We start from the raw sequence: 48,766 nt of genomic DNA on the forward strand, positions 1-48,766 counted from the left end.
CGGTTAGAACCGCCCGCAACGCTCACGAGTCCTTCCTACCTGGCCGGATCGAGCAGCAGTTTGCCGACGGTCCCACGCGACCGCAGCGCCTCGTGCGCCTTACGCGCCTCGGAGAGCCCGTACTCGCCGCCCGCCACCGCGCGGATCTTGCCCGCGACAGCCAGCTCGAACAGCTCGGTCATCGCGCGGCCGTAAACGTTGCCCGGCAGCGAAAGCGCGTGCGGGAGCCACATGCCCGCGACCGTGGAGCTGTGGCCGAGCAGGTTGCGCAGGTCGATCTCCTTGGGCAGTTCACGGCTGGCCATGCCGTAGAACGCGAGCCTGCCGAACGGCGCCAGCGCCGCGATGCTCTGGTCGGTGGTCTTGCCACCGGTCATGTCGAGCACGATGTCGACGCGCTTGCCGCCGTTGGCCTCGCGCAGCGCCGCGGTCATGTCCTCGGAGCGCGAGTCGATCGCGACGTCCGCGCCCAGCTCCAGCGCGAGCTTGCGCTTCTCCTCGCTCGAAGCGGTGGCGATGACGCGGCCCGCGCCCCACACCTTCGCGAGCTGGACGGCGATGCTGCCGACACCACCGGCGGCCGCGTGCACCACGACGGACTCGCCTGCCTCGAGGTGCGCGCTCTTGCGCAGCAGCAGCCAGGCGGTCGCGCCCTGGACGATGAACGACAACGCCGTCAGGTCGTCCACGCCCTCCGGGATCTCGAACAGCCCGCCCGCGTTGGCGACGGCACGCTCGGCGTAGCCGGCGCCGTTCAGCAGCGCGACGACGCGCTTGCCGTCCGGGGTCCGGCCGGTGACCTCGCCGCCGGGAACGAGCGGCAGCTTGCTGGGCGCGAGGTAGGAGTTCTCGGCCTGGTGCGTGTCGGCGTAGTTGACCCCGATACGGTCGACGTCGATCAAGACCTCGCCGGGCCCGGGCACCGGATCCGGCAGTTCGACGGGGTTGAGGACCTCGGGTCCGCCGAACTCGGTCACCTGTACTGCACGCATGAGCCACCTTCCGTCATCTGGATGAAACATTTTTGCATATGTCTCATCCTTGAGACAGAGAGTGATATGTTTCGTTGATCGAAACCGAACTGAGCCGCCTGCTCCGCGCCGAGCGTCCCGAACGCCCGGACGCCCTGTACGCGTTCGCCATCGCGCGTTCGTGGTTCCTCGAGGGTCGCCGCGTCGACCTGCGGGAATTGTCGACCGAGCTGGAGATCAGCCGCGCGACGCTGTTCCGCTGGGTCGGCAACCGCGACCAGCTGCTCGGCGAGATCCTCTGGTCGATCACCGAGGACGTCTTCGAGGCCCGCTCGAAGACCGCGCCCGGCACCGGCGCCAAGCGCCTGGCCGTCGCCATCGGCGCGTTCGTCCGCACGGTGAACGAGGCCGAGGCCTTCCGCGAGTTCGTGCGCCGCGAGCCCGAGCGCGCGCTGCGCATCCTCACCACCAAGGCGAGCGTGGTGCAGAGCCGGATCATCGCGAAGCTCGAAGAGCTGCTCGAAGCGGAGGTCCGCGAAGGCGGGCTGAACCCGCCACTGCCGGTGCCCGACCTGGCCTACCTGATCGTCCGCATCGGCGAGTCGTTCATCTACACCGACATCATCACCGGCGAGGAGCCCGACGCCGACAAGGCACAAGCGGCGATCGAGGCGTTGCTCCGCTAACGGCGTGACGCGAGGACCGCGTCGTACAGCTCCTTCTTCGAAACTCCGGCGGCCGCCGCGACCTCGGCGGCGGCGATCTTGAGCCGCTCACCGTCGGCGACGCGCTCGGCGACCTCGCTCACCAGGTCCGCCACAGAAACCTCACGCGGCTCACCCGGCCCGAGCACCACAGTGATCTCACCGCGGACGCCGTCCGCCGCCCACTCCGCCAGCTCCGCGAGCGTTCCGCGCTTGATCTCCTCGTACGTCTTCGTCAGCTCGCGGCAGACCGCGGCGCGCCGGGATCCGCCCAGCACCGACGCGGCGTCCTCCAGCGTCGAGGCGATCCGGTGCGGCGACTCGAAGAAGACGACCGTGCGCGGCTCCTGCTTGAGCTCGCCCAGCCACTTGGCCCGCTCGCCCGGCTTGCGTGGCGCGAAGCCGTCGAAGCAGAAGCGGTCGCACGGCAGCCCCGACAACGCGAGCGCCGTCGTCACCGCCGACGGACCCGGCAGGCAGGTGACGGGCAGTTCCGCCTCGACGCAGGCCGCGACCAGCCGGAACCCGGGATCCGAGACGCTCGGCATCCCGGCGTCGGTCACCAGCAGCACGGTCTCGCCGTCCCGCAGCGACTCGAGCAGCTTGGGCAGCCGCGCCGTTTCGACGTCCTCGTAGAAGCTGACGATCCGGCCGGTCGGCGTCACATCCAAGGCCGACGCGAGCGCGCGCAGGCGCCTGGTGTCTTCGGCCGCGATCACGCCGGCGGTGCCGAGTGCCTCGACGAGCCGGGGTGACGCGTCGCGGGAGTCACCCAGCGGGGTCGCCGCCAGTACTAGCCGACCGGTCATACGCTCAAGCTACAGCGGCATGTCGAATTCACTTCGCCGCCCGTAGGATCGTGACCCGTGACCGCCTTGCTGACGCGCCCTGACGACGAAAACGCCGTCGAGGACCTGAGGCCGCCGTCGGATCGCGAGGCCACACTGCTGGGGCGGCCGATGCCCGCCGACCGGCTGCGCGGCTGGGTCGTCACCGTGGTCGTCACGCTCATCGGCGCCATCGTGCGCCTGCAGGACCTGGGCTTCCCCACCGACAAGGGCACCCCGGTCTTCGACGAAAAGCACTACGTCCCGCAGGCCTGGCAGGTACTGCGCAACGGCGGTTACGAGGACAACTACGGCTACGAACTCGTCGTCCACCCGCCGCTGGCCAAGCAGCTGATCGCGCTCGGCGAGTGGCTGGTCGGCTACAACGGCTGGGGCTGGCGCCTCTCCGCCGCGCTCGCCGGCGTGCTGATCGTGTTCCTCACCGTGCGGATCGCGCGGCGCCTGACCCGGTCGACCCTGCTCGGCGCGATCGCCGGTGTCCTGGTCATCTGTGACGGGGTGCTGCATCTGCAGGCCAGGATGGGGATGCTCGACATCTTCATCGCGTTGTTCGTGCTGGCCGCGTTCGGCTGCCTGCTGCGCGATCGCGACCAGGTCCGCGAACGCCTCGCCGTCGCGGTGGCGGAAGGCTGGGCCGACGAGTCGAAGTTCGGGCCCCGGCTCGGGTTCCGCTGGTGGCGCTTCGCCGCGGGCCTGATGATCGGCCTCTCGTTCTGCGTCAAATGGTCCGGCCTCTACTACATCGTCGCGTTCGGCCTGCTCTGCGTGTTCTTCGACGTCGCCGCCCGGCGCGCGGCGGGCGTCGAGCACCCGTGGCTCGGCACGATCGTGCGCGACGTGGCGCCCGCGCTGTTCGCGATACTCGTGATCCCGTTCCTGATGTACCTCGGCAGCTATTGGGCCTGGTTCGCCAGCGAGACCGCGACCGACCGCAACTACGTCGAGATGAAGAACATCGACCCCGGCTTCTGGGGGTTCGTGCCGGACGCGTTGCGCTCGCTCGGTGATTACACGGCGAACGTGCTGCATTTCCACGCGAACCTGAACACGCCGAAGGACAACCCGCACCCGTGGGAGTCGAAGCCGTGGACGTGGCCGATGGGCCTGCGGCCGATGCTCTATTACTACGAGTCCGGCGCGGCGGCCACCGGCTGCGGCGAGGCGAACTGCGTGCGCGCGACCATGCTGATCGGCACGCCCGCGATGTGGTGGCTCGCGCTGCCGATGGTCGGCTGGAGCATCTGGCGCTCGGTGTTCCGCTCGGACTGGCGCTACGCGGCCGTGCTCGTCGCCTACCTCGCAGGCCTGCTGCCGTGGTTCATCAACCTCGACCGCCAGATGTACTTCTTCTACGCCACCCCGATGGCGCCCTTCCTCATCCTCGGGCTCACGCTGATCCTCGGGCAGATACTGGGCAGCGCGCAGCGTGGCTTCGAACGCCGCGGGACCGGATTGCTCGTGGTCGCGCTGTACGTCGGGCTCGTCGTCGCGAACTTCGCGTGGCTCTGGCCGATCCTCAACGGCGACTCGATCACCAGCGGCCAATGGCAGGCCGAAATGTGGCTTCCGTCGTGGCGTTAACCCGTTTGGCCTAGACTTCTCCCCAACCTACTGGGGGTTGAAATGTCACGTTGGCCAGCTGTCTTCACCGGTCTCCTCCTGCTGACCGGCTGTTCCACGACCATCACCGGTTCCGCGTTCCCGCAGGGCAACGCCCCGCAAGCGGACACACCGGCTTACAAAGCGCCCGCCGACGGATCGGGCTTCAGCACCGATCCGCTCGACCAGCCGCTCCCGCTGCGCTCGGAAACCGGCAAGGCGGCCTGCGACTGGCTGCCGCTCGTCACCGAGGAGATGAAACCGCTCGGCACGGTCAGCTCGGAGGCCGTGCTCAGCGGCTGCCAGTTCGTGCTGCCGAACAACAAGGGCGCGCAGGTCCACGTCTTCGGGCCGTACAACCGCATCACGCAGAAGACCTCCTCGGTCGAGCCGGTGCAGATCGCCGGGTTGAAGGGCCGCGTCTACACCTTCGACCCGCCACCGGTCACGTTCTGCTCGGTGCTGCTCGACGTCCGCGCCTACGGAGCACTGGCCGTCGACGGCTATGACATCGCAGGCGACGAGGTCGGCGACCGCGCAGAGCACTGCGAGATCGCCAAGAAGGTCGCCGAGGTCATCGCGAAGAAGTTCGTGCCACTGGCAGGCGGCAAGCCGTGGGAAGGCGTCGTGCAGGAGCCGCCCGCCGACGCGCTCGCCAAGATGCCGGGCGGCATCTGCGAGATCGTGAAGTTCACCCACGTCAATTACGCGGGCATCTCCGTCCCGCGCGGCGGGGGCAAGGAGGGCACCACCCCGCTCGGCCCGAGCTGCAGTTACGAGAGCAAGTACGCCAACGCCGTCGGGTCCTACACGACGGCGGGCGTCGGGCTGGCCGGGGTGCCCGAGAAGCCTGGGGCGCGTGTGACGCCTGGGAAGTTCGGCGTGCTCCCGTCACGGACCGAGCAGACGGCGACGAGCTGCACGTTGAGCGTCGAACTGCAGAGCAAGCAGGTGCTGACCACCGAGTTCATCCCGGTCGCGAAGGACGCCAAGGACAAGGCGTGCGAGTCGGTCAGGGTCACCATGGCCGTCTCGGTCGCCAGCCTGATCAGCGGGATTTCGTAGATCCGGACGACGTGAACGCCACTTTCACAACGTTGAGCGTTGCGGAAGTGGCGTTCACGCGGATCTGCCCGGGCAGCGGCCAGGCGGCTTAGCGGGTCTGGCGAGGCACGAACTGGGTGACCGGCCCGTCGGCGGACTTGCCGACACGCGAGAGCCAGCCTTCGACCTCGCGCCGGACGGCGGTCAGTGTCGGGCGGCGGCGCGGGTCGGCGTCCAGCGACGCGATGAGGATGCGCGAGTGCGCGCTGCGCGCGGGCAGGCACGACATCGGCTCCGAACGGGCGGCGGCCATCAACGCGGCCATCGGCGTCTCGCGGGTGCCGCGCGGCGGCTGGCCCGAAAGCGCGTAGCTGACCGTCGCCGCGAGCTGCCAGGCGTCCGAGGCCGGGCTGGCCTGTGCGCCCATCGCGGTTTCGGGCGCGACGAAGTCGGGGGTGCCGATCATCATGCCGGTGGCGGTCAGCTTCGAGTCGCCCTTGCTGCGCGCGATGCCGAAGTCGATCAGGTGCGCCAGCCCGCCGGGGTCGAGGATGATGTTCGACGGCTTGATGTCGCGGTGCAGCACGCCCTTCGCGTGCGCCGCGGCGAGCGCGCCCGCCATGGTCGCCCAGAGGCGCCCCGCGGCGATGTCGTCGAGCGGCCCGTGGCCGTCGACGATCGCGGCCAGCGGGCGGCCTTCGAGGTACTCCATCACCAGCGCGAGGCCGTCGTTCTCTTCGACCAGGTCGTAGACGCGCACGCAGTTCGGGTGGCTGACGGCGGCGAGCGCGCGGGCCTCCCGCTGCATGCGTTCCTCGGTGTCACGGTCAGGCGCGTGCGCGATCTTCAGCGCGACCGTGCGGTTGAGCTGGGTGTCGTGCGCCTGCCACACGGTGCCGAAACCACCGGCGCCGAGCTGCTTGATCCGCCGGTATCGGCCGCCGCCCGCGTTGCGCGAACCGGGCGGGGCCGGGATCGGGCCCGGTGCCGCCGCCAGCAACGGCGCCGGTTCGACCGCGGGCGCGAGCGAAGTCGGGTTGTAGTTCTTCAACGGCGGCGGCGGAAGGGGCGGCGGGGTCTGCGCGACCTGTGAAGGCGGCGGACGGTACGGCTCCGGCTCGGGACGTGGCCGCTCCGGGCGGTTGATCACCGCCCACGGCGGCGGGCCGACCAGTGCGACCGGGATGATGCCCAGCACGCTGAACGGCAGGAAGCCGAGCCACAGGTGCACGGCCGTGTTCGCCTCGACGCCCGCGCTGAGCAGGAACATCGCCAGGAACGGGATCCAGATGAATCGCGACGGCCATTTCGGGCCGCGGCGGAACGCGGTGCGTGCCTGCAGGATCACGAACAGCAGCGACGCGGCGGGGAGGCCGAGCAGCAGCACCAGGTAGAGGCCGTACGACAGGCCCTGACCAGTCGGGTAGAACAGCGTCTCATAGACGTTCTGCCCGCCACCGAGGTACTTCTTCTGCACCCCGACCCACGAGCAGAAGTTGTTGTCCAGTGTGGACATTTCGGCACCCGAAAGTCCCGACGCGCCACCGGAGAACGCCGCACGGTAGGTCTCGGACACACCGAGGCTGAGCAGCCACGGGAACACGAGCGCCGCGACCAGGCCGATGCCGCCGAAGATCGACAGCGTGGTCATGTCGTAACGGTTGCCGGTGCCCTTGCGGATGATCGCGATCACGACCGATGCCAGCACCGGGAACAACGCGATCAATGCCCCAGCGGTGCTCGTCGCCCACACCCAGTCGCCAGGACAGATGCCAGGCCCGAAAAGCGTGTGCGCCAAGGACAGCAGCGAGCTTGCGAGACCGCCCACTCCCCACTCCCTCGCGTCGATGTGCCGTTTTCCCCCAACTCAGCTTAGGACGCACGAGCGGCGGTCGCGGTTGCCGGGCTAGATACCGTGCCGCCAGACGACCTGGCTCACGCGTTCGGCGTCGAGCCGCCAGCGCTGCCGCCGGTACTGGAGCACGATCGCGGCGAGCGCCGCGCTGCTCAGCACCGCGGCCACCGCGACCAGCGGGATGCTGCCTGCCAGCGCCGCGAGCACGACCGCCGCGAGACCGGCCGCGACGGCGGCGCCGCCGAGCGTGGCGGCCAGATTCCGGCTGCGCCAGATCCAGTCCTCGCCCGCTTTGATCTCTTCAGCCAACGCGCGCGCGTTGGCCAGTACGGTTTCGTCACCGCCACCCAGCGTGATCATCCGCTCGGCCGCGTAGGCGCAGAAATCGCGTTGCCTGGCGCTGGTCATCACCAATACCTGGTCGCGTGTGACGCTGCGCACTTCCGCCGTCAGCTCGCCCAACCTGGTCACGACCTTGGCCCGGACGTCGGCGTCGCCGGGGTTCGCCGCCAGCTCGGCCTCCAGCGCCCGCGCCTCGCCCATCGGGTCGCTCATCGCCCATCCTCCCGAAAGTGGTCATCCGCTCCGGCGAACCATGCTACTGTCTGTGCCCACTTGAATACCTCATCGTGCCTGGGGAGGGTCACGCGATGCCAGCGAGCAGTCCCCGTCTCGCGCTCATCGTCGCCGCCGCGAACCTGACCGCGTGCGCACTCGTCGGCACGGTTCTCCTGGTCACCACCGGCGGCGATGACACGCCCGCGGCGCAACCGCCTCCCGCCGGTCCGCTGACCACGGCGAGCAGTGTCCCGACCGGTGTCACGTCGTTCCCGCCGACCTCGAGTTCGACGTCCCCGACGCCTTCCACCTTGCCCGACAACTTCCAGCCTGTCGCGGGACCTGCCGGGTTCCACACGGCGATCCCGGCGGGCTGGACCACCAGCCAGGTACGCGACTCGCCGGGCGCCACCCAGGCGACCGACCCCGCGAAGCCGACCCGGTTCGTCCGCTACGGCGGCGCCTCGGCGAGCGGCGAAATGCTCAAGTCCCATGTGGACTACGAAAAAGCGACGTCGAAACGACTCGCCGGGTTCTCCCGTTCCCAGCTGCGCGAGATGACGCTGCACGGGAACGAGGCCATCACCTGGGACTTCGAATGGACGGCTCCGGAAGGGCTGCGCCACGTCCGCTCGGTCTACTGGCGCAAGTCCGGGATCGAGTACTTCGTCTACGCCTCGTCGCTCGCGAGTGAATGGCAGGAAATGGACTCGATCCTCACCACGATGACGGACAACGCGAAACCATGACCGGACCGATCGACGACAGCACGCGCTATCTCGCGGCCGCCTCGCATCTCGACTCCGCCTACGCGGACGCCGCGATCCGCGAATTCCTGGTCGAACCGGCACGCCAGGTGCCGCCCTCGCCCGGTTTCGACGCGCCGACGGTGCTCACCGAGGCCGTCGCCGCCCGTTCCCGCCGCAAGTTCCGCGACGGCACGCTCGCCGTGCTGGCGCTGATGTTCCTGGTGACGGCCTTCGGCTCCGGCCTGTTCTTCTTCTGGGTCGGTGCCGCGGTGCTGCTCGGTGTCCGGCCGATCTGGTCGAAGATGCGCTCCGGCGGGCCGGGCGCGCTGCTGAGCGGCGTCGGCAAGCTCATCGTGTTGTTCGCGCTGGTGCTGATGATCGTGCTGCTCGTGTCCGGTGATCTGCTCGATCTGCTGCCGAGGTCGTCCAGGAGCACGTACTACGACGTCTCCACCGCGAACCCGCTGTCGAGCGACGCTTCGGAGCTGGTCGCACAGATCGTGGCCGGGCTGATGCTGCTGATCCTCGTCGCGGACCGGGTCGTCGTCTGGCATCTGCTGACCACCCGGTTCGGCCGCGCGGCACGGACGCGGATGTTCCGTCCGCAGGCCGTGGACGAGCGGCCGTCGCTGAGCGCGAGCCCGCCGCGGTTCCGGCGGGAACTGGAACGGCACCGGCTGGGACGGACGCCGGGAGCGGACGGGGCGGTCTCGCTGATCGTCTACCGCGGGTACAACCCGTTCGTCGGCGCCGGGTTCGCGCGCAAGCCGTGGTCGATGGCGTTGCCGCTGGAGAAGCTGGCCGCGAAGGCCAAGCCGGACGGCTCACCGTTCGACGAGCTGACCACGGTCGCGCTCTACCAGCGGGTCACCGCCGCGATGGAGGAACTGCAGGCCAGCGAGTCACTCTCGCCCGACCGGCGGCTGCGGCAGCTGAAGATCGAGCACGCGGTCTACGCGCCCGCCGACGAGCTGATCGACCACGCGCACGAGCCCGTCGCGGTGCCCTACCTGCCGCACCCGGAGGGCCCGCCCGCGCATTTCCTGCCGTCGCACGAGGCCGAGGCGGTCCGCGCCCAGCCCCGCGAATGGGCGCGCCACTACCTCTGCTTCCAGGTCGAGACCTGGGACCGCGACCTGCTGATGTCGGCCTATCTGCACGCCGCGGTCGACGCGAGCACGCTGTACCTCGAGTGGACGCCGTGCGTGCTGCCGCCGATCCGCGACGAATACCGGGTCGTCGACAAAATGGTCGCCGGCTACCTGCGGCCGGTCGGCCAGGGCATCCTGCGCTGGCTGAAGCTGCCAGTCACCGGGCTGGGCCGGGCCTGGCACACACTGAAGATCATCCGGCCGCTGCCGCACGACCACACCACCCGCAATCCCGACCGCTACGGCTCGGCGCGCACGCTGCGCGAACTCGGCGCCGCGGACGGCGTGCGCGACTACTTCCAGCTCGTCGACGTCGAGCGCTACGACAAGATCATGGAGAGCAGGCTGATCCCGGCGATCAGCCGGATCCTGCGGGACTGCGGGTACTCGCCGTCGACGTTCGAACAGCGCGCCACCGAGATCACCACCAACAATGTGGTCATCACCGGGACCAACAACGCGCCTATCGTGATGGGCGGGACCAACCAGGGGACGATCTCCGGCGGCACGCTGCAGTCGTCCGCGAACTGAGGAGGCCGGCATGGACAAGGTCGAGATCACCGGCACGAACAACGGGCCGATCGTCACCGGCGGCACCAACTCCGGCTCGATCTCCGGCGGCACCATCCACCACGGCCCGTCCGACCAGGTCACCGGCGAGCTGATCGCGCTGCTGACGCTGCTGCGCGTCGAGGTCGGCAAGGCCGGGGTCGCCAAGCAGGAGGTCATCGAGGACAACCTCGCCGACCTCACCACCGACGCGCGCAACCCCGACGAGGTCATCCCCGCCGTGGTGGTCTCCCGCTGGGAAAAGGTCAAGAGCCTGCTCAGTGGCACCGCGCAGTTCACCGAGCTGATCGCGAAGATCTCCGAGCACGTGAGCAAGGTCTTCGGGTAACGAGGGTCGTGCCCTTCAGGGAGGAAACCGATCATGGGCGACTACGCCGAAGCGCACCGACGGAGCCTGGAAGACCCGGAGGGTTTCTGGCTGGAAGCCGCCGAAGCGATCGAGTGGTCACGCAAGCCGACCCGCGCGCTCGATGACAGCGGCGCGCCTCTCTACCGCTGGTTCCCCGATGGGGAGCTGAACACCTCGGTCAACGCGCTGGACCGGCACGTCCAGGCCGGGCGCGGCGAGCGGACCGCCCTGATCTGGGACTCCCCGGTCACCGGCCAGACCCGCCGGTTCACCTACGCCGAGCTGCTCTACGAGGTCACCCGGTTCGCGGGCGCGCTCGCCTCGCTGCACGTCGACAAGGGCGAGCGGGTGATCATCTACATGCCGATGGTGCCCGAGGCCGTGATCGCGATGCTCGCCTGCGCGCGTCTCGGCGCGGTGCACTCGGTCGTCTTCGGCGGCTTCGCGCCCAAGGAGCTGGCCGCGCGCGTCGACGACGCCAAGCCGAGGGTGATCGTGGCCGCGTCCTGCGGGATCGAGCCGACGCGGACCGTCGAATACAAGCCGATCATCGACGAGGCGCTGGCGATGAGCGAGCACCAGCCGGACCGGGTGGTCATCCTGCAGCGTGACCGGCACAAGGCCGAACTCGGCGAGCGGGACGTCGACTGGAACGAGCTCATCGAGCACGCGCCGCCCGCGCAGCCGGTGCCGGTCGCCGCGACCGACCCGCTCTACATCCTCTACACCTCGGGCACCACGGGTAAGCCGAAAGGCGTCGTCCGCGACACCGGCGGGCACGCGGTCGCGCTCGCCTGGTCGATGGCCGCGATCTACGACATCCAGCCAGGTGACGTCTGGTGGACGGCGTCCGACGTCGGCTGGGTCGTCGGGCATTCGTACATCGTCTACGCGCCACTGCTGGTGGGCGCGACGTCCGTGATCTACGAGGGCAAGCCGGTCGGGACCCCGGACGCGGGCGCGTTCTGGCGGGTCATCGCCGAGCACGGGGTCAAGGCGCTGTTCACCGCGCCGACCGCGCTGCGGGCGATCAAGAAGGTCGACCCCGAGGCCAAGGAACTGGCGAACTACGACCTTTCGCGGTTCCAGACGCTGTTCATGGCCGGTGAGCGGCTCGATCCGGAGACCTATCACTGGGCGAGCGAGCATCTGGGCACGCCGGTGATCGACCACTGGTGGCAGACCGAGACGGGCTGGCCGATCGCGGCGAACCCGCGCGGGCTGGAACCGATGCCGGTCAAGCCGGGATCGGCGACCAAACCGGTGCCGGGCTGGGACGTCCGGATCCTCGACCAGGCAGGCGAAACCGTGCCGGCGGGCCGTGAGGGCGCGATCGCCATCAAACTTCCGCTGCCGCCCGGATCGCTGCCGACGCTCTGGGGCGACGACGAACGGTACAAAGAGGCCTACCTGTCCCGCTATGACGGTTATTACCTGACCGGCGACTCCGGCTACCTCGACGAGGACGGCTACCTGTTCGTCATGGGCCGGACCGACGACGTGATCAACGTGGCGGGACACCGGCTCTCGACCGGCTCGATGGAGGCCGTGCTCGCTTCGCATCCCGCTGTCGCCGAGTGCGCGGTGATCGGCGTCAAGGACCAGCTCAAGGGGCAATTACCGCGTGGGCTCGTGGTGCTCAAGTCCGGCGTGGAGTTCGCCGAAGCCGACCTGAAGGCCGAACTGGTCGCACTGGTCCGGCGCGATATCGGCCCGGTCGCCGCGTTCAAGGACGTGTCCATTGTGGAGGCGTTGCCGAAGACCCGGTCCGGCAAGATCTTACGAAAAACCATGCGTGGCATCGCGGACGGACGCGACGAAGCGGTCCCGTCGACCATCGAAGACGCCTCGGTACTGGAGGCGCTCAAGGTCGTGCTCCGCGGTAAGTAGGGGTTGTCTGGTACGTACCACCCACCGATCGGCCGTTGTGCTCCGCGCCACATTGGTCTATACCTCTGGTGACATCTTGAATCCCTACCGGAGGTGTTCCGTGAGGAAGCGCGTGTCCAGAGCCCTGCTGGGTTCGGCCATTTTGAGTCTCGCGACTCTCGGCCTGCCCGTGGTGGCGACGTCGGCGGCAGCCGGCACGACCGCTCAGACCGCAAGCTCGGAACGCGCCGTCACCGACATCATCCCGGCGCCCGTGGAAGCGAAAGCCGACGTCAAGGCCAACTTCTGGCTGTCGCCGGCGACGGTGATCAAGGCGGGCGACGGCGCGAAGCAGGTCGCTGATTACCTGCGTGGCCAGCTGAAGCCCGCCACCGGTTACCCGCTGCCCGTGCTCTCGCACAGCTTCGGGCTGCCCGCGATCTCGCTCGAACTCGGCCACGCCGACGCCCGCGTCGGCAAGGAGGGCTACACCCTCAAGGTTGCCAAGAATGGTGTAACCCTCAAGGCGAACACGGCCGACGGCTTGTTCCTCGGCGTGCAGTCACTGCGGCAGCTGCTCCCGTCCGCGATCGACGCGAAGACGGTCCAGCACCGGCTGTGGACCGTCGCGGGCGGCACCGTCCTCGACTACCCGCGGTTCGGCTACCGCGGCGCGATGCTCGACGTGGCCCGGCACTTCTTCAACCCGGACCAGGTCAAGACCTACATCGACCAGATCGCCCAGCACAAGATCAACACGCTGCACCTGCACCTGTCCGACGACCAGGGCTGGCGTATCGAGATCAAGAGCTGGCCTCGGCTGACGAGCTTCGGCGGCCAGACCGCGGTCGGCGGCGGCAAGGGCGGGTTCTACACCCAGGAGCAGTACAAGGACCTGGTGAAGTACGCGGCCTCGCGGCACATCACGGTGATCCCGGAGATCGACATGCCGGGTCACACCAACGCGGCGCAGTCCTCCTACGCCGAGCTGAACTGCGACAAGAAAGCCGTGCCGGTGCGCACGGACACCGAGGTCGGGTACAGCTCGCTGTGCATCGGCGACCCGCTGACCTACAAGTTCATCGACGACGTCTTCCGCGAGATTTCGGCGATCACGCCGGGCAAGTACATCCACATCGGCGGCGACGAGGCTCATGCCACCAAGCCGGAGGACTACCTGACCTTCGAGAACAAGGTGCAGCCGATCGCGGCCAAGTACGGCAAGTACATCAGCGGCTGGGACGAGATCGCCAAGGCCAAGCCGAGCGCCACGGCCATTCCGCAGTTCTGGGACACCGTCGGCGACAAGCCCGAGGTGGCGGCCGCGGCGGCACGCGGGAACAAGATCCTGTTCTCGCCTGCGAACAAGGCATACCTGGACATGAAGTACACCGACTCCAGCCCGCTGGGCCAGGACTGGGCCGGTCTCGTCGAGGTGAAGGACGCCTACGACTGGGACCCGGCCACGTATCTGAAGGGTGTCACGGAAAGCCAGGTCGCCGGCGTCGAGGCGCCGATCTGGACCGAGACGCTGGTGACCAACGACGACCTCGAGTACATGGCGTTCCCGAGGCTGCCCGGTCACGCGGAGATCGGCTGGTCGCCCAAGGCGACGCACAACTGGGACACCTACCGGCTCCGGCTGGCGAAGCAGGCTCCGCGCTGGGGCGTGCAGGGGATCGACTTCTACCGTTCCCCGCAGGTGGACTGGAAATAAGGACCGGCTCGAAACAAGGACTAGGTTGCGGGCGGTGCGCTCATCGCCGCCGCCCGCAATCTGCTCGACATGCAGTCGCGGGCCAGCTCGTACGCCTCAGTTCCCCCGTTCATGACGGAATCGGCGTTGGCCGCCCGGCCGAGTGCGTGAAGTTCGAAGGACAGCTGGGCCACCTCGACCCCCGACCCGAGGTGGCCCAGCTTTTTCGCTTCCTGGACCAATTCGGTGATGAGGCCCGCGAAGCCGCGGCCCGCCTTCGCCACCGCGTCGTGCACCCGGCCGGGCCGCGCGTCGTACTCGGCGGCGGTGTTGAAGAAGAAGCAGCCGCCGGGGAAGACCCGTTCCTCCGAGTAGGCCAGCCAGTTCGTGCACAACGCGTCGAGCCGGGGCAGCCCCGGCGGCGCGGTCATGGCGGGCGTGATGACGTGCTCCGCGAAGATCGCGCTCGCCGCGGTGATCGCGGCGAGCTGCAGTTCCTCTTTCGAGCCGAAGAGCGCGAAGACCCCGCTCTTGCTGAGGTCGAGTTCGGTCGCGAGCCTGCCGAGCGACAACCCGTCCAGCCCTTCGACCGACGCGATGTCGACCGCGCGCTCCAGAACGGCCGCGCGCGTGGCGTCGCCTCGCGCGATGCGGCCGTCAACGGGCATAGCGCGCCTCGTTGAGTTCGGCGATCGTCGGCTCGATCGGATCGGTCTCGACCAGCGTGAGCTCACCGTCGGTCGGGACCTCGCCAGGCCGCAGCACGCGCAGGTACCAGCCGCTGCGGCCGTTGCGGATCATCTCCGCGATGATCTGCTTGCGCCCGGTCTTCATGGCGAGCTTGAAACACGGCGAGCGCGGCTTGGTCACCTGGACGAGCGCGTCGCCCCAGGCCCAGACGTCGCCGACGCGCACGGTGCGCTCGTCGATCCCGGTGACCGAGACGTTCTCGCCGAGGTCGCCGGGCACCGCGGCGAGACCGTCGTCGGACCAGTGCTCGTAATGCTCGGCCGGGTAGACGTAGACCGCCATGTCCGGCCCGCCGTGCACGCGGCGATCGGCCTGGTCGTCGCCCTCGAGATTGATCTCGCCGAGTTTGACGCGCTCGGCGTCGACCCTTGCCTTGACGATCGCGCTGTACACCTGCTCGTCCCGCACCGTCCCCAGCACGCTGGGCTTGCCCACGAAGACACCATTCACCCGCATGTCCTCGAAGATAGCACGACCGTTCGTTTACTTTTAGGCTTCAGTGGCGATCCGCGGCGCGCGGTCGTCCTCACGCATCGAGCGCGTCCGCGGTGACCTCGCGTTCGCGGCTGCCCAGCACGAGCAGCGGCAGCAACGTCGCCAGCGCGATCGCCAGCTCGGCGGCCCCGACCAGCAGATAGCCCGAGTTCGGACCGAAGAACGCGAGCACGTCGGCCAGCGAAAGCGCCCGGAGCACCACGATGGTCCAGCCGACGACGACCAGCGCGAGCGTGGTGGACAGCTGTCGCGCCGCCGGTACGGCCAGATGCCCGATGGTCGCGCAGAACCAGACGAGGGCGTAGATCGTGACCGCGTCCCAGACACCGGCTTCGAGCCGGATCCAGCCGAGCGCCGGCAGCAGTTCGAGCGCGACCCCGGCGATCAGCGCCACCAGCCACGGGCGTTGCGGTGCCGGCGGGACTTCGCGATGGAACGCGGCCAGCCCGAGCACCAGGCCCGCGTTGATCAGCACCTGGCTCCAGCCGCCGAACAGGAACGCGGGCTCGCCCGCGAAGAACTGCCCGGTGGCCACGACCGCCTCGTAGATCGAGTACCCGAAGCCGGCGACGGCGAGCCCGCACCCGATCCAGACCTGCCCGAACAGCACCGCGAAGAAAGCGCCGAGCCACGGCGCCGCGGTCCAGTTCGTCACTGTGCCCGCGGCGTTGACGAGCAGACCTAACAGCACGACCGTTCGCACAGCCGCGCCCCAAGCGACCGACCGCGCGGGCGCGGAACCACCGCCGAGCCGCAGCCGGAGCGAGAGCGCGGCGACGCTGACGGCCTCGCCGAAGCTCGGACGGCCGTGTTCCTCGACGAATTCCGGATCCTCCTGGCCGGACAACTCGGTCGCGAGATAGGTCGCGACCATGTCCTCGGCCCATTTCTCCCAGTACCACAACGGCAGCATCCGCAGCAGATACCGATACCGGTCTTCCAGCGTCTTCATGCCGTTCCCCCCTGAGTACGCCACGCGCCGAGCCGGAGTTCCGCCGCACGCGCGTTCGCGGACTGCCTGGCCGCTTCGGCCGCGACGGCCTGCCGTCCGGAATCGGTGATCCGGTAGTACCGGCGCAGCCGTCCCTGTTCGACCTCCTCGCGGTCGAGCTCGACCTGCCCCTCCCCGGTCAGCCGGTCGAGCGCGCCGTACAAGGTCCCCACCTTGAGCCGGACGCGTCCCTCGGAAAGCTCCTCGACCTCGCCGACGATCCCATAGCCGTGCCGGGGCTCGCCGATGAGCGCGGTGAGGATGAAGAACGCCTGTTCGGTCATCGTGCGTGCCGCCATGACGGCCAATATATCGGAAGCCGATATATCTTGCCAAGCTGAGTAGACACTGTCTACCAAGTTTGATAAACAGTGTCCCCCAGGTGAACGAAAAGAGAACGGCAATGGGCTACCGCAGGTTCGTCGCGCTCGGCGACAGCTGTACCGAAGGACTCGACGACCTCCATCCCGAGAACGGGCTCTTCCGCGGCTGGGCGGACTTCGCGGCAGGCAGGATGTCGTTGCTCGAGCCGGATTTCCGGTACGCCAACCTGGGCGTCCGCGGCAGGCGGCTCGACCAGATCACCGCCGAGCAGATGCCGACCGCGGCCGAATTGAAGCCGGACCTGATCGCCCTGTTCGGCGGCGGCAACGATGTCATGTCGTCCGGCTGGGACGCCAGGACCGTCGCGCGCCGCGTCGACACGGCCATCAGCCAGGCGACGTCGATCGCGCCCGATGTCGTGGTGTTCACCTTGAGCGACATCGCCGGGCGCATGCCGTTCGGCCGCCGCATGCGTCCGCGCATCGAAGCGCTGAACGACGCCATCCGCGAAGCCGCGGTCAGCTACGGCGCGCGGCTCGTCGACCTGTGGCCAGACGAAGCCGTGAGCGACTCACGCTACTTCGGGCCGGACCGGCTGCACCTGTCCGAACTCGGCCACCTGCGGCTCGCCGCGCATCTGCTGGCGAAGCTCGGCCTTCCCTATGAACAGTCCTGGCTCGAACCACTGCCCGGCACGCCATCGCGCCCGACCTGGCGCGAGGACGTCCACTGGTTTCGCCACCAGGTGCTGCCCGTCGCGATCACCCGGACCCGCAACCGCATGATCGGCCGCTCACCCGGCGACGGCTTCCTCCCGAAGCGCCCGCAACTGCTCCCCATGGAAGTCACAGAAGGCACCTCGGTATGGACACCCGGGAACGCCTGATCTCGAGCGCGACGACCCTCCTCACGGAGGAAGGGGTCGACGCGGTCACCCTGCGCGGCATCGCCAAGGCCACCGGCGTCTCCCACGGCGCGCCCCTGCGGCATTTCGCCGGGCGCGCGCAACTGCTCTCGGCGGTCGCGTCGAACGGGTTCGAGGCGCTGCGCCACCGGTTCGACGACCTTCTGCCCGGACCGCCGCGCGAGCGGCTGCTGGCGGCGTGCCGCGGTTACGTCGAGTTCTCGCGCGACGCCCCGTCGATGTTCGCGCTGATGTTCCGGCACGACCTGCTCGACCACGAAGACCCCGTACTCGCCAGGTTGACGACCGAGACGTTCGACAGCTTCAGCGAGCTTGTGGCCGCCGCCCAACATGAGGGCTGGCGCGTCGACACCGACGTCAAGGCGCTCACCTCCGCGCTGTGGTCGGCGCTTTACGGCGTCGCCGAGCTGGGACTTTGGGGCGGGACCGGCAACGCGAGCCTGATCGAGACCCTCGAAACCACACTGGAAGCCTTCTTCGGCTGACCGCCCAAGTGAGTTCAGGAGAAGCGGGCGCTGAGACCCGGCTCACTCTGAACATAGGGGTGCTGCAGGGGTGCTGTGCTCTGGAGCACAGTGCCTCAACCCTGATATACGTATGTATTACACAAGCAGCACAGTGGAAAGAGGTCACCAATGAGCTACCACCGATTCGTTGCGCTGGGCGACTCCTGCACCGAGGGCTTGGACGACCCGCACCCCTTCAACGGGCAGTACCGCGGCTGGGCCGACTTCGTCGCCGGGCGCCTCGCGCTGGACGAGACCGACTTCCGGTACGCGAACCTGGGGGTACGCGGACGCCGCCTCGACCACATGCTGTTCGAACAGATCCCCGTCGCGGAGACGATGCGCCCTGACGTCATCTGCCTCTTCGGCGGCGCGAACGACGTGATGGCCGGCGTCTACGACGAGCGGACCGTCGCACGCCGCGTCGACGCCGTCTACCGCGCGGCCACCTCGATCTGCCAGGACGTCGTCGTCTTCACGCTGCCCGACGTGGCCGCCAGGATGCCGTTGGGCAAGCGCATGCGCCCGCGCATCGAGGCGCTGAACGACGCCATCCGCGAGTCCGCGGTCAGCTACGGCGCACTGCTCATCGATCTGTGGCCGGACACCGCCGTCAACGACTCCCGCTACTTCGGCGCCGACCGGCTGCACCTGTCCGAGCCGGGTCACCGCAGGCTCGCCGCCTACACACTCGGCAAGCTCGGCGTCTCGTTCCCGTCGTCCTGGCTGACCGAGTTCGACGGCACCGCGCCGCAGCCGACCTTCGGCGAGAACGCGAGCTGGGTGTGCAAGCGCGTGCTGCCGCTCGCCGCCCGCCGTGTCAAGAACCGCCTCACCGGCAGCGAGCCCGGCGACGGCATCAGCCCGCGCCGCCCGGAGCTGCGCCCGGTCCTGCCTTCGGAGACGGCCGTCCCGTTCCACTCGTTCCGCCCGGAACTGTTCGCGGCATGAACCACCTCGCGCGGACGCCTCTTTGGGAACCGTGAAGGGTTCTGAAAGAGGCGTCCGAACTTTTTCCCGCGGCATGTCACATCCGCGGACCGGGATCCGTCGAGCCCATGAAACCACCTGAAACTGGAGGAAATCATGGAAGCTCGGATGAAGAACCCCGCGATGGTCCTGCCGGACGCGATGAAGGGCATCCAGAACCTGTTCAAGGCCATGAACTCGAGCACCGTCTCGCAGACCACGATGGAGCTGGTCCACCTGCGGGCCAGCCAGATCAACGGTTGCAGCGCGTGTGTGTACGGCGGGCTCGCGAGCGCGAAGAAGGCGGGCGAGACCGACGAGCGCCTGGGCATGGTCGCCGTGTGGCGCGAATCCCCGCTCTTCACCGACGAAGAGCGCGCGGCGCTGGCCCTGGCCGAGTGCGCGACGCGGCTGGCCGACCGGTCGTCTGACGCGGTCTCCGACGAACTCTGGGACGAGCTCACCAGCCACTTCGACGAGGGCCAGATCTCGGCCCTCATCCTGATGGTCGCGACGACGAACCTGTTCAACCGGATCAACGCCGTCACCAAGACTCCGGCGGGCGCGACCTGGTGAGCTAGCCGAGCGGCGGGACGAGGCTCCATCCCTTGGCCAGCAAGGCATCGCAAGCCTGGACGGCCGTGCGCAAGCGTTCGTCCAGGCTGCCGGTCAGCCGCAGCCACGGCACGCCGGTGGTGGCGAGCAGCTCGACGAACCGGGCGGTCATCCACGGCCGGATGTCCTCGCCGTCCCGGAGCCCATCGTCCTCGAAGGGGACACCTTCGTGGTCGGTGAGCAGATACAGCGCGGGTTTCCGGTTCGCCACCAGGGAAGTCGACCCGAGGTAGCGCTCTTCCCAGACCCGGGTCGCGAAAGAATCCGTGTCACAGAAGAGAAGCGGTCCACCACGTCCCGCGGCGGCGTCTTCGGCGGCGTTCTGGTGTTTGGCGACCATGGCGAAGTCTTCGGCCTCCCAGCGGAGGTCGAAGACGGTCGCCGCCGGGTCGGCCGCGCGCGCCCTGGCGAGTTTCAGCTCGGTGTACTCGCGGCCGTACTCCGGCACCCACTCGGCACCGTAGTGCTCCGCGAGCGCACGGGAAACCGTTGTGGTGCCTGAAGATTCCGCGCCGAGCACGACCACGCGCCTGGCGAACCACGCCCGTACCGAAGGCGCCAGGAACTCCCATTGCCCGGCCGGATCCGCGCGCACCGCGGTCCCCGAAACGGGCACCGACGCGCGATCGAGGTCGACGACGACGGACGTGGCATCGAACCGGCGCGCCAATTCGGCACCATAGGGCTCGGACGTGAACACGGCGTCGACGACATCGCCGCCCAGCGCCTCGCGGAAGATCGCGCAATGGATCTCCCAGACGTCCGGGTCGTCGTAGTCGGTCGCGTGCTCGTCCATCGCCGCGACCACGCGAACCCAAGGCGTGTCAGCGTGTTCCACACGCAGCCAGGCCACCCGGTCGGCCAGCGGGATCGACTCCACTGTGGACGCGCAGGCGATCACGGTCACCTGCGCGCAACGCTCGGCGGCCGCCCTGATGAGGTGATGGTGCCCGAGATGCGGCGGGTAGAACTTCCCGATCACCATGCCATGCGCGAACTTCACGCCGCCACCGGCTCCTTGGCCAGCGCGCGCCGCCAGCTGATCAGGCCGTTCACGCACAGGCACAGGAAGATCACGTAGACCACGGCCGTGACCCACAGTCCTTTGTAGCCGTACAGCGGGATGTACAGCACATCGGCGGCGATCCAGAACCACCACGACTCCAGCAGCTTCCGCGTCTGGCCGTAGGTGGCGAGCAGCGAAAGGACGGTCGTGGCCGCGTCCCACCACGGGACGGTCGAGTCGGTCGCGTGCGCCAGCAGTGCCCAGAGCCCCACGGTCCCGGCGACCCCGCCGGCGGCCAGCCCGATCCACTCGCCGGACCGGGTCAGGCGCACGGGCAGCGTGCCGCGGTCCTTCCCGCCGAAGAGCCAGTTCCACCAGCCGTAGAGCGCGAGCGCCACGTAGACGACCTGCAGCCCGGCGTCGGCGTAGAGCCCCGCCGTGGTGAACAGCAACAGGAACGCGAGGTTGTTCGCGATGCCGATCGGCCAGTTCCAGAGGTTCTGCCTCGCCACCAGCCAGACACACCACACGCCGGTGACCGCACCGATGAGCTCGATGACGGAGACCGGGGCGCCGAAGATCCGGAACGCTTCGGCGTTGAACCAGGAGACGAGGAGTGCGAACACCTCGCGAGTATTTCCCGACTTCCGCCGGAGACCACTGTGACCCGCGTCACCCGTACGGCGGCTTGTTCCAGACATCCCGGGAGCTGTGTCATAAACCAGGCCTATTTGTTGTTCGCGACAACTTAACCGCCGGCTTCACAACGAGGAGGAGCCCATGCGAGTCAAGCGCCTGTTCAGCGCCGTCGCGGCCGGGGCAACGGCGATCGCGCTCGTCGCGACCGCCGTGCATTTCGGCAGCCTGGACACACCGGCCCACGTCAACCACTCCGCCCACTTCTGGGTGCCGACCCCCGAGCAGGCCGACGCGATCGTCGCCCAGCAGGTGGCGGCGCCGCTGCGAGGTTCCGAATTCCGCGCCGACTGTTTCAGCGCGCACCGCAAGAACGACGACCCGATCGTCTTCCCCGGTCAGGCCGGGGTCTCGCATATGCACGAGTTCTACGGGAACAGGAGCGCCGACGCGCAGTCGACACTGCAGTCGCTGAGCCTGGGCACCACCAACTGCAACCCGGTGGTGGACCTGTCGTCCTACTGGACCCCGACCGTCTACAAGAACGGCCAGCCGATCGCGCCGGAGCGCGTGACCGTCTACTACCAGGGCATCACGAACATGGCCGCCGCCGTCCCGCACCCGCGCGGGCTCCGCTACGTCATCGGCAACGCGGGCGCCACCAACGCCGACCAGAACCCGTCCGCGCGATGGTCCTGCACCGGCTCGTCACCGTCGAGCCGCGATTTCATGAACTGCGCACCAGGCTCGAAACTCGAGACGTACCTGGACTTCCCGACCTGCTGGGACGGCAGGCTCGACTCGCCGAACCATCGCGACCACATGGCGTTCGCACTCGGCCAGACCTGCCCGGCCGGCTACCCGAACATCGTGCCGCGGCTCGAACTGCTGATCACCTATCCGGTCAACGGCGGCGGGCTCACTCTCGCGGGCACCCGCAACGGGCAGCTGGTGACCGACCAGCCCGGCTACACGTTCCACGGTGATTTCTTCAACGCCTGGGACGCGAACGAACTGGCCCGGCGGGTGCGCGACTGCATCAACGCCGGCTACATCTGCGGCACGGACGGAAAACCGATCCAGCAGTAAGGTTCCGCGCTCGGCGAAGAGTGCGGGCGGCCACCTCCCCCGCGGCCACACTCCACGCTCTTCGCCGAGCTTGGTGAATGGATGAACCATTCACCAAGAAAACTAGTGGGTGACCTGCCTTCGGTGGTATCAACCACGGTGGCAATCGCCGGTAAACTTTCGCGGTATATGACCGCATCGATGCGGGATTCCCGCTGCGCGGGCGGTAGCTTTCAGCGGTGTCCGCGTTCCTCGCGTGGCTTCGCCACCTGCCCCGTTCCCGCCCGTTCCTGATCGACATCCTGCTCGCGGCGGGCTCCACCGTCTTCCTCTTCCTCGGCGTGGCGCCGGCGGACGACGTATGGGCGTACGTGCTCGCCGCGCTCAGCGGCCTGCCGGTGGTGCTGCGGCGCAGGTTCCCGCTCACGGTGATGATCGTGGTCGGCCTCGCGATGGGCCTCTACTACGCGCTGGGCTACCGGGCGATGCTCGGCCAGCCGGGCGGGCTGATCGCGCTGTACACGGTGGTGCTGAGCTATCCGCTCGGGCAGGCGCTGCTCATCGCGCTCGCGTCACTGGCGGTCTACGAGGCGGGCATCGCCATCGGGGACAGCCCGACGATCGTCGGCGACACCCTGCTCGGCCTGCTGCAGACCATGGCCACGATCGTCGTCGCGCGCTCGGCGAAACTGCGCACCCGGCGGATCAGCGAGATCGCCGAACACGCCCAGCAGCTGGAACGGCAGGCACAGCTCGAAGCCGAACGCGCCGTCGTCGAGGAACGCATCCGCATCGCACGCGAACTGCACGACGTCGTGTCGCATCATCTTTCGGTGATCGCCGTCCAGGCGAACCTCGCGAGCTACGTCTTCGACTCGGCGCCCGAAACGACCCGTGACGCGCTCGCCACCATCACCAGCACGTCGACCGAAGCGCTCGACGAACTCCGGCGCCTCCTGCTCGTGCTCCGCCCGCCGCGCAAGGAACCCGGCGACGGCGTTCTGCGCCCGCAGCCGGGCCTCGCCGATCTCCCCTCGCTCGCCGCGCGCGTGCGCGAGGCCGGCGTGCCGGTGCGGCTGCGGATTTCCGGTACCCCGCGCACGCTGCCATCGGGCCAGCAGTTGTGCGCGTACCGGGTCGCGCAGGAGGCGCTGACGAACGTGATCAAGCACGCGGGCGAGGCCGAAGCGGACTTGACGCTCGCGTATCACGACGACCACCTCGTGCTGTGCGTCACCGACACCGGCGCGGTCACCGTGCCGGCGCGCAACCCCGCCGGGCACGGCCTGATCGGCATGCGGGAACGGGCCGGAATGTACGGTGGCGTCCTCGAGATAGGTACCGGTTCCGGAAAGGGATTCGAGATCGCGCTGACCCTGCCCTACCCGAACACCGGCCGCCGCACCTCATGATCAGTGTGCTGGTGGTGGACGACCAGGACCTCGTCCGCGCGGGTTTCGTCGCGCTGCTCGGCGCCATGCCCGGTGTCGAGGTCGCGGGCCAGGCGTCGAACGGCCTCGAAGCCGTCGGCAAGGCACTCGACCTGCGGCCGGACGTGATCCTGATGGACATCCGGATGCCCGAGCTCGACGGGATCCAGGCGACCGAGCGGATACTCGCGGGCGCGGGCCCCGACAAGCCGAGCATCCTCATGCTGACGGTGTTCGATCTCGACGAGTACGTCTACACGGCTTTGCGCGCGGGCGCGTCGGGCTTCCTGCTCAAGGACAGCCCGCCGGAGACGCTGAGCAGCGGCATCCACGCGGTCGCGCGCGGCGACATGCTGTTCGGGCCGACGATCACCCGGCGGCTGGTCGAGTCGTTCACGACCGCGCCGCCGACCGACACGACGGCGCTCACCGGGCTGACCGACCGCGAACTCGAGGTGCTCCGCCTCGTCGCGGGCGGCCAGACGAACGCCGAGATCGCGGCCCAGCTGCTGGTCAGCGAGGCGACGGTGAAGACCCACCTGAACCGGCTGATGACCAAACTCGGCATCTCCAGCCGGGCCCAGGCGGTGGTCGTCGCGTACGAAACGGGGCTCGTCGAGCCCCGCAGGCGTTAACCGGCGAACGGGATCCGGATGCTGCTTCCGAGCAGCGAAGCCGAGATCTTCGTACCGGCCGGATACCGCAGCGTGTAGTCATGGTCGGTCACCAGCAGCACCACGCCGAGCCGGTGCCCGGCCTTGAGCTGGTACTGCCTCGGCTCCATCTGCCAGGTGAAGTCATACTGCCGGCCGGGCTTGATGGGCTCGGTGACGCTCGCGGAGTCACGGTTGCGCACGTCCATCCAGCCGCGGCTGACCACCTGGAAGTCCGACTCGGCCGTCGCGTACTGCCGCTTCGCTCGACAGCCCGTGTCGGTGCCGACCGTGGGACCGAAGCACCAGTTCTCGGTGGTGGCCTTGAGTTCGGTGATCCGGGTGTCCTTGCCGTAGTCGACCAGCAGCGCGCTCAGATAAGGCGACTTGCCGTCGACGGACGCGCGGACCGTGATCTCGGGCGTGCCCGAGATGCGGACGTCCTTGGGCAGCGGGTCCGACACGTACAGCAGCCGGTTCGGATCCGCCTGGCCGACACCGGCGACCAGGCTGTCAGCGGAGCGCGCGGGATCGTCGACGAACCCTTGCCGCTGCCCGAATCCGGGCCAGCCGGCGGTGAGCACACCGGGTTGCGGAGCTTTGTCGCCGGCCTTGAATCGCAGGGTGACGTCGCGAGCGCCGGGCTCCGGCCAATCGCGGTAGTTCGCCCACTGGCCGGGCGCGGTCTCGAAGCGCACCCGCGGCTGCCGCATCACGTCGTTGTCGATGCCGTACAGCTCGTGGTCGAACCACTTGTGCACGGTGTCGAGCCAGGCCTGCTCCGCGACGTACAGCGGGTCGTCGTGCGCGCCCTGGTGTATCCAGAGCTTGCGCTTGATGTCGTTGCGCCCCAACGCGTCCCAGAGATCGGTGAAGTTCTTCGGCTTGACGTTCCAGTCGTTGATCCCGGCGACCTGGAACACGCTGCCGTGGAAGTTGCCGAGGTCCTTGGCGAAGTTCCGTTCCTTCCAGAACGCGGTGTAGTCCCCGCTGACGCGGTCCATCGCCTTTTCCATCTCGTGCATCTCGGGCGCGCAGACCTCGGGATTCTTGCGTGTCAGCACGACTTTCGCGTGCAGGTCGGCGTCCTCGCCGACGAACCCGCCCGGTGAGACGACCGCGCCGTTCGCGCGGTAGTAGCTGTACCAGGACGCGATGCCGGAGATGGAGACGACAGTCTTCAGGCCTTTGACCCCGGTGCTCGCGACCGCGACCGGCAGCGTGCCGTCGTAACTCTTGCCCGCCATCGCGACGTTGCCCGTGGACCAGCTCGCCTTGATCTCCTTGCCGCCGGAGGTGAACGCCTTCGCGTCACCGGTCAGCCATTCGACGACGGTCTTCATGCCGAGCTTCTCTTCGGTGCCGATGGCGCTCGGGCAGCCGTCGGAGTCGCCGGTGCCGAGCGTGTTGGCGGAAAGCACGGCGTACCCGCGTGGCACGAAGTAGTTGTCGTAGTAGACGCGGTCGTAGTTCGCGCCCTGCCAGGCCCCGGTCGGCGGCGACCACGGCGCGATCCCCGGCACGTCGGTGACGTCGGCAGGGTGATAGTCCGCAGGCGCATCGGTGAGGCCGAAGTACGGGCTCGGCTCGACGATCGAGGCGACCTTGAGACCACCGTCCGTCTCTTTCGGACGGACGACGTAGACCGACAGGCGGTCCTTCTTGCCGTCGCGGTCACTGTCGACGGGCGTCTCGACGTACACCTGCTCGCGGATGGCCTGCGTGTAGTCGTAGACCGGTTCGGTACCGCGGCTCGCGACCTGGGCGGGCGCGGCCACGGCCGTCGACGTCAGGAGCAGACCGGCGAACCCGGCCATGGTGAGAACTCGCATGATCTTCATCGGTGAGTCATTTTCCGGCCGGTCGCGTGGTTCGGCAACAGACTTACGGATGAAGGCCCGGCAGCTCCCGTATCCCGAACTCGCGGCGCAAGATGCTCGCGGCGGCATGGAAACCGCCCATACCGTGCACACCGGGCCCTGGCGTCACCCCGCCGGAACAGAGGTAGACGCCGCCGAGCGGGGTCGCGTACGGGTCTGCCTGGAGCGCGGGCCTGGCGATCATCTGCTTGACGCTGACCGCGCCGGAGCTGATGTCGCCACCGACGTAGTTGGGGTTGTAGGCCTCCAGCTGCGGCGCCGTGGTGCAGCGGCTGGCGATGATCGTGTCCGAGAAACCCGGCGCGAACCGCTCGATCTGACGGCGGACGGTGTCGGTGACGTCGGCCGGGTCGCCGTTGGGAACGTGGCAGTAACCGAGTACTGGCCGTTTGCCTGGCAATCCGCGTGTGGGATCGACGACCATCGGGTCGGACACAAGCACGAACGGTCGTGCGGCTTTCTTCCCCCGCGCGATGGCCGTTTCCGACGCGTAGATCTCGTCCATCGTGCCGCCGACGTGCACGGTGCCCGCGACCCGGACCTCGGGCTCCGCCCACGGGATCGGGTCGGTCACGAGGAAGTCGACCTTCGCGGCGGCCGGTCCGTACCGGACCTTCTCGAGCGTGCGCCGGTAGCGGCTTGGTAAGAGGTCTCCTGCCACGTCGAGCAGGCCACGCGGGGCGGTGTTGAGCAGGACGACCTTGTGGTCCTTGAGGTCGCGCAGATCGGCGATCGGCGCGTTGGCGTGCAGTTTTCCGTTGTGCGCCAGCAAATCCGCGACGAGCGCGTCGGCGATCCGCTGACTGCCCCCGCGTGGCAAAGTCCACCCGGTCGAGTGAGCGAGCGGAGCCAGCATCGCCACGACACCACCGGCGGGCAGGCTCGGCAGCCGTCCGGTCGCGTGCGCCGCGACACCGGCGATCATGCCGCAGGCCTCCTGCCCGGTGAACAGCCGCGCGGCGGCCAAGCCGAACTTGAGGATCTCAGCGGGCAGCCTGAGCGCCGTACCCGCGTGTTCCAGATGCCGCTGATCGCCGAGCAGCAGGTCGACGATCTCGCGGCTGCGCTCGACCAGCGGGCCGACGTGCTTGCGCCAGCGATGCCCGTCCACGCCGAGCCGCTCACACGTCCTGTCCAGCGAGCGGTAGGCGATCCCGGCGCCGCGGTCGAGCGGATGGGCGTATCCGGCCTCGGGTTGCAGCAACCGGACACCCCGCGCTTCGAGGTCGAACTCGCGGAAGAACCGCGACGCGGGCGCCATCGCGTGCCCGAACGAGCAGATGTCGTGCACGACCTCATCGTCGAACAGCGGCTTCGACCGCATGCCGCCACCGAACTCGGGCGCGGCCTCGAAGACCTCGACGCTCACCCCGGCGCGCGCCAAAACGACCGCCGCGGCCAGCCCGTTGGGCCCGGATCCCACGACGGCGACCTCTGCCCCCGACATGCCACCCAGTCTAGCGCGAGTCGAACTGATGAGCGAAACTGTCGGACCATCCGGGTAGGAAGGAAGCAGTTGCGAAACCGAGAAGGGGGGACCATGTCCGACCAGGAAACGCTGCTCGCCAAGGTTCGTAAGCTGCTGGCGAAGGCGGAAGACCCAGCCGTCACCGAGGCCGAAGCCGAGTCCTACAACACCAAGGCCGCGGAGCTGATCGCCCGCTACGGCATCGATCGCGCGATGCTCGCCGACTCCGGCGCGCACACCGACGAGATCACCACCATCAAGATCTCCATGAGCAATCCGTACAGCAGGGACAAGGCGACCCTGCTGACCAACATCGCCCACCCGCTGCGCTGCCGCGCGCTGCTGCACCGGTGGGGGCAGTCGGTCACCGACGTCACCGTGTTCGGCTTCCGCTCCGACCTGGAGCGCGTCGAACTGCTGTACACCAGCCTGCTGTTGCAGGCGACCACCCAGCTGACCAGGGTCCGCCCGGAAGGATTCCGGGCGGGCTTCGAATCGATCGCCGCGTACCGGCGCACCTGGCTGACCGGCTTCGCCACCGCGGTCTACCTGCGCCTGAAGGCGACCGAGGAGCGCGCCACGCGCTCGCACGCGACGGAACCAGGCGGCAAATCGGCCGCGCTCGTCGTGCGGGACCGCAACACGCTGGTCAAAGACGCCTACGACACCCAATACGGCAACCTGCGCCCGGCGCCGCGCCGCCGTCTCACCGGCAGCGGCTACCTCGACGGCCACAGCGCGGGCGAACGCGCCAACCTCAACCCGACCGGCCTCGGCGGCGTCAGCCGTGGTGCGCTGCCCAGGTGATCCAGCGGGCTTCGTCCTTCGCGATGAAGCCCGCTGAACCACGCTCACGAAAGCCAGGCCTCGTCATCGGTCGCGTGCGCGAGCACGCGTTGAAGCAGCACCCGAAGCGTCTCGACCTCACGCTTTCCCATACCCCGCAAGAAATCCTCCTCAGCGCGCCTCAGCGGCCCGTGCGCGTCGAAGAGCAGCCGCTCCGTCCCGGGCGCCAGCGTGAGCCGCACGGTCCGCCCGGTCGCCCCCGGCTCACGGCGCAGATGCCCTGCCCGTTCCAGCTCGCCGACCATTTCGTGCAGCGACTGCCGGGAGATCCCGAGCTGGCGCGCCAGCTCCGCCATGGTGAGCTCCGGTTCGAGCCGCAGCTGCACCAGCAGGCCGAACTGCCGGACCGTCAGCCCATGCGGGCGGAGCTCCTCGTCGGCGCGGCGGCTCGCGAGCGTGAAGGCGTAGGCCAGCAGATACGGAATCGAAGGCTTCACCGCCGAATTCTATGTCAGGAACCCTGACGATCATTTTGCGTGTCGGCGTAATCTTTTCGGGCTTTCTTCCTTCCCCAGTACCGAACGCCGAGTACCGGCGTTCCCTCGTCATGCCCTGCACACAGCCACGCCGAGGAGGCACAAGTGATCCACACTAGGGGGTTGACCAGGCATTTCCGGGTCAAGCGTGAAACCGTCGAGGCCGTACGCGGGCTCGATATCGACGTCGGCCCCGGCGAACTGGTCGCCTTTCTCGGACCGAACGGCGCGGGAAAATCGACCAGCCTGCGCATGCTGACGACCTTGCTGCCACCGACGTCCGGATCGGCGACGGTCGCCGGGCACGACGTCGCCACCGACCCGGCCGCCGTGCGCCGCAAGATCGGTTACATCGGCCAGGGCAACGGCGCCGGCGCGTACTTCCGCGTCCGCGACGAACTGTTCACCCAAGGCCGCTGCTACGCGTTGTCCGCCAAGGAATCCCACGAGCGGACCGATGAGCTGCTCGCCACCCTCGATCTCGGACCGCTGGCGAACCGCACCGCCGGGACGCTATCCGGCGGTCAGCGCCGCCGCCTGGACATCGCGCTCGGCCTCATGCACCGCCCGGATCTGCTGTTTCTCGACGAACCGTCGGCCGGGCTCGATCCACAGAACCGGGCGAACCTGTGGGAGCACATCCTGAAGCTGCGAGCGGAATCCGGCACCACGATCTTCCTGACCACGCACTATCTCGACGAAGCAGACGCGATGGCCGAGCGCGTGATGGTCATCGACCACGGCCGGATCATCGCCGACGACACCGCAGAGAACCTCAAGGCCGAGATGGCGGGTGACCTCGTCACCGTCACCACATCCGACCCCGCCGGCGCGCTCCGCGCCGCCGCCCGCGTCCCGGCCGCTCGCGACCTCACGAGTGACGGCTCGACGGTCGAATTCCGCGTACCGCGCGGCACCAAGGTGCTCCCCGAATTCCTCAAGACCGTGGAAGCGCACACCGCCGAAGTCCGCCGCCCGACCCTCGACGACGTCTTCCTGGCACTCACCGGCCGCAGCATCCGCGAAGGGGCACCCGCATGACCACGCTCACCGGCACCGGCATCGTCTTCGCCAGGGAGATCCGCCCGCAACTGCGGAATCCGATCGGTCTCGTCTTCGGCATGCTGCAGCCCTTGGTGTTCTTGTTCCTCTTCGGCTCGCTGCTTTCGGGGATCTCTTCCGGCTCTTGGCAATGGTTCGTGCCTGGCATCCTGGTCATGCTCGCGCTGTCGAGCACGACCGGCATCGGCTGGACACTGATGACCGAACTGAGTACCGGTTCGATGGACCGGATGCTCGTCACGCCACTGACGCGGACCTCACTTCTGTTAGGGCGTATGACGAAAGAGGTGCTGACCCTGCTGACGCAAGCCGTGCTCATCATCGGCATCGCGATCCCGCTCGGCTTCCGGCTGCACCTCTTCGGCGTCCTCACAGGACTTTTGATCCTCATCGGGTTCGGACTCGGTCTCGGTGCGCTGTCGAGCGCGCTGGCCATCGCGTCGAGGAAGCAGCAGACGCTCTTCTACTCCGTCCAGGAATTCCTGCTTTTCCCGCTGCTACTCACTTCCGGCATCCTGCTGCCGTTGAACACCGCCCCGAAGTGGCTAACCGTGGTCGCGCAGGTCAACCCGCTGACGTACGTCGTCAACGCCGAACGCGCGCTCTTCGCGGGCGAGTTCACCGCGTCGGGCGTCTACGGCGTCATCGCCGCCACCGCGACGGCTGTGGTGGGCCTTACCTTGGCCGCCCGGGCGTTACCGAGAGCTTCCCAGTGAGCGGACGCCCGTCGCTCGTTCGGCCGATCGACAGCGCGGCCGCCGCCCCGAATGATCAACGACGGCACTGTCCTAAAGAGATGTCCCAGCGGGATGTCGCCGTCGAACCATGAGGTAGCAGAGACTATGCAGCCGTTCCAGCTGCCCGAGTTCTACATGCCCTATCCCGCGAGGCTGAACCCGAACCTGGAGCAGGCACGTACGCACAGCAAGGCCTGGGCGTACGAAATGGACATGATCGACGTGCCCCAGCACGGGACGGTCATCTGGGACGAGCACGACCTCGACTCGCACGACTACGCCCTGCTGTGCGCCTACACCCACCCGGACTGCGACAGCACCACGCTCGACCTGATCACCGACTGGTACGTCTGGGTCTTCTACTTCGACGACCACTTCGTCGAGCTGTACAAGCGCAACCCGGATCTGGCCGGTGCCAAGGAATATCTCGATCGGCTGCCCGCCTTCATGCCCGTCGACGGCCCGATCACCGAGACGCCCGCCAACCCGGTGGAGCGCGGGCTCGCCGACCTGTGGACGCGCACGGTCGGCTCGCACTCGGCCGACTGGCGACGCCGGTACGCCTACAACACCAAGCACCTGCTCGACGAGTCGCTGTGGGAATTGGCCAATATCAGCGAAAACCGGCTGTCGAACCCCATCGAGTACATCGAGATGCGCCGCAAGGTCGGTGGCGCGCCCTGGTCGGCGAACCTCGTCGAGCACGCCACCGGCCTCGAGGTGCCCGCGTCGATCGCGAGCACCCGCCCGCTCGAAGTACTGCGCGACACCTTCTCCGACGCCGTCCATCTGCGCAACGACTTGTTCTCCTATGAGCGTGAAGTGCTCGACGAAGGCGAACTCAGCAACGGCGTGCTGGTTTTCGAGAAGTTCCTCGACATCCCGACACAGGACGCGGCCGAGGCCGTCAACGACCTGCTGACCTCACGGCTGCACCAGTTCGAGCACACCGCCCTCACCGAGGTGCCGCCCTTGCTCGACGAGCACGGTATCGACCCGGAAGGCAGACTGGCTGTTCTCGCGTACGCGAAAGGCTTGCAGGACTGGCAATCCGGCGGCCACGAATGGCACATGCGATCCAGCCGGTACATGAACGGGGGCGGCCAGGCCACCCCGTCGTCGCTGAATGGCCCGAACGGGCTGGGCACGTCGGCCGCACACATCACCTCATCGCTGCTTTCGACCGCGCCGCAACGGATCCGCAGCTTCACGCACCCACAGTTCACGCCGGTCGGGCACCTCCCGCTGCCGAAGTTCTACATGCCGTTCAAGCTCTCGCTCTCGCCGCATCTGGACACTTCCCGCGAACACGTCATCACCTGGCTGCGCGAAATGGGCGTGTTCGATGAAGTTCCATATGTCTGGAACGAAAAGAAGGCGCGCAACTACGACCTCCCGCTGTGCTCGGCCGGACTCGACCCCGACGCGACCCTCGAAGAACTCGATCTGTCGGCCGCATGGCTCGCCTGGGGCACCTACGGCGACGACTACTACCCGCTCGTTTTCGGCCGCACGGTCGACTTCGCGGCAGGCAAGGCCTGCACGGAGCGACTCAAGCAGTTCATGCCTATCGAGTCGACCACCAGCACGCCGCCTCCGGTCAGCGCGATGGAACGCGGGCTGGCCGACCTCTGGCACCGCACCGCGGGCCCGATGCCGCTCGACGCGCGCAAGATGTTCCGTGACGCCGTCGAAGTCATGCTCGACAGCTGGCTTTGGGAGCTGAAGAACCAGCACGAGAACCGCGTCCCCGACCCGGTCGACTACGTCGAAATGCGCCGCAAGACCTTCGGTGCCGATCTGACGACGAGCCTCTGCCGGTTCTCACACGGGAAGTCGGTGCCGCCGGAGATCTACCGCACGCGCACCATCCAGAACATGGAGAACTCCGCGATCGACTACGCGGCGATGCTCAACGACATCTTTTCGTACCAGAAGGAAATCCAGTACGAAGGCGAAGTGCACAACGCCGTGCTGGTGGTGCAGAACTTCCTGAACTGCGACATGACCCGCGCGGCCGCAGTCGTCAACAACCTGATGACCGCGCGAATGCGCCAGTTCGAGCACACCGTCGACATCGAACTCCCTGTGCTGTTCGAGGATTACCGGCTCGACGCGGAGGCACGCTCGACGCTCACCCGGTACGCGGACGAACTCAAGGACTGGATGGCCGGCATCCTGAACTGGCACGAGGGCTGCGTCCGCTACACCGAGAACGACCTGCGCGAGAACTTCGCGCCGCCGAAGCTGTCAGCCTTCAGCAGCGGCCCGATCGGGCTCGGCACCTCGGCCGCGCGCCTTCGGAAAGCCGGGGTGGGCGCCGCCCGTTAATGCGCGGAGTGCGCACTGGAGACGTGATCGACAGGCGATACCGGCTCGAACACGACCACCTTGGTCCCGCCGGCCCTCGCACTGCTCGACGAGCCGCTCACCGACTGAGGAGTTCCCGCAGCCGTTTGATCCGGTCGATGTGCGCGGGATGGCTGGCGAACACCCGGTCACGCCACCGCCGCCGATCGCCCCCGCTTTCCGCGAGCCACGCACTCAACACCTGAACGAGCACCTGCCCATATCCCAGCCGCGCCGCGGTCCTGTCCGCCTCGTACTCCCCGAGCCGCCGAGACCACGCCAGCACCGGGCTGAGCAACGGAATCACGAGCAGCCAAGGATTGAGGAACGCGAGCCCCGTCAGCAACCCGAGCGTCAGCAACACCGAAGCCAGCACCGCCACCACCCGCCCGAACGGCACAAAGAACCGCGCGACCGAGACCACCACCAGTGCCAGCAACCGCGCCAGCAGGATCGTCGCCCGCGCGGGCAGCTCGTACCACCACCGCAGCAACGAAATCCGCGCATGCCCGGACAGATGATGCCCGAGCTCATGCGCCAGGATCGCCTCCAAGTACCGCTCCGGCAACGTCAGCGCGGGCTTCGTGACGGCCACCATCCGCCCACCGGCCGCGAAAGCGTTGAGCGCCCGCGAATGCTCGATCCACAGCAAGTACCGGCCACCATCGATCCCCGCGGCCTCGCAAACGGCCTGCCAAGACGGTTCCAGCTTCCGCAGCTCGGCAGGCGTCGGCCGCCGCATGTCGAACATCACCCACCCCAGCAGGTTTTCCACGGACGGCACGAACATCACGCCCCCGCACAGTCCCCACGCGACCGGCACGATCCAGGCCTGCTCAGGCCAAGCGAGCCGCCCCACCAAAGCCATAACAACGGCACTACCCACAACAACCGGCACAGCCAGCAAAACCGCCGACACCACAGCCCCACCCGGCCGTCTCGGCATCACGTGCCCTCCCTCCCCGGAAAGTCAAAACAACCACAACCCCTGTTCGATGGCCAGAGGCCACGACAAAGTCGGTCCCCGATCGACCTGCCGCTGACCGATGCCGAACAAGCCGTGGTCCGGTCTCGCCGCTTGGCTGACCGGTCTGCCAGTCGCCGAAAAGAACCACCTCCTGGCGTGCGTCGTCCAGGGTGAGGCCGCACGTGTGTATGGAGCTGCTACATCGTTTCCGCGGCGAAACGCCCCGGTGTTCCCCAAGCCAACCCGCCGGACCGTGTCCGACCTGCTCGACGGCGCGGCATGGGCACGCGTCGAGCCGATGATCACCACCCGGAAACCCGCCGGCTACGACGCCGCCACCGCACTGCTCGCCGACCTCAAGGCCTTGGCCGAACGCCACGAAGGCTCCGCCACGTTCGCCGTGCGCTTAGCCGCTTTGCGGCGAACGCATACGCGCAAGCCCACCCTCATCGAAAACAGCCGAGCTGTTCACTTGAACTGAGCGGCGGCACGCTGCAGTCGCCCTGGAGACACCGCTCCGGAAGCTGCCAGACGCCACCGAACCTCGACGGACAGTGGCCATGGTTGTTTCCGTCGGCAGCGTCCGACGCCGCCGAGAGTCACGACTCGAAGAAGGCCAGGGCTTCGTCGACGAACTTGTCGTGATACTGGAAGATGCCGCCGTGTCCGGCATCGGGGTAGAGCGTGAGCTGGGCATTGGGCAGGCGCCTGGCCAGGTCGGCGGAGTTGCTGCTGGGCACCATCCTGTCGTGGTCGCCGTTGGCGACGAGGACAGGATGGTGGATGACGCTGAGGTCGGATGGCTGCCGGCGTCCCCAGTTGTGGATGGCCTTGAGCTGGTTGCGGAATGCGGTGACGGAAATCTTCTTATCCCGGTTTTCCGTGCGTTCCTTCAGTCGGTTCACGAACTGCCGGGCCGTGGCCTTTCCGTTGGCCGTGCGGGTGAAGAAGAGGTATTCCTTCGGGTCTTTGAAGGTCAGCGCGGCTTTCAAGGTGTCGAGCAGGGTGATCGGAGTGACCTTGTCGATGCCTTCGCCGCCTGCCGGGCCGGTGCCCGCGAGGATCAGCTTGCGGACGAGTCGTGGTTCCTCTTCGGCGATCACCTGGGCGACGAAGCCGCCGAGCGAGAATCCGAGGAGATCGACCTGCTCGTGGCCCAGCGCCCGGATGAAGGCGACGGCGTCGCGTGCCATCGCGGTCACCGAGCGCGGCGTTGTGCCCTGTGAGGCACCGACTCCCCGGTTGTCGAAGGTGATCACGTGGTGGCGCGCGGCGAGGCCGTCGACGACCCTGGGGTCCCAGTTGTCCAGGACCGCGGCCAGGTGGTTGAGGAAGATCACCGGGGTGCCGGTGTCCGGCCCCAGTTCCCGATAGGCGAACTTCGCCCCGCCGATGTCAACGGTCTTGGTCGGCGCGTTCTGGTAAGTGGTGAGCACACTCATGGTTCAGCTCCTGCCTGATGGCTTTATTTGACCTTGATGACGACTTTGCCTTTGGTACGTCCCTTTTCGACGTACGCCATGGCTTCGTTGGTCGATTCGAACGGGAAGACGCGGTCCATGACCGGCCGGATGATCCCGGAGTCGATGAGCGACGTGATCTCGCGGAGCTGGGCTCCGCTCGCCCGCATGAAGAGGAACGAATAGCTGATTCCGCGACGCTTGGCGGCTTTCCTGACCCGATGACTCAGGACACGCGTCACCGGCCGCAGGATCCATGGCTTTCCGATCTCCCTCGCGAAGGCGGGGTCCGGCGGGCCGGAGATCGAGATGAGTTTTCCGCCGGGCTTCAGCACCTGCAGGGATTTCATGAGCGTCGCGTTGTCGAGGCTGTTCACCACCACGTCGTAGTCGCGGAGAACGGTTTCGAAGTCGTCCTTCCGGTAGTCGATCACGACATCCGCGCCGAGACTGGTGACCAGGTCGATGTTGGCCGCGCTGGTCGTCGTCGCCACGCTCGCGCCGAGATGCTTCGCCAGCTGGATCGCGAAGGTTCCGACGCCACCGGATCCGGCGTGGATGAAGACCTTCTGCCCCTTCTTCAGGCCGGCGATTTCGATCAACGCCTGCCAGGCGGTCAAGCCGACCAGCGGGACGGAGGCCGCTTCCTCCATCGTGAGGTTCTTCGGCTTCGCGGCCAGGTCGTCTTCGTGGATGGCGATGAATTCCGCGAAGGTGCCGATGCGGTCCTTGTCCGGTCGCGCGTAGACCTCGTCGCCCGGCTTGAACTTGCGAACCCGGGCCCCGACTTGGACCACGACGCCGGCCACGTCGTTGCCCAGGATCAACGGCAGGCGGTAGGGCAGGATCAGCTTGAACTCCCCGGCCCGGATCTTGGCGTCCAGCACGTTGACGCCCGCGGCGTGAATCTGGACCAGCACGTCGTTTTCGCGCACCTCGGGCTCGGGCACGTCGGCTGCCCGCAGGTCGTTGCCGGTCTTTCCGTAGCGATCGACGGTGAATGCCCGCATGTCAGCCCGCCATCCGGTTGAGTTTGCGGACGCTCTTGCCGAAGGCCCGCGCGGGGGCGATGCGGCGCAGCACGCTGACACGCCCGGCCGTCGAACCCGCGGTGTAGCGCGGTTTCGGATCGGTTGCCGCCGCGGCGATCACCTCGGCGACGGCGGCGGCATCGTCGCCGCCGCGCATCGACTCCCTCATGACGTCTTCGAAAACGCGCCGTCGGTGCGCGTAGGCCGCCAGTGCCACCTGCGGAGATGTTGTCGTCATGGCTCCCATCCCTTTAGATTACGATCGTACTACCATAGGCACGACGAGACCTTGTGCGCAAGGATTCGGGCAGATTTGGATTATGACCGTACTAACATGGGTGACAGGCTGAGCGGAGGAGCGCATGGTGCGGTACGGGAAAGAGCACAAGCTGGCGACGAGGCAGCGGATCATCGAGACGGCCGGGCGCCGGTTCAAGCGCGACGGCATCGACGGCTCCGGTGTCGCCACGCTCATGAAGGACGCGGGCCTGACCAACGGCGCCTTCTACGCCCACTTCGAGTCCAAAGAGGACCTCGTCGCCACCGCGGTCTCCGAGCAACTACGCGGCCAGCGCGAGTGGCTCACCTCGTTCGAACCCGGTCGCGCCGGTATCGAGGCGTTGGTGCGCACCTACCTCTCACCCGAACATCGCGACAACCCCGAGGACGGCTGCCCGTCCGCCGCGCTGCTCGACGAAATCAGTCGGTGCGCGGATCCGACCAAGCAGGCGTACACGGACAGCGCCCTCGGGATCATCGACGACATCGCCACCCGACTGGTACCGCACGATCCACAGTCAGTACGCACCACGGTGCTCAGCGTCTACGCCCTGATGGTCGGAACCCTGCAGCTCGCCCGCGCCCTCGCCGACCGGAAACTCGCCGACGACGTGCTGGAAGAAGGCATCCGCAACGCCCTGACGCTGCTGGACGCCGCATCCGCGAACTGAGCCACCGCATCGCCGAAAGTGTTGCCCTCACGGGTGTAACGAAGTCACATTGCCAGGACGAGATTTGGCAGGTCAGCGACTGGTGGTCACCGGCAGGGGGAATCGGGGAGCAGGCGACGTCGGCCACCTCGGCACCGACGGCCACCTGACCTTGATCGGCCGCGCCAAGTACATGATCATCTGCGACGGGGAGGCCACCGTGATCGGCGTGCCCGACGACAAATGGGGAGCGGCCGTCGTGGCCTATGTTCAGCCACAGCACCATTTTTGACGAAAAGGCCGACACCAGCGCCACCCCTGCAAGCCGCTGAACTCGGCCCCACAGGTCACGCGGAACAGAAAAGGCCCGCGCCCCTTGAGGGCACGGGCCTTTCATATGTGGACCTTGGGGGAACTTACTACAACACAAAACCCCAGGTAGAAGCCCTGGAGACGCTGCTCCGGAAGCTGCCCGACCCCGCCACGTCCGCTCCGCCGCCCGCTGACCGGCCGAAACCAGGTCGTGCCCGGCAACTCGACGCCGTCCAGGTCCAGGAACTCATCGCTGGGTACCAAGCCGGAGCAACCGTGTACGACCTGGGTACCCGGTTCGGCATCGAGCGGCGGACGGTCAGCAACATCCTCAAACGACACGACGTGCCGATGCGCCGCCGTGGACTCTCCCCCGAGCAGGTCGACGACGCGATCCACCTCTACAACCTCGGCTGGTCCCTGGCACGAGTCGGCGAACATCTCTGTGTCGACCACACCACGGTGCTGGCCAAACTCCGCGAACGCGGCGTCCCCACCCGCGATACACATGGTCGACCTCGGTCTTGATGTACTGGGGATTCTCCCGGTGCACCGTCAGACGGTGGTACGTCGAATCGATCTCACCGAGTTCACTACGCTGATATCCCATGGTAAGGGCTCCGAAGTTCAGCGCCCGGATGTCCGGTCGATGGCGGATCGTGGCGATGAGCGGCTGGGACCGCGAGGCGATCGACCTGGTCGAGCCGGGTTACGTCGAGTTCGCCCGGAACGGGACCGGCCAGTTCGGTTTCATCGCCGTCAACGGCTGGCTGGACTGCCGCTCGGTCGAGCGGGACGGCCGGCCCGGCGTGGAGTTCACCTGGGAAGGTTCCGACGAGGGCGATCAGGTCAGCGGACGCGGCTGGGCAGTCCTGGTCGACGACAACACGATCGAGGGCCATCTGTTCTTCCACCTGGGCGACGACTCGAGTTTCCGGGCGAAGCCGTTCACCGGCGATGATGGACTGGATGAGCCGTGAGCGAATACCAGTACTACGAGTTCCTGGCGATCGACCGGCCACTGGACGACGGTGAACAAGCTGCGGTCCGGTCGCTGTCCACCCGGGCACGGATCTCTTCGACCAGCTTCGTGAACGAGTACCACTGGGGCGACTTCAAGGGTGACCCTCGCTGTCTGATGGAGCGCTACTACGACGCGCACCTATACGTCGCTAACTGGGGTACCCACCGAGTGATGTTCCGGCTGCCGTGCGATCTGCTCGATCCCGATGTCGTCGAGGACTACTGCGTCGGCGACGAGGCGAGTGCCTGGGTCACGGACGAGTTCGTCGTGCTCGACTTCACCAGCGAGGACCACGCTGGTGAGTTCGACTACGACCCCGCGAACCTGCTGTCGACGATCGTCGGAGTTCGCGCCGAACTCGCCGCCGGTGATCTCCGGCCGCTCTATCTCGCCTGGCTGGCGGCCTACGGTGCCTGGGAGCGCGATGAAGACGTTTTCGATCGTGCTGCTGACGACGATCTCGAACCACCTGTTCCGCCCGGACTGGGCACGCTCACTGCCGTGCAGCGGGCGCTGGCCGACTTTCTCCGCCTCGACGACGAGCTGATCACGATCGCGGCTCAGGCGTCTCCACCGCTGGGCCAGACGGCCGATGACCCCGATGACCTCGCCGTGTGGGTGGCTCGCCTGCCGGTCACCGAGAAGGACCGGCTCCTGGCGCGGGTAGCGCAGGGTGAGGCGGCGCGGGTGCAGATGGAGTTGCTGCGCCGTTTCCGCGGCGACACCGCTCCGATCAGCCCGATCCCAGCCCGCCGGAACGTGGCCGACCTACTCGACAACGCGGCGCAGCGACGAGCCGACCGCGACCGTCGGCTCGCCGCCGAGCGCGCCGAAGACGAGGCACGCCGGGAACAGGCGCGCCTGCTGGCCCGCGAACGACGACTCGACACACTGGCCGCTGAGGGAGACACCGCGTGGTCGCGCGTCGAGGCGATGATCGCCACCCGGAAACCGGCCGAGTACGACGCCGCCGTCACGCTGCTCACCGATCTGCAGGCGCTGGCCGAACGCGAGGACCGCTACGACACGTTCACCATCCGCACCATCGCGTTGCGGCAAACGCATGCACGCAAACCCAGCCTCATTGAGCGCCTCAACCGGGCACGCATCTGACCATCCCATCTACGGTGGGCTCTGTGAAAGACGATCTCCAGTCGGCGAAGGCTGCGGGGCTCGCGGAGGAACTTGCGGAACTCCGCGCGCTGACAACTCAGTTGCGAGCGGAGAACACGCGGTTGCTGCGGCTGTTGGAGCTGACACCGAAACAGGCGGCTCCGCCCGGCCCGATTCAGACCGGCTTCTTCGAAGCGCACCCCGGCCCGGTCGACCGGCGATCGGCCCCGGAGGTGAAGGTCGATTTCTTCGCTGCCCTGTTCGCCGCCCGCATCGACATCTACGCCACGCGATGGGAGAACTCGCGTACTGGCAAAGCTGGTTGGCTGCCGGCGGTGCGCGGCGGGTGGCGCAAGGGCGTCCGGCATGAGGACCGCGACTACCTGCCGCTGAGCAAGGACGTGCTGCGGACGCACCTGACCGGTGACGTGCATGTCGGACTGTATCCGCTGTTGGATGGTGACTTGTGCTGGTGGCTGGCGGCCGACTTCGACGGCCCGATGGCGATGCTGGATGCCCTGGCCTATCTGAAGGCCGCCAGAGCGTGCTCGGTGCCGGCCGCGTTGGAAGTGTCGCGCTCGGGCGTTGGCGCCCATGCTTGGGTCTTCTTCACCGCACCTGTGCCCGCGGAAACGGCTCGCCGACTTGGCACCGCCCTCTTGCGGGAGGCGATGGCGGTGCGTGGCCGCATGGACCTGGCCAGCTACGACCGGCTCTTCCCGTCGCAGGATGTGCTGCCTTCGGGCGGCGTGGGGAATCTGATCGCCGCGCCTTTGCAGGGCAAGGCCCGCCAGGACGGCGCGACGGCGTTCCTCGATCTGGCGACGATGGAACCACACGATGACCAGTGGGCGTACCTGTCCTCGCTCGGCCGCATCAGCCCGGCCGAGGTCAATCGGGTCGCGCGCCGCGCCGGTGGAGTCACTGTCGGTGCCGCCATCGACAAGATCGGTGCTGCGGTCTCGACTCGGATCCGTACCACCGCAACGCCCATTGTGCACGCCGGGCTCAGCTCGGGAATCCGGCTGGAATCAGGGGAGTTGACCCCAGCGCTGCACGCGACGCTGAAGCATGCGGCATCGATGACGAATCCGGTGTTCTACGAGCGCCAGCGACTCCGAATGTCCACGTGGGACACACCGCGGTTCTTGCGCAGTTACGACGAGACACTCGACGGCGGGCTCATCCTGCCCCGGGGGCTGCACGACACGGTGGCCTCGCTGGTCGAGCAGGCGGGCAGCCGCCTTGAGGTGATCGATGGGCGGCAGGCCGGCGAGGCACGGGAGTTCACGTTCGCGGCTACGCTGACCCGTCAGCAGCAAGACGCCGTAGACGACCTACGCGATCATGATCTCGGTGTGCTGGTCGCGCCGCCGGGCGCGGGCAAGACCGTGATGGCCTGCGCGGTCATCGCCGCCCATGCGACCTCCACGCTCGTGCTGGTCGACCGCAAGACCCTGGCCGACCAGTGGCGCACCCGCATCAGCGAAATGCTGGGCGTCAAAGCCGGCCAACTCGGCGGTGGTCGCCGCAAAACCCGTGGCGTGGTCGATGTCGTCATGCTGCAAACGCTGGCACGCAAGACCGACATCGAGGAGCTCACCAGCGGCTACGGGCTGGTCGTCGTCGATGAGTGCCACCACATCCCCGCCGCCGCGTTCGAGCACGCCGTCAAGCAGATCCCGGCCAGCCGCTGGCTCGGACTCACCGCCACTCCGTACCGACGCGACAAGCTGGACGACTTGATAGCCCTCCAGCTGGGCCCGATCCGGCACACCATCACACAACCCACCCGTCCCGGCGAGGACAGCACGCCCCAACTCGAATTGGACACGACCGCGCAGCGTCCGAAGCCAGTGCTCCGCGTACACGACACCGCCTACCGCTATTCCGGTGACGCCGACCCGACGAAGCCCGGCGGGATGGCGGCCATCTACCGCGATCTCGTGGCCAACGACGCCCGCCTCACCCAGGTCGTCGACGATGTGATCGCTGCGCTGAAACGAGATCGGCACTGCCTACTGCTCACCCAGTGGACCACCCACGTCGAACGGTTCGCCGAGGAACTCCGGCGACGCTCGCTCGACCCGATCGTGCTGCGCGGCGGCATGACCGCGACCGCCCGCCGCGACGCCCTCGCCCGCCTCCGACCCGCGGACGGAGTACCGCTACTGGTCGTTGCCACTGGACCATTCGTCGGCGAAGGATTCGACTGCCCCGTCCTGGACACGCTCTTCCTCGCCGCACCGATCGCGTTCAAGGGACGCCTCGTCCAGTATGCGGGTCGGATCCTCCGCGCGCACCCCGGCAAGTCCACCGCCGAAGTCCACGACTACCACGACATCAACACCGGCGTCCTGGCTTCTTCACTGGCCAAACGCGCGCCCGGCTATGTCAGCCTCGGCTTCCCCGACCCGCGCCGAGCAGCAACACGTTGAGCAGGAGTAGCCGTCGATGAGCAGGCACTTTGGGCTGCTCTTACCCGATCGACTGTGCGTCCCGCGCGCGCAGTAGTTCAGTCGTAGCGCGCTGGCGTTGCATGCCGCACTAGGCTACACTGAATCACATCAACCGATCATGATTCAGTCCATGAAGGGTGGCTGCGATGACAATGGGTGCCGGTGTGCCTATTGAGCGTGCCCGCGTTGCTGCGGGCCTCAGTCAGCGCGCCCTTGCGGACGCGACCGGCATCTCGCAGCCCACCTTGTCGAGGATCATCACCGGGGATAGAGCGGCGAAGATGCCGGAGGTGGTCGCGATCGCGTGGGCAACCGGACATACGGTCGCCCAACTCACCGAAGCTGGGACGGTGGCCGACCGCGTGCAGTGCGCCGCCCGCGCCACCAACGACTCCGACATGGATCGCATGCGTGAAGCGCTGCTGCACTTCCTGGAACTGGACAACTACCTGGACGACCAGGCCATCCCCGCCACGGTCTGATGTGGATAGATCATCTTGAGCGCTGAAACTGAAGGTCGTACTGCCGCCGCGCGGTTCCGCCAAGAGCACCACCTGGGCGTGCAGCCGTTGGGTGACCTTGTGGCAATCATTGAGCAGGCGACACGGATCGACGTGGCCGTACTCGATGTCGGCCCGGATGAACACGGCCTCACAATGCGAGACCCTGCGCGCGGCGCCGTGTTCATCGGCGTCGCGCGCACCCCGAACCCGATGCGACAACGCAGCACGCTTGCCCACGAACTTGGCCACGTGCTGTTCGAGGACTGGGCTGACAACGGTACGGGCAACTGGAGCGAACGCAGCCCCGCGGAGATTCGAGCCGACGCCTTCGCGCGGCACCTGCTCGTACCGGTCGAGGGCTTGCGTGAGTTCCTCGAAGATCGAGAGTTCGTGACCCAAGTCACCCTCTCTGCGGTCGTTCAGCGATTCTTGGTATCACCCCAGATTGCCGCCATCGCCCTGCATCAAGCCAATTACGTCGATGACGACACCAAGCAGGAGTGGATGGCGCTGACCGCGCCACAATTGGCGTCCCGGTTCGGGTGGAGTGATCAGTACCGCGCATTGCAGGCCGACTCCAATCAGCGGAGGGCACCGCAACAGTTGCTCGCCCGCGCGATCAGGGGCTACGCGGAGGCGGTGGTGCCTGCGCAAGCCATCGCCACCTTGCGCGGCATCACACTGGAGGCCGCCGAGGCGGACCTGCGTGAGGCAGGTGTCGTGCCCGCCGAGCAGGAGATCGCGTGGGCCGCTCCCGCCGAACTACCCGACGTGCACGTAGATCTGGCGGCTCTAGAAGAGGATCTCAACGCGCCAGACGACAACGGCCAGGTTACGGCGACAGAGAGAAACTCAGGATGAGCCACCGGCCGATCATCGACGCCGGCCCCGGCCTGAATTTCCTCTCGATCAACAAAGAGCGCCTCCTCATCGAGATCCTGGGTCCGCTCAGCACCCCGGAGACCGTGCAAGACGAAGTGCTCCGCAAGGCCCGGCAGGATGGGCGCTTCCGCTCCGCCGCAGTGGTCTAGCACAAACTGACGCCCAAATGGGTGCAGATACTCTCCGATGACCAGACACCCGAACTTGCAGCGGTCGTCCATCGGATCACCCAGCTACCCATGGAAGAACGGCTGAAACACCCGAAAGATCTGGGCGAGACAATGGTCATCGCGCACGCGGTCGTCGCCGCCGAATCCGGCGAGACAGTGACCGTGCTCATCGACGACGGGTCAGGAGCGCGGATCGCCACTTCGGAGATCAACCGACTCAGACGGCTCCGGACCAGCGGTCAAACTGTGGGGTCGATTTTGCTAGTGAGCACGCTGACCATTCTGGAGCGCGCGGCGGGCGGACTGCACATTCCAGACAAGGCCACGATGCGTAACATCTACGACCGGCTGCGCGGTCTCGATGACGGCCTACCGCCGATCCAGAACACCAACCTACTGTCAGCTGCTTACTGGTCCTAGACTTGGGCGATCCTCGCCCTTGTCCGCTGAACCGGAAGCAGTCCACCCGCAGCGTCCTCTTCGCTGGAGAAGACATCCGGATGCTGCCGGATTATCCTCAGTGAGAGATCCAGATCAGCGTCAGCAGCCTTGCTGGCGAACAGCAAGATCCTCGTCCCCGTCCGCGTGACCGACGAACCCTCGCGACAGGGTGGTGACTTCTCATGGCCAAACCAAAGAAGCGGCAACACAAGCCCCGAACCCGCGTGTCGAAGATCCGGATTCACGGTGTACGGCACGATCCACCAGACGCGCACAAGATCGCCAAGGTCCTCGTTGAGATCGCAAGAAGCCTGGATGACGACCCAGGCAGTCCTACCAAAGTTCTAGTAAGCGACCCAACGTGCCGCGCCAAAACCCCTGACACAGATGAACCCCCTGCGAGCGCCTGACCTGGGATTTCCAAGCGCTCAGGGGGTTCATCTGCAACTTCATGTGTGGAGCTTACGAGGGTCTATCACAACCGCCCTGACCTAGCGGATTCCCTGGTCAGGGCCGTACAGCGTCTCACCAAGGCCCAGCAGCAACCTCGTCGCCCCCGGCGAAGTGTCCAGTCGACCGGTCGGAGCGAGCGACAGTGGCGAGTAACTGACCGACTCGATGATGCGTCCGTCCGGCTCATCTGCCAGGCAGCTGCAAAGGGCGCATCCAAGCGAGCGCTGGCCGAGCAGTACGGCGTCTCGCTCAGCAGTGTGCAGCGACTCGTCCGGGCGCATCTGAAGCGCCAAGCCGACGCCCCTTGAGATCTCTCCCGGTCTGGTCGTCTCGCCAATCGACGACCAGACCGGGGGCGGCCTCCGTCCCGACCAACAACTAAATAGAGAGGAGGTGAACTATGTTCACTGAACTAGCACGACCAGCCCGACTGCTCTGGCGACGACTCGCCACACCGCAGGAACCGGCTGACGTTAAGCCTGTACTGCTCACCATCACCGAGGTGTGCGCCATGTTGCGCATTAGCCGGTGGAGCGTCTACCAACTCATCAACTCTCGGCGGCTAGCCAGTGTCCAGATTGGCAGACGTCGCCTTGTCGAGCTAAGCGCCATACGCGCTATGTTGCGGGCAGAGAGCGAGACCGCTTGATGGCTGGGCGTAACGCCAACGGTGAGGGAACGATCTATCGCCGGAAGGATGGGCGGTACGAGGCTGCCATATTCGCCCAAACTACAAGCAGCAAAAGAAAACGCGTCCGCATCTACGGAAAGACGCGTAGGGAAGTCCACGAAAAGCTTGCAGAACTCAAGGGGAAGACACAGCAAGGCATCCCTATACCTGATAGAGAATGGAAGCTTGGGGCATACCTCGACTACTGGCTAGAAAACGAGGTTGCGAAGGCCCGTCCGCTGACGCATGTGCGTTACGAGTCGGTTGTACGTCTACACCTGAAGCCGCATATAGGTCAACTGCGACTAACGCAACTCACGGTCCCGATGTTGCAAACATTTTTCGATCAGCAGGCAGTCGACGCTACAAGTCCTTCCACCTTGCATAACATGCGCAAGGTCTTGAGCGCAGCATTAACATCCGCACAGCGGCTTGAAATCGTCTTTCGCAACGTTGCCCGCCTGATCAAGCTGCCCAGGTACAAAGCTAAAGAGAATACGCCTTGGACTGTCGATGAATCGAGAAGCTTTCTCCAAGCCGTCAAGACGCACCGACTCTACCCGGCCTACTTGCTGTGCATACTTTACGGTTTTCGGTGCGGAGAATTGCTCGGTCTTCGTTGGACTGACGTAGACTTTTCCGAGCGCCTGATTCACGTTCGCCAACAGCTCCAAAGAGTGCGCAATAGACTTCAAACCGCAGACCTTAAAACAGACGCCGGAAGACGAGATGAACCCCTTGTATCACTAGCAGCCGAGGCGCTTTCAGCACATTTTCAAGCCGCCAAGGGAGCCGAACTGGTCTTCACCACCAAGCTGGGAACCCCCATTGAACCGCGCAACTTCTTGCGAGACTTCCAAGCAATATGCGACCGGATTGGGTCGCGGCGCATAAAGGTGCACGATCTCCGCGACACAAGCGGCACCATGCTAAAAGACCTGAAGGTGCCAGATAGGGACATTCAGGTCATACTCGGTCACTCTAATGTCAACACAACTCGTCGCTATTACCAACACGTATCGCTCGACAATCAGCGAGATGCGTTAGAAAAAGTCGAGCGCTTGTTCATCCGTACGGCAGTAGTTACGCGTTGCCGTCAAACGTTGCCGTCAAATCAAGCAAACGTTGACCAAATTGCATCACTTATCAGTGGTGCCCCGGGTTGGACTCGAACCAACGACCTTAGGCTTAGAAGGTCAGCTTTTGACCCTTTTGTCAATAGGTTTCAATCTATTAAAGAAGCAGTTAGCGAGCGTTCAAGGCAGTGGATATTAGGTTGCGTTGCCGTCAGTGCCGCCGTCAAAGAAAGCAAATAATTGCCTCATCGCCACCGCCTCCATACCCAGGTAGATCTTTAAGCACTGCCACAGGTTGGATAATGTATCGAAGCTCACGCGGAAGATCGCCCAGGACAACCTCACCTTCATGCAAAGCAAATAGTTCAGCAGCGCTGAGCACAGGCACCGAAGGCGACTCCTCAACTGGTACGTCTCCCACGGTTGCTCGAACAGACTTTTTGTCGAAGACCAAGACGACAACGTTGTAGGTAGGATCCCAGAAGGTTCCGATTTCAGAATCTAGGTTGTAGCGTCTTAGAGTGCGGTCAGGTACGTGAATTCTGTGATACTCATCGACTGTCAGGACTTGTCTCACGCCTTTGTCATACTGCCCTAGAAGCTCGTGCATCGCCTCCTTAAAAAATACCCCGGTGTTCATATGCACTCATTTACGCACACCAGCATCGCTAAATCAAGCAGGTCAGCCTTTAGACTGCGCGGCTGTCAAACATACTTGAACTAGCCTCAGCGTCCTTCCAGCGGTGACCGATACCTGCAACGATTATTCGACCAACCGTTCAGAGAGTCGCCGAAGTGCTTGTAGATATCCTTGCTGAACTTCACTCGGTCGCTCGGAACGCTCTCGTATCGACCACCTAATTCGGCCCACTCCTCCGCAGTTGCCTGGGCCGAAGCGTAAAGAAACTTGTCGTACAGTGTTGGCTCGTTGAAGAGGAACCAGAAGTAAGAGAATTCATCGCGAATTCGCTTGGTCAACTCACGCAACTCGGCCGTTGCAACGTCCGAAAAGTACTTCGTAGATGCAGCTTCAAACAACCCTGCAATTTCATCAACCAGACTGGCAACAAGGTAGCAGACGTAGATATTGGCTAGCAACGTGGCAACCGGTGAATACGGTTGTGGGAGCCCGGCACTTGTACCACCCTTATGATGATTGCGATCAACATGCAGATCACGGGCCGCGCCATGTGTCGGATGCAGAAACTTACCCAAGAAGGTGTAGTGCGCCTCTATGCGAGTCAATGCCGCCTTGTCGACCAGACCGTTTAGCTCCAAGCACTGCAAAAGTGCGTCATACGAGAGGTAGAAACGATACCGCTCAGTCGCGTTCTCTCGATGGCGCTTCATTGCCTCCTTCCCAATTTCGCCAATATCCCGATAGCTGAAGTAGTCACCTTCCGGAAGACGCATTGTTTCAGGATGGAAGTCTTGAAAATGAAAATAGTGAACCGGGATCACAAACTCAGGCTCATCCTTGGCCTTCACACCCTCGTAGATATACATAACGTGTCGCTTGGCGCGCGGATACTTCTCTACGCCGATGCAGTTGGTCTTTCCGTCAGCAGCCTCTTTGATCTGCGCTGCTTGCCGCTCAGCCAAGTACTCCTTGAACTTGCTCTCAGTCAGGTCTGCCCGATCCTGCAACCTGAAGTACTTATTGCCACGACACATCAGCATGTACAGCAGGTAATGTTCCAGCAAGGACCTACAGAGACCAAGCGCATCTGCCACCTTGCCGGCCTTGAGCAGCCATAGACAACTTTCGACAGTCTCCATGCGAAGGTTGACGAATTCCGTCATGTCGTCGTACATCATGTTGCCGACTTCACCAACGACGATCTTGTTGCCCCACGCTGCATACTCGGTCAACAGTTGACGCGTAAGCGCACTAACTCGGGAAATCTCGGCTTCAACATCACTCATACCCAATTGTACTACGGGCACCCAGCCAGAAGCACACACGAAGACCAGACCAGAGTTAATCTTCTTTTAAGAATCAGATGCCATAATGACTAAAGGGCACGGGTCAACTTGCCGCTCAACCGGCAAGTGTTAGGGTCTAAACCTTGCAGCCAAAAAGAAGCTTAGGAGTTTAGGCCCCCCCCCCCCCCCCCGTGAGGGGGA

51 protein-coding genes are annotated in these 48,766 nt (G+C 66.5%); 32 read left to right on the top strand and 19 right to left on the bottom strand.

Features of this window, described 5'->3' with window-relative positions; translation table 11 throughout:
• Window positions 1-35: 35 nt before the first annotated feature.
• The gene (locus ACFV15_RS03055) at window positions 36-992 is read right to left on the bottom strand and encodes a zinc-binding alcohol dehydrogenase family protein (protein ID WP_378348454.1); all 957 of its coding nucleotides are present in this window, start codon (window positions 990-992) and stop codon (window positions 36-38) included.
• A gap of 77 nt (window positions 993-1,069) precedes the next feature.
• Between ACFV15_RS03055 and ACFV15_RS03060 the strand changes: the two genes are divergently transcribed.
• A complete protein-coding gene (locus tag ACFV15_RS03060; protein WP_378348632.1) occupies window positions 1,070-1,657 on the top strand; it encodes a QsdR family transcriptional regulator in 588 nt (195 codons plus the stop codon).
• Here ACFV15_RS03060 and rsmI read toward each other — a convergent pair.
• Window positions 1,654-2,484: a 16S rRNA (cytidine(1402)-2'-O)-methyltransferase gene (gene rsmI, locus ACFV15_RS03065; RefSeq protein ID WP_378348455.1), complete on the bottom strand. Its 831-nt coding sequence runs from the start codon at window positions 2,482-2,484 to the stop codon at window positions 1,654-1,656. The genes ACFV15_RS03060 and rsmI overlap by 4 nt on opposite strands.
• Window positions 2,485-2,541: 57 nt before the next feature.
• On the opposite strand from rsmI, the gene ACFV15_RS03070 reads away from it, so the two are divergent.
• Window positions 2,542-4,104 (top strand): dolichyl-phosphate-mannose--protein mannosyltransferase, encoded by a 1,563-nt coding sequence (locus ACFV15_RS03070; RefSeq protein ID WP_378348456.1) that lies wholly within the window; start codon window positions 2,542-2,544, stop codon window positions 4,102-4,104.
• Window positions 4,105-4,146: 42 nt separating this feature from the next.
• Window positions 4,147-5,187, top strand: a complete 1,041-nt coding sequence (locus ACFV15_RS03075) for a DUF3558 family protein (RefSeq protein ID WP_378348457.1) — start codon at window positions 4,147-4,149, stop codon at window positions 5,185-5,187.
• 88 nt (window positions 5,188-5,275) lie between these two features.
• On the opposite strand, the gene ACFV15_RS03080 is transcribed toward ACFV15_RS03075, so the two are convergent.
• Together ACFV15_RS03080 and ACFV15_RS03085 are read right to left on the bottom strand one after the other, a co-directional pair.
• Window positions 5,276-6,994, bottom strand: a complete 1,719-nt coding sequence (locus tag ACFV15_RS03080) for a serine/threonine-protein kinase (RefSeq protein WP_378348458.1) — start codon at window positions 6,992-6,994, stop codon at window positions 5,276-5,278.
• 78 nt (window positions 6,995-7,072) lie between these two features.
• Entirely contained in the window at window positions 7,073-7,576 is a 504-nt protein-coding gene (locus ACFV15_RS03085) for a hypothetical protein (RefSeq protein WP_378348459.1), read from the bottom strand.
• A 95-nt stretch (window positions 7,577-7,671) separates the two neighbouring features.
• Here ACFV15_RS03085 and ACFV15_RS03090 point away from each other — a divergent pair, with 95 nt between their 5' ends.
• The 5 genes from ACFV15_RS03090 (at window position 7,672) to ACFV15_RS03110 (ending at window position 13,984) form a co-directional block, all read left to right on the top strand.
• The gene (locus ACFV15_RS03090; protein WP_378348460.1) at window positions 7,672-8,328 is read left to right on the top strand and encodes a hypothetical protein; all 657 of its coding nucleotides are present in this window, start codon (window positions 7,672-7,674) and stop codon (window positions 8,326-8,328) included.
• Window positions 8,325-10,010: a hypothetical protein gene (locus ACFV15_RS03095; protein ID WP_378348461.1), complete on the top strand. Its 1,686-nt coding sequence runs from the start codon at window positions 8,325-8,327 to the stop codon at window positions 10,008-10,010. Before ACFV15_RS03090 ends, ACFV15_RS03095 begins: the two co-directional genes overlap by 4 nt.
• Window positions 10,011-10,020: 10 nt before the next feature.
• A complete protein-coding gene (locus ACFV15_RS03100; RefSeq protein WP_378348462.1) occupies window positions 10,021-10,377 on the top strand; it encodes a hypothetical protein in 357 nt (118 codons plus the stop codon).
• Between the two features lie 33 nt (window positions 10,378-10,410).
• On the top strand, window positions 10,411-12,288 hold the full coding sequence (locus tag ACFV15_RS03105) for a propionyl-CoA synthetase (RefSeq protein ID WP_378348463.1): 1,878 nt from the start codon (window positions 10,411-10,413) through the stop codon (window positions 12,286-12,288).
• A gap of 100 nt (window positions 12,289-12,388) precedes the next feature.
• Window positions 12,389-13,984, top strand: coding sequence for a beta-N-acetylhexosaminidase (locus ACFV15_RS03110; protein ID WP_378348464.1), 1,596 nt, complete (start codon window positions 12,389-12,391; stop codon window positions 13,982-13,984).
• 20 nt (window positions 13,985-14,004) lie between these two features.
• On the opposite strand, the gene ACFV15_RS03115 is transcribed toward ACFV15_RS03110, so the two are convergent.
• The 4 genes from ACFV15_RS03115 to ACFV15_RS03130 all read right to left on the bottom strand — a co-directional run bounded on the left by ACFV15_RS03115 (window position 14,005) and on the right by ACFV15_RS03130 (window position 16,498).
• The gene (locus tag ACFV15_RS03115) at window positions 14,005-14,631 is read right to left on the bottom strand and encodes a TetR/AcrR family transcriptional regulator (protein WP_378348465.1); all 627 of its coding nucleotides are present in this window, start codon (window positions 14,629-14,631) and stop codon (window positions 14,005-14,007) included.
• Window positions 14,621-15,169: an MOSC domain-containing protein gene (locus tag ACFV15_RS03120; RefSeq protein ID WP_378348466.1), complete on the bottom strand. Its 549-nt coding sequence runs from the start codon at window positions 15,167-15,169 to the stop codon at window positions 14,621-14,623. Before ACFV15_RS03120 ends, ACFV15_RS03115 begins: the two co-directional genes overlap by 11 nt.
• Window positions 15,170-15,239: 70 nt before the next feature.
• Entirely contained in the window at window positions 15,240-16,160 is a 921-nt protein-coding gene (locus ACFV15_RS03125) for a hypothetical protein (RefSeq protein ID WP_378348467.1), read from the bottom strand.
• Entirely contained in the window at window positions 16,157-16,498 is a 342-nt protein-coding gene (locus ACFV15_RS03130; protein ID WP_378348468.1) for a PadR family transcriptional regulator, read from the bottom strand. The genes ACFV15_RS03125 and ACFV15_RS03130 overlap by 4 nt, the downstream gene beginning before the upstream one ends.
• Window positions 16,499-16,602: 104 nt before the next feature.
• Here ACFV15_RS03130 and ACFV15_RS03135 point away from each other — a divergent pair, with 104 nt between their 5' ends.
• The 4 genes from ACFV15_RS03135 to ACFV15_RS03150 all read left to right on the top strand — a co-directional run bounded on the left by ACFV15_RS03135 (window position 16,603) and on the right by ACFV15_RS03150 (window position 19,499).
• Window positions 16,603-17,409 (top strand): SGNH/GDSL hydrolase family protein, encoded by an 807-nt coding sequence (locus ACFV15_RS03135; protein ID WP_378348633.1) that lies wholly within the window; start codon window positions 16,603-16,605, stop codon window positions 17,407-17,409.
• The gene (locus tag ACFV15_RS03140) at window positions 17,388-17,933 is read left to right on the top strand and encodes a TetR/AcrR family transcriptional regulator (RefSeq protein WP_378348469.1); all 546 of its coding nucleotides are present in this window, start codon (window positions 17,388-17,390) and stop codon (window positions 17,931-17,933) included. Before ACFV15_RS03135 ends, ACFV15_RS03140 begins: the two co-directional genes overlap by 22 nt.
• A gap of 150 nt (window positions 17,934-18,083) precedes the next feature.
• A complete protein-coding gene (locus ACFV15_RS03145) occupies window positions 18,084-18,905 on the top strand; it encodes an SGNH/GDSL hydrolase family protein (RefSeq protein ID WP_378348470.1) in 822 nt (273 codons plus the stop codon).
• 135 nt (window positions 18,906-19,040) lie between these two features.
• Entirely contained in the window at window positions 19,041-19,499 is a 459-nt protein-coding gene (locus tag ACFV15_RS03150; RefSeq protein ID WP_378348471.1) for a carboxymuconolactone decarboxylase family protein, read from the top strand.
• 1 nt (window position 19,500) lies between these two features.
• Here the strand turns inward: ACFV15_RS03150 and ACFV15_RS03155 are convergent, their stop codons facing one another.
• Together ACFV15_RS03155 and pnuC are read right to left on the bottom strand one after the other, a co-directional pair.
• On the bottom strand, window positions 19,501-20,541 hold the full coding sequence (locus ACFV15_RS03155) for an AAA family ATPase (RefSeq protein ID WP_378348472.1): 1,041 nt from the start codon (window positions 20,539-20,541) through the stop codon (window positions 19,501-19,503).
• On the bottom strand, window positions 20,538-21,170 hold the full coding sequence (pnuC, locus tag ACFV15_RS03160; protein ID WP_378348473.1) for a nicotinamide riboside transporter PnuC: 633 nt from the start codon (window positions 21,168-21,170) through the stop codon (window positions 20,538-20,540). The genes ACFV15_RS03155 and pnuC overlap by 4 nt, the downstream gene beginning before the upstream one ends.
• 154 nt (window positions 21,171-21,324) lie before the next feature.
• Between pnuC and ACFV15_RS03165 the strand changes: the two genes are divergently transcribed.
• The 3 genes from ACFV15_RS03165 (at window position 21,325) to ACFV15_RS03175 (ending at window position 24,313) form a co-directional block, all read left to right on the top strand.
• Window positions 21,325-22,269: a DUF1996 domain-containing protein gene (locus ACFV15_RS03165; RefSeq protein WP_378348474.1), complete on the top strand. Its 945-nt coding sequence runs from the start codon at window positions 21,325-21,327 to the stop codon at window positions 22,267-22,269.
• 218 nt (window positions 22,270-22,487) lie between these two features.
• Window positions 22,488-23,660 carry a sensor histidine kinase gene (locus ACFV15_RS03170; RefSeq protein WP_378348475.1) on the top strand — a complete coding sequence of 391 codons (1,173 nt, stop codon included), beginning with the start codon at window positions 22,488-22,490 and terminating at the stop codon, window positions 23,658-23,660.
• Window positions 23,657-24,313, top strand: a complete 657-nt coding sequence (locus ACFV15_RS03175; protein WP_378348476.1) for a response regulator — start codon at window positions 23,657-23,659, stop codon at window positions 24,311-24,313. Before ACFV15_RS03170 ends, ACFV15_RS03175 begins: the two co-directional genes overlap by 4 nt.
• Here the strand turns inward: ACFV15_RS03175 and ACFV15_RS03180 are convergent.
• Together ACFV15_RS03180 and ACFV15_RS03185 are read right to left on the bottom strand one after the other, a co-directional pair.
• Window positions 24,310-26,172 (bottom strand): Xaa-Pro dipeptidyl-peptidase, encoded by a 1,863-nt coding sequence (locus ACFV15_RS03180; RefSeq protein WP_378348477.1) that lies wholly within the window; start codon window positions 26,170-26,172, stop codon window positions 24,310-24,312. The genes ACFV15_RS03175 and ACFV15_RS03180 overlap by 4 nt on opposite strands.
• Window positions 26,173-26,215: 43 nt before the next feature.
• On the bottom strand, window positions 26,216-27,658 hold the full coding sequence (locus ACFV15_RS03185) for a phytoene desaturase family protein (RefSeq protein ID WP_378348478.1): 1,443 nt from the start codon (window positions 27,656-27,658) through the stop codon (window positions 26,216-26,218).
• Between the two features lie 93 nt (window positions 27,659-27,751).
• On the opposite strand from ACFV15_RS03185, the gene ACFV15_RS03190 reads away from it, so the two are divergent.
• The gene (locus ACFV15_RS03190; protein WP_378348479.1) at window positions 27,752-28,486 is read left to right on the top strand and encodes a DUF2786 domain-containing protein; all 735 of its coding nucleotides are present in this window, start codon (window positions 27,752-27,754) and stop codon (window positions 28,484-28,486) included.
• A gap of 44 nt (window positions 28,487-28,530) precedes the next feature.
• Here ACFV15_RS03190 and ACFV15_RS03195 read toward each other — a convergent pair whose 3' ends face one another.
• A complete protein-coding gene (locus tag ACFV15_RS03195; RefSeq protein WP_378348480.1) occupies window positions 28,531-28,962 on the bottom strand; it encodes a MarR family winged helix-turn-helix transcriptional regulator in 432 nt (143 codons plus the stop codon).
• 144 nt (window positions 28,963-29,106) lie between these two features.
• On the opposite strand from ACFV15_RS03195, the gene ACFV15_RS03200 reads away from it, so the two are divergent.
• The 3 genes from ACFV15_RS03200 (at window position 29,107) to ACFV15_RS03210 (ending at window position 33,131) form a co-directional block, all read left to right on the top strand.
• Window positions 29,107-30,042, top strand: coding sequence for an ATP-binding cassette domain-containing protein (locus tag ACFV15_RS03200; protein ID WP_378348481.1), 936 nt, complete (start codon window positions 29,107-29,109; stop codon window positions 30,040-30,042).
• Window positions 30,039-30,779 carry an ABC transporter permease gene (locus tag ACFV15_RS03205; protein WP_378348482.1) on the top strand — a complete coding sequence of 247 codons (741 nt, stop codon included), beginning with the start codon at window positions 30,039-30,041 and terminating at the stop codon, window positions 30,777-30,779. The genes ACFV15_RS03200 and ACFV15_RS03205 overlap by 4 nt, the downstream gene beginning before the upstream one ends.
• Before the next feature lie 126 nt (window positions 30,780-30,905).
• Window positions 30,906-33,131: a family 2 encapsulin nanocompartment cargo protein terpene cyclase gene (locus tag ACFV15_RS03210; RefSeq protein ID WP_378348483.1), complete on the top strand. Its 2,226-nt coding sequence runs from the start codon at window positions 30,906-30,908 to the stop codon at window positions 33,129-33,131.
• Between the two features lie 97 nt (window positions 33,132-33,228).
• Here the strand turns inward: ACFV15_RS03210 and ACFV15_RS03215 are convergent, their stop codons facing one another.
• A complete protein-coding gene (locus tag ACFV15_RS03215; protein WP_378348484.1) occupies window positions 33,229-34,017 on the bottom strand; it encodes a M48 family metalloprotease in 789 nt (262 codons plus the stop codon).
• A gap of 325 nt (window positions 34,018-34,342) precedes the next feature.
• On the opposite strand from ACFV15_RS03215, the gene ACFV15_RS03220 reads away from it, so the two are divergent.
• Window positions 34,343-34,597 carry a hypothetical protein gene (locus ACFV15_RS03220; protein WP_378348485.1) on the top strand — a complete coding sequence of 85 codons (255 nt, stop codon included), beginning with the start codon at window positions 34,343-34,345 and terminating at the stop codon, window positions 34,595-34,597.
• 118 nt (window positions 34,598-34,715) lie between these two features.
• Here ACFV15_RS03220 and ACFV15_RS03225 read toward each other — a convergent pair whose 3' ends face one another.
• From ACFV15_RS03225 to ACFV15_RS03235, 3 genes are read right to left on the bottom strand one after another with little or no spacing between them, the layout of a single operon-like run.
• Window positions 34,716-35,558: an alpha/beta fold hydrolase gene (locus tag ACFV15_RS03225; protein ID WP_378348486.1), complete on the bottom strand. Its 843-nt coding sequence runs from the start codon at window positions 35,556-35,558 to the stop codon at window positions 34,716-34,718.
• Window positions 35,559-35,581: 23 nt separating this feature from the next.
• Window positions 35,582-36,586, bottom strand: a complete 1,005-nt coding sequence (locus tag ACFV15_RS03230; RefSeq protein ID WP_378348487.1) for an NADP-dependent oxidoreductase — start codon at window positions 36,584-36,586, stop codon at window positions 35,582-35,584.
• A 1-nt stretch (window position 36,587) separates the two neighbouring features.
• Window positions 36,588-36,845, bottom strand: coding sequence for a hypothetical protein (locus ACFV15_RS03235; RefSeq protein WP_378348488.1), 258 nt, complete (start codon window positions 36,843-36,845; stop codon window positions 36,588-36,590).
• Between the two features lie 124 nt (window positions 36,846-36,969).
• Between ACFV15_RS03235 and ACFV15_RS03240 the strand changes: the two genes are divergently transcribed.
• From ACFV15_RS03240 to xerC, 12 genes are all read left to right on the top strand, one after another.
• Window positions 36,970-37,557 carry a TetR/AcrR family transcriptional regulator gene (locus tag ACFV15_RS03240; RefSeq protein ID WP_378348489.1) on the top strand — a complete coding sequence of 196 codons (588 nt, stop codon included), beginning with the start codon at window positions 36,970-36,972 and terminating at the stop codon, window positions 37,555-37,557.
• Window positions 37,558-37,621: 64 nt separating this feature from the next.
• On the top strand, window positions 37,622-37,828 hold the full coding sequence (locus ACFV15_RS03245; RefSeq protein WP_378348490.1) for a hypothetical protein: 207 nt from the start codon (window positions 37,622-37,624) through the stop codon (window positions 37,826-37,828).
• Between the two features lie 107 nt (window positions 37,829-37,935).
• Window positions 37,936-38,376: a hypothetical protein gene (locus tag ACFV15_RS03250; RefSeq protein WP_378348491.1), complete on the top strand. Its 441-nt coding sequence runs from the start codon at window positions 37,936-37,938 to the stop codon at window positions 38,374-38,376.
• A gap of 80 nt (window positions 38,377-38,456) precedes the next feature.
• A complete protein-coding gene (locus ACFV15_RS03255; RefSeq protein WP_233730251.1) occupies window positions 38,457-38,828 on the top strand; it encodes a hypothetical protein in 372 nt (123 codons plus the stop codon).
• Window positions 38,825-39,985, top strand: coding sequence for a hypothetical protein (locus ACFV15_RS03260; RefSeq protein ID WP_378348492.1), 1,161 nt, complete (start codon window positions 38,825-38,827; stop codon window positions 39,983-39,985). Before ACFV15_RS03255 ends, ACFV15_RS03260 begins: the two co-directional genes overlap by 4 nt.
• Window positions 39,986-40,008: 23 nt before the next feature.
• Window positions 40,009-42,423: a DEAD/DEAH box helicase family protein gene (locus tag ACFV15_RS03265; protein WP_378348493.1), complete on the top strand. Its 2,415-nt coding sequence runs from the start codon at window positions 40,009-40,011 to the stop codon at window positions 42,421-42,423.
• Window positions 42,424-42,590: 167 nt separating this feature from the next.
• The gene (locus tag ACFV15_RS03270) at window positions 42,591-42,926 is read left to right on the top strand and encodes a helix-turn-helix domain-containing protein (protein ID WP_378348494.1); all 336 of its coding nucleotides are present in this window, start codon (window positions 42,591-42,593) and stop codon (window positions 42,924-42,926) included.
• Window positions 42,927-42,941: 15 nt separating this feature from the next.
• Window positions 42,942-43,808, top strand: a complete 867-nt coding sequence (locus tag ACFV15_RS03275; RefSeq protein WP_378348495.1) for an ImmA/IrrE family metallo-endopeptidase — start codon at window positions 42,942-42,944, stop codon at window positions 43,806-43,808.
• On the top strand, window positions 43,805-43,978 hold the full coding sequence (locus ACFV15_RS03280; protein ID WP_378348496.1) for a hypothetical protein: 174 nt from the start codon (window positions 43,805-43,807) through the stop codon (window positions 43,976-43,978). Before ACFV15_RS03275 ends, ACFV15_RS03280 begins: the two co-directional genes overlap by 4 nt.
• A 21-nt stretch (window positions 43,979-43,999) precedes the next feature.
• Window positions 44,000-44,419, top strand: coding sequence for a hypothetical protein (locus ACFV15_RS03285; RefSeq protein ID WP_378348497.1), 420 nt, complete (start codon window positions 44,000-44,002; stop codon window positions 44,417-44,419).
• Window positions 44,420-45,293: 874 nt separating this feature from the next.
• Window positions 45,294-45,542 carry a helix-turn-helix domain-containing protein gene (locus ACFV15_RS03290; protein WP_378348498.1) on the top strand — a complete coding sequence of 83 codons (249 nt, stop codon included), beginning with the start codon at window positions 45,294-45,296 and terminating at the stop codon, window positions 45,540-45,542.
• Entirely contained in the window at window positions 45,542-46,879 is a 1,338-nt protein-coding gene (gene xerC, locus ACFV15_RS03295; RefSeq protein WP_378348499.1) for a tyrosine recombinase XerC, read from the top strand. The genes ACFV15_RS03290 and xerC overlap by 1 nt, the downstream gene beginning before the upstream one ends.
• Here the strand turns inward: xerC and ACFV15_RS03300 are convergent.
• Together ACFV15_RS03300 and ACFV15_RS03305 are read right to left on the bottom strand one after the other, a co-directional pair.
• Window positions 46,863-47,279 carry a hypothetical protein gene (locus ACFV15_RS03300; protein ID WP_378348500.1) on the bottom strand — a complete coding sequence of 139 codons (417 nt, stop codon included), beginning with the start codon at window positions 47,277-47,279 and terminating at the stop codon, window positions 46,863-46,865. The two genes, xerC and ACFV15_RS03300, sit on opposite strands and share 17 nt — an antisense overlap.
• Before the next feature lie 86 nt (window positions 47,280-47,365).
• Window positions 47,366-48,565, bottom strand: a complete 1,200-nt coding sequence (locus ACFV15_RS03305; RefSeq protein ID WP_378348501.1) for a hypothetical protein — start codon at window positions 48,563-48,565, stop codon at window positions 47,366-47,368.
• Between the last annotated feature and the right edge of the window lie 201 nt (window positions 48,566-48,766).

The sequence above is a fragment of the Amycolatopsis sp. NPDC059657 genome, from assembly GCF_042734395.1.
GTDB lineage: Bacteria > Actinomycetota > Actinomycetes > Mycobacteriales > Pseudonocardiaceae > Amycolatopsis.

Coding starts and splice junctions, on each gene's coding strand:
- ACFV15_RS03085 (WP_378348459.1), bottom strand. CDS start 7,576: ATGAGCGACCCGATGGGCGAGGCGCGGGCGCTGGAGGCCGAGCTGGCG.
- ACFV15_RS03075 (WP_378348457.1), top strand. CDS start 4,147: ATGTCACGTTGGCCAGCTGTCTTCACCGGTCTCCTCCTGCTGACCGGC.
- ACFV15_RS03240 (WP_378348489.1), top strand. CDS start 36,970: ATGGTGCGGTACGGGAAAGAGCACAAGCTGGCGACGAGGCAGCGGATC.
- ACFV15_RS03130 (WP_378348468.1), bottom strand. CDS start 16,498: ATGGCGGCACGCACGATGACCGAACAGGCGTTCTTCATCCTCACCGCG.
- ACFV15_RS03215 (WP_378348484.1), bottom strand. CDS start 34,017: ATGGCTTTGGTGGGGCGGCTCGCTTGGCCTGAGCAGGCCTGGATCGTG.
- ACFV15_RS03095 (WP_378348461.1), top strand. CDS start 8,325: ATGACCGGACCGATCGACGACAGCACGCGCTATCTCGCGGCCGCCTCG.
- ACFV15_RS03175 (WP_378348476.1), top strand. CDS start 23,657: ATGATCAGTGTGCTGGTGGTGGACGACCAGGACCTCGTCCGCGCGGGT.
- rsmI (WP_378348455.1), bottom strand. CDS start 2,484: ATGACCGGTCGGCTAGTACTGGCGGCGACCCCGCTGGGTGACTCCCGC.
- ACFV15_RS03180 (WP_378348477.1), bottom strand. CDS start 26,172: ATGAAGATCATGCGAGTTCTCACCATGGCCGGGTTCGCCGGTCTGCTC.
- ACFV15_RS03105 (WP_378348463.1), top strand. CDS start 10,411: ATGGGCGACTACGCCGAAGCGCACCGACGGAGCCTGGAAGACCCGGAG.
- ACFV15_RS03125 (WP_378348467.1), bottom strand. CDS start 16,160: ATGAAGACGCTGGAAGACCGGTATCGGTATCTGCTGCGGATGCTGCCG.
- ACFV15_RS03120 (WP_378348466.1), bottom strand. CDS start 15,169: ATGCGGGTGAATGGTGTCTTCGTGGGCAAGCCCAGCGTGCTGGGGACG.
- ACFV15_RS03290 (WP_378348498.1), top strand. CDS start 45,294: ATGTTCACTGAACTAGCACGACCAGCCCGACTGCTCTGGCGACGACTC.
- ACFV15_RS03225 (WP_378348486.1), bottom strand. CDS start 35,558: ATGAGTGTGCTCACCACTTACCAGAACGCGCCGACCAAGACCGTTGAC.
- ACFV15_RS03100 (WP_378348462.1), top strand. CDS start 10,021: ATGGACAAGGTCGAGATCACCGGCACGAACAACGGGCCGATCGTCACC.
- ACFV15_RS03270 (WP_378348494.1), top strand. CDS start 42,591: ATGACAATGGGTGCCGGTGTGCCTATTGAGCGTGCCCGCGTTGCTGCG.
- ACFV15_RS03090 (WP_378348460.1), top strand. CDS start 7,672: ATGCCAGCGAGCAGTCCCCGTCTCGCGCTCATCGTCGCCGCCGCGAAC.
- ACFV15_RS03280 (WP_378348496.1), top strand. CDS start 43,805: ATGAGCCACCGGCCGATCATCGACGCCGGCCCCGGCCTGAATTTCCTC.
- ACFV15_RS03055 (WP_378348454.1), bottom strand. CDS start 992: ATGCGTGCAGTACAGGTGACCGAGTTCGGCGGACCCGAGGTCCTCAAC.
- xerC (WP_378348499.1), top strand. CDS start 45,542: ATGGCTGGGCGTAACGCCAACGGTGAGGGAACGATCTATCGCCGGAAG.
- ACFV15_RS03255 (WP_233730251.1), top strand. CDS start 38,457: ATGGTAAGGGCTCCGAAGTTCAGCGCCCGGATGTCCGGTCGATGGCGG.
- ACFV15_RS03150 (WP_378348471.1), top strand. CDS start 19,041: ATGGAAGCTCGGATGAAGAACCCCGCGATGGTCCTGCCGGACGCGATG.
- ACFV15_RS03135 (WP_378348633.1), top strand. CDS start 16,603: ATGGGCTACCGCAGGTTCGTCGCGCTCGGCGACAGCTGTACCGAAGGA.
- ACFV15_RS03205 (WP_378348482.1), top strand. CDS start 30,039: ATGACCACGCTCACCGGCACCGGCATCGTCTTCGCCAGGGAGATCCGC.
- ACFV15_RS03190 (WP_378348479.1), top strand. CDS start 27,752: ATGTCCGACCAGGAAACGCTGCTCGCCAAGGTTCGTAAGCTGCTGGCG.
- ACFV15_RS03140 (WP_378348469.1), top strand. CDS start 17,388: ATGGACACCCGGGAACGCCTGATCTCGAGCGCGACGACCCTCCTCACG.
- ACFV15_RS03305 (WP_378348501.1), bottom strand. CDS start 48,565: ATGAGTGATGTTGAAGCCGAGATTTCCCGAGTTAGTGCGCTTACGCGT.
- ACFV15_RS03115 (WP_378348465.1), bottom strand. CDS start 14,631: ATGCCCGTTGACGGCCGCATCGCGCGAGGCGACGCCACGCGCGCGGCC.
- ACFV15_RS03185 (WP_378348478.1), bottom strand. CDS start 27,658: ATGTCGGGGGCAGAGGTCGCCGTCGTGGGATCCGGGCCCAACGGGCTG.
- ACFV15_RS03145 (WP_378348470.1), top strand. CDS start 18,084: ATGAGCTACCACCGATTCGTTGCGCTGGGCGACTCCTGCACCGAGGGC.
- ACFV15_RS03300 (WP_378348500.1), bottom strand. CDS start 47,279: ATGAACACCGGGGTATTTTTTAAGGAGGCGATGCACGAGCTTCTAGGG.
- ACFV15_RS03165 (WP_378348474.1), top strand. CDS start 21,325: ATGCGAGTCAAGCGCCTGTTCAGCGCCGTCGCGGCCGGGGCAACGGCG.
- ACFV15_RS03210 (WP_378348483.1), top strand. CDS start 30,906: ATGCAGCCGTTCCAGCTGCCCGAGTTCTACATGCCCTATCCCGCGAGG.
- ACFV15_RS03230 (WP_378348487.1), bottom strand. CDS start 36,586: ATGCGGGCATTCACCGTCGATCGCTACGGAAAGACCGGCAACGACCTG.
- ACFV15_RS03235 (WP_378348488.1), bottom strand. CDS start 36,845: ATGACGACAACATCTCCGCAGGTGGCACTGGCGGCCTACGCGCACCGA.